This is a genomic window from Brevibacillus borstelensis, assembly GCF_036700025.1.
Taxonomy (GTDB): Bacteria; Bacillota; Bacilli; order Brevibacillales; family Brevibacillaceae; genus Brevibacillus; species Brevibacillus borstelensis.
In genome coordinates, this window is the sequence record NZ_CP144922.1 from 355,343 (window position 1) to 413,013 (window position 57,671).

General features: G+C 52.2%; 42 protein-coding genes (2 of these 42 running past the window's edge). 22 read left to right on the forward strand and 20 right to left on the reverse strand.

Going from position 1 to position 57,671, the window contains the following annotated elements; genetic code table 11:
• On the forward strand, positions 1 to 345 hold the end of the coding sequence (locus tag V5G20_RS01855; protein ID WP_227277642.1) for an NAD(P)/FAD-dependent oxidoreductase. The gene continues 708 nt to the left of window position 1, outside the view; only the last 345 of its 1,053 coding nucleotides appear in the window; its start codon lies beyond the left edge, outside the window; the stop codon is at positions 343 to 345.
• 200 nt (positions 346 to 545) lie between these two features.
• On the opposite strand, the gene glpT is transcribed toward V5G20_RS01855, so the two are convergent.
• The 5 genes from glpT to V5G20_RS01880 form a co-directional block, all read right to left on the reverse strand.
• A complete protein-coding gene (gene glpT, locus V5G20_RS01860) occupies positions 546 to 1,910 on the reverse strand; it encodes a glycerol-3-phosphate transporter (RefSeq protein ID WP_003388760.1) in 1,365 nt (454 codons plus the stop codon).
• 291 nt (positions 1,911 to 2,201) lie between these two features.
• The gene (locus V5G20_RS01865) at positions 2,202 to 5,327 is read right to left on the reverse strand and encodes a hybrid sensor histidine kinase/response regulator (RefSeq protein WP_338463106.1); all 3,126 of its coding nucleotides are present in this window, start codon (positions 5,325 to 5,327) and stop codon (positions 2,202 to 2,204) included.
• A gap of 348 nt (positions 5,328 to 5,675) precedes the next feature.
• Entirely contained in the window at positions 5,676 to 7,121 is a 1,446-nt protein-coding gene (locus V5G20_RS01870; protein WP_024985259.1) for an IS1182 family transposase, read from the reverse strand.
• Between the two features lie 133 nt (positions 7,122 to 7,254).
• Positions 7,255 to 7,941, reverse strand: a complete 687-nt coding sequence (locus tag V5G20_RS01875; protein ID WP_171506841.1) for a CidB/LrgB family autolysis modulator — start codon at positions 7,939 to 7,941, stop codon at positions 7,255 to 7,257.
• Entirely contained in the window at positions 7,938 to 8,312 is a 375-nt protein-coding gene (locus V5G20_RS01880) for a CidA/LrgA family protein (protein WP_024983668.1), read from the reverse strand. The genes V5G20_RS01875 and V5G20_RS01880 overlap by 4 nt, the downstream gene beginning before the upstream one ends.
• Before the next feature lie 109 nt (positions 8,313 to 8,421).
• Here V5G20_RS01880 and cidR point away from each other — a divergent pair, with 109 nt between their 5' ends.
• A complete protein-coding gene (gene cidR / locus V5G20_RS01885) occupies positions 8,422 to 9,342 on the forward strand; it encodes a cidABC operon transcriptional activator CidR (RefSeq protein ID WP_003388756.1) in 921 nt (306 codons plus the stop codon).
• Positions 9,343 to 9,860: 518 nt separating this feature from the next.
• Positions 9,861 to 12,302, forward strand: a complete 2,442-nt coding sequence (locus tag V5G20_RS01890; RefSeq protein ID WP_338463110.1) for a bifunctional diguanylate cyclase/phosphodiesterase — start codon at positions 9,861 to 9,863, stop codon at positions 12,300 to 12,302.
• Between the two features lie 147 nt (positions 12,303 to 12,449).
• Here V5G20_RS01890 and lhgO read toward each other — a convergent pair whose 3' ends face one another.
• Positions 12,450 to 13,646 (reverse strand): L-2-hydroxyglutarate oxidase, encoded by a 1,197-nt coding sequence (gene lhgO / locus V5G20_RS01895; RefSeq protein WP_327956282.1) that lies wholly within the window; start codon positions 13,644 to 13,646, stop codon positions 12,450 to 12,452.
• A gap of 415 nt (positions 13,647 to 14,061) precedes the next feature.
• Here lhgO and V5G20_RS01900 point away from each other — a divergent pair, with 415 nt between their 5' ends.
• The 6 genes from V5G20_RS01900 (at position 14,062) to V5G20_RS01925 (ending at position 20,643) form a co-directional block, all read left to right on the forward strand.
• Positions 14,062 to 14,784, forward strand: a complete 723-nt coding sequence (locus V5G20_RS01900; protein WP_228006835.1) for an MBL fold metallo-hydrolase — start codon at positions 14,062 to 14,064, stop codon at positions 14,782 to 14,784.
• A gap of 20 nt (positions 14,785 to 14,804) precedes the next feature.
• Entirely contained in the window at positions 14,805 to 15,674 is an 870-nt protein-coding gene (locus V5G20_RS01905; protein WP_003388752.1) for a DUF6282 family protein, read from the forward strand.
• A gap of 26 nt (positions 15,675 to 15,700) precedes the next feature.
• Complete coding sequence (locus V5G20_RS01910) at positions 15,701 to 16,960, forward strand: MFS transporter (RefSeq protein ID WP_003388751.1); 1,260 nt, start codon at positions 15,701 to 15,703, stop codon at positions 16,958 to 16,960.
• Positions 16,961 to 17,219: 259 nt separating this feature from the next.
• Entirely contained in the window at positions 17,220 to 17,909 is a 690-nt protein-coding gene (locus tag V5G20_RS01915; RefSeq protein WP_003388750.1) for a FadR/GntR family transcriptional regulator, read from the forward strand.
• A 38-nt stretch (positions 17,910 to 17,947) separates the two neighbouring features.
• Positions 17,948 to 19,342, forward strand: coding sequence for an FAD-binding oxidoreductase (locus V5G20_RS01920; protein WP_035979411.1), 1,395 nt, complete (start codon positions 17,948 to 17,950; stop codon positions 19,340 to 19,342).
• The gene (locus V5G20_RS01925; RefSeq protein ID WP_003388748.1) at positions 19,339 to 20,643 is read left to right on the forward strand and encodes a (Fe-S)-binding protein; all 1,305 of its coding nucleotides are present in this window, start codon (positions 19,339 to 19,341) and stop codon (positions 20,641 to 20,643) included. Before V5G20_RS01920 ends, V5G20_RS01925 begins: the two co-directional genes overlap by 4 nt.
• 186 nt (positions 20,644 to 20,829) lie before the next feature.
• Here the strand turns inward: V5G20_RS01925 and V5G20_RS01930 are convergent, their stop codons facing one another.
• The 8 genes from V5G20_RS01930 to V5G20_RS01965 form a co-directional block, all read right to left on the reverse strand.
• Positions 20,830 to 21,594 (reverse strand): ParB N-terminal domain-containing protein, encoded by a 765-nt coding sequence (locus tag V5G20_RS01930; RefSeq protein ID WP_338463111.1) that lies wholly within the window; start codon positions 21,592 to 21,594, stop codon positions 20,830 to 20,832.
• 34 nt (positions 21,595 to 21,628) lie between these two features.
• Complete coding sequence (locus V5G20_RS01935; protein ID WP_122958805.1) at positions 21,629 to 22,870, reverse strand: type III PLP-dependent enzyme; 1,242 nt, start codon at positions 22,868 to 22,870, stop codon at positions 21,629 to 21,631.
• The gene (locus tag V5G20_RS01940) at positions 22,867 to 24,705 is read right to left on the reverse strand and encodes an IucA/IucC family protein (protein WP_170208391.1); all 1,839 of its coding nucleotides are present in this window, start codon (positions 24,703 to 24,705) and stop codon (positions 22,867 to 22,869) included. Before V5G20_RS01940 ends, V5G20_RS01935 begins: the two co-directional genes overlap by 4 nt.
• 61 nt (positions 24,706 to 24,766) lie before the next feature.
• Positions 24,767 to 26,641 (reverse strand): IucA/IucC family protein, encoded by a 1,875-nt coding sequence (locus V5G20_RS01945; RefSeq protein ID WP_338463112.1) that lies wholly within the window; start codon positions 26,639 to 26,641, stop codon positions 24,767 to 24,769.
• 61 nt (positions 26,642 to 26,702) lie between these two features.
• On the reverse strand, positions 26,703 to 27,701 hold the full coding sequence (gene sbnB, locus V5G20_RS01950) for a 2,3-diaminopropionate biosynthesis protein SbnB (protein ID WP_031932471.1): 999 nt from the start codon (positions 27,699 to 27,701) through the stop codon (positions 26,703 to 26,705).
• A gap of 93 nt (positions 27,702 to 27,794) precedes the next feature.
• Positions 27,795 to 28,769 carry a 2,3-diaminopropionate biosynthesis protein SbnA gene (gene sbnA, locus V5G20_RS01955; protein ID WP_003388741.1) on the reverse strand — a complete coding sequence of 325 codons (975 nt, stop codon included), beginning with the start codon at positions 28,767 to 28,769 and terminating at the stop codon, positions 27,795 to 27,797.
• Between the two features lie 346 nt (positions 28,770 to 29,115).
• Positions 29,116 to 30,129 (reverse strand): FecCD family ABC transporter permease, encoded by a 1,014-nt coding sequence (locus V5G20_RS01960; RefSeq protein ID WP_003388740.1) that lies wholly within the window; start codon positions 30,127 to 30,129, stop codon positions 29,116 to 29,118.
• Positions 30,126 to 31,088 (reverse strand): FecCD family ABC transporter permease, encoded by a 963-nt coding sequence (locus V5G20_RS01965; protein WP_081607767.1) that lies wholly within the window; start codon positions 31,086 to 31,088, stop codon positions 30,126 to 30,128. Before V5G20_RS01965 ends, V5G20_RS01960 begins: the two co-directional genes overlap by 4 nt.
• 178 nt (positions 31,089 to 31,266) lie before the next feature.
• Between V5G20_RS01965 and V5G20_RS01970 the strand changes: the two genes are divergently transcribed.
• The 9 genes from V5G20_RS01970 (at position 31,267) to kduD (ending at position 40,830) form a co-directional block, all read left to right on the forward strand.
• On the forward strand, positions 31,267 to 32,271 hold the full coding sequence (locus V5G20_RS01970; protein WP_338463113.1) for an iron-siderophore ABC transporter substrate-binding protein: 1,005 nt from the start codon (positions 31,267 to 31,269) through the stop codon (positions 32,269 to 32,271).
• A 207-nt stretch (positions 32,272 to 32,478) separates the two neighbouring features.
• The gene (locus V5G20_RS01975; RefSeq protein WP_338463114.1) at positions 32,479 to 34,800 is read left to right on the forward strand and encodes a M56 family metallopeptidase; all 2,322 of its coding nucleotides are present in this window, start codon (positions 32,479 to 32,481) and stop codon (positions 34,798 to 34,800) included.
• 97 nt (positions 34,801 to 34,897) lie between these two features.
• Positions 34,898 to 35,287, forward strand: coding sequence for a BlaI/MecI/CopY family transcriptional regulator (locus V5G20_RS01980; RefSeq protein ID WP_003388735.1), 390 nt, complete (start codon positions 34,898 to 34,900; stop codon positions 35,285 to 35,287).
• 250 nt (positions 35,288 to 35,537) lie between these two features.
• Positions 35,538 to 36,365, forward strand: coding sequence for an undecaprenyl-diphosphate phosphatase (locus tag V5G20_RS01985; protein ID WP_024983682.1), 828 nt, complete (start codon positions 35,538 to 35,540; stop codon positions 36,363 to 36,365).
• Between the two features lie 590 nt (positions 36,366 to 36,955).
• Positions 36,956 to 38,254, forward strand: a complete 1,299-nt coding sequence (ltrA, locus tag V5G20_RS01990; protein ID WP_024985477.1) for a group II intron reverse transcriptase/maturase — start codon at positions 36,956 to 36,958, stop codon at positions 38,252 to 38,254.
• Between the two features lie 260 nt (positions 38,255 to 38,514).
• On the forward strand, positions 38,515 to 38,757 hold the full coding sequence (locus V5G20_RS01995) for a helix-turn-helix domain-containing protein (RefSeq protein ID WP_003388733.1): 243 nt from the start codon (positions 38,515 to 38,517) through the stop codon (positions 38,755 to 38,757).
• Positions 38,758 to 38,759: 2 nt separating this feature from the next.
• Entirely contained in the window at positions 38,760 to 39,278 is a 519-nt protein-coding gene (def, locus tag V5G20_RS02000; RefSeq protein WP_227277648.1) for a peptide deformylase, read from the forward strand.
• 48 nt (positions 39,279 to 39,326) lie between these two features.
• Positions 39,327 to 40,034, forward strand: a complete 708-nt coding sequence (locus V5G20_RS02005; protein ID WP_327926692.1) for a sulfite exporter TauE/SafE family protein — start codon at positions 39,327 to 39,329, stop codon at positions 40,032 to 40,034.
• A gap of 31 nt (positions 40,035 to 40,065) precedes the next feature.
• Positions 40,066 to 40,830 (forward strand): 2-dehydro-3-deoxy-D-gluconate 5-dehydrogenase KduD, encoded by a 765-nt coding sequence (kduD, locus tag V5G20_RS02010; protein WP_003388730.1) that lies wholly within the window; start codon positions 40,066 to 40,068, stop codon positions 40,828 to 40,830.
• Positions 40,831 to 40,939: 109 nt separating this feature from the next.
• Here kduD and V5G20_RS02015 read toward each other — a convergent pair whose 3' ends face one another.
• From V5G20_RS02015 to V5G20_RS02035, 5 genes are read right to left on the reverse strand one after another with little or no spacing between them, the layout of a single operon-like run.
• Positions 40,940 to 41,995, reverse strand: coding sequence for a glycosyl hydrolase family 18 protein (locus V5G20_RS02015; RefSeq protein ID WP_338463115.1), 1,056 nt, complete (start codon positions 41,993 to 41,995; stop codon positions 40,940 to 40,942).
• 39 nt (positions 41,996 to 42,034) lie between these two features.
• A complete protein-coding gene (locus tag V5G20_RS02020) occupies positions 42,035 to 43,801 on the reverse strand; it encodes a polysaccharide deacetylase (protein WP_338463116.1) in 1,767 nt (588 codons plus the stop codon).
• Positions 43,802 to 43,840: 39 nt separating this feature from the next.
• The gene (locus V5G20_RS02025; protein ID WP_338463451.1) at positions 43,841 to 45,697 is read right to left on the reverse strand and encodes a glycosyltransferase; all 1,857 of its coding nucleotides are present in this window, start codon (positions 45,695 to 45,697) and stop codon (positions 43,841 to 43,843) included.
• A gap of 26 nt (positions 45,698 to 45,723) precedes the next feature.
• A complete protein-coding gene (locus V5G20_RS02030; RefSeq protein ID WP_338463117.1) occupies positions 45,724 to 47,052 on the reverse strand; it encodes a nucleotide sugar dehydrogenase in 1,329 nt (442 codons plus the stop codon).
• Positions 47,053 to 47,066: 14 nt separating this feature from the next.
• Complete coding sequence (locus tag V5G20_RS02035) at positions 47,067 to 48,527, reverse strand: polysaccharide deacetylase family protein (RefSeq protein ID WP_024983689.1); 1,461 nt, start codon at positions 48,525 to 48,527, stop codon at positions 47,067 to 47,069.
• A 492-nt stretch (positions 48,528 to 49,019) separates the two neighbouring features.
• Here V5G20_RS02035 and V5G20_RS02040 point away from each other — a divergent pair, with 492 nt between their 5' ends.
• The 4 genes from V5G20_RS02040 to V5G20_RS02055 all read left to right on the forward strand — a co-directional run bounded on the left by V5G20_RS02040 (position 49,020) and on the right by V5G20_RS02055 (position 56,900).
• On the forward strand, positions 49,020 to 50,150 hold the full coding sequence (locus V5G20_RS02040) for a response regulator (protein ID WP_031932477.1): 1,131 nt from the start codon (positions 49,020 to 49,022) through the stop codon (positions 50,148 to 50,150).
• 188 nt (positions 50,151 to 50,338) lie between these two features.
• The gene (locus V5G20_RS02045) at positions 50,339 to 50,701 is read left to right on the forward strand and encodes a response regulator (protein WP_003388720.1); all 363 of its coding nucleotides are present in this window, start codon (positions 50,339 to 50,341) and stop codon (positions 50,699 to 50,701) included.
• Positions 50,702 to 50,960: 259 nt separating this feature from the next.
• A complete protein-coding gene (locus tag V5G20_RS02050; RefSeq protein ID WP_035979792.1) occupies positions 50,961 to 51,563 on the forward strand; it encodes a class D sortase in 603 nt (200 codons plus the stop codon).
• Positions 51,564 to 51,569: 6 nt separating this feature from the next.
• Positions 51,570 to 56,900, forward strand: coding sequence for an SdrD B-like domain-containing protein (locus V5G20_RS02055; protein ID WP_338463118.1), 5,331 nt, complete (start codon positions 51,570 to 51,572; stop codon positions 56,898 to 56,900).
• Positions 56,901 to 57,011: 111 nt separating this feature from the next.
• On the opposite strand, the gene V5G20_RS02060 is transcribed toward V5G20_RS02055, so the two are convergent.
• On the reverse strand, positions 57,012 to 57,671 hold the 3' portion of the coding sequence (locus V5G20_RS02060) for a hybrid sensor histidine kinase/response regulator (RefSeq protein ID WP_338463119.1). It continues 2,349 nt past the right edge of the window; the window shows 660 of its 3,009 coding nt (coding positions 2,350–3,009); its start codon lies off the right edge, out of view — the gene reads right to left on this strand; its stop codon occupies positions 57,012 to 57,014.

A 57,671-nucleotide genomic window follows, 5' to 3' on the forward strand; every position in this document is an offset into this window, starting at 1 on the left:
TCGTATTTGCCCGTCGATGAAGTCATTATCAATCACGGCTATGAACGAGATTCGGGCCTATTGAAAAACAGCACGCTGAACATCGACTTGGTCGATGACTTCTATGTCGCTGGCAATGCCAACTCCGAATCCTCGGTAGCCGGACTTTACGCTGCCGGAGATATTTTGCACTACGACGGGAAGGTGCACTTGATCGCGGGGGCTTTCCAGGATGCTGCGAACGCTGTAAACAAAGCAAAGCAATTTGTCCAGCCGGATGCCGGCAAAAGCGCAATGGTCTCCTCCCACAATGAGGTGTTTAAACAGCGCAATCGTGAATTGGTGAGACAAATGATGAGATCGTAAAACGAAAACATACGCAGCCTGGCTGTACGTACGTCCGCACATAAAAAAGGCTTCATCCCTGAGAAGCGTCTGTTTCTCTTTGCCATCGCGTCAAGGGCGCTCATTTGTCCCTGCGCCCTTGACTATACTGGCTTTGAGCTTTGAAAAGACGTCTTGCTTCAAGGAGTGAAGCCTTTTATTTATTGGTTATTGCTTGTTTTTTACTGATTTTTTACAACCTCTTGTCCGCGTACATTCCATGTAAGCGCAAATACGAGAGCTGCCAAAGCGCACGAAACCGTGAGCAAAATAAACCCTGCATCCCAGCCGGACGCGTCAACGATGACACCCATCAAGGCGTTGGCTGTAACCGTACCGCCCAGGTAACCAAACAGACCCGTAAGGCCGGCAGCGGTTCCGGCAGCTTTTTTCGGAACAAAATCAAGCGCTTGCAAACCGATCAACATGACTGGACCGTAAATCAGGAAACCGATTGCAATCAAGCAGATCATATCGATTACGGAATGTCCAGGCGGGTTGAACCAGTAAACAAGAACAGCGATCAATACGCCCAGCATGAAGACAAACCCTGCAGGTCCCCGGCGTCCTTTAAACAGCTTGTCGGAGATCCAGCCGCACAAGAGCGTTCCCGGGATGCCTGCCCACTCGTACAGGAAGTAGGCGACGCTGGACTTGCTCATGTCAAAACCTTTTTCCTCGCTCAAGTAGGTCGGTGCCCAGTCCAGAACGCCGTAACGTACGAAGTAGACAAAAATGTTGGCAATCGCGATTGCCCAGACCCATTTATTATTCAGTACATATTTGAACAGGATTTCCTTTGTAGACAATTCCGTTTCAAACGTTTTCTTTTCTTTGGTCGGATAGTCATTGCGATATTCTTCGATCGGCGGCAGACCTACCGACTGCGGAGTATCGCGCACCAGCGCATACGTGACAAAAGCCATGACAACTGCTACGAGAGCAGGCAGGATAAACACGCCTTCATACCCGGAGGAGGAGCCTCCCGAAAGCCCGGCGAACAGGGCCACACCCGCAACAGCAATCGGCGCCATCAACCCTCCGCCGACGTTGTGGGCTACGTTCCAGATGGCGGTCTTGTTTCCGCGTTCGCTAATGCTGAACCAGTGGACAAGGACACGCCCGGATGGAGGCCATCCCATACCCTGGAACCAACCGTTCAGGAACAGCATGACAAACATGATCGTCACAGAAGAAGTGAAGAAAGGGACGAATCCCATCAGTAAACTGATGATGGCAGAAAGAATCAAACCGGCTGGCAGGAACATTCGCGGGTTGCTTCGGTCCGATATGATAGCCATGACAAATTTGCTGATCCCGTAGGCGATCGAAATGGCTGACAGGGCGAAGCCAAGCTCGGATTTTGAAAACCCTTCCTCGGTCAGATACGGCATGGCAAGCGAGAAGTTTTTGCGAAGAAGATAATACGCTGCATAACCGATGAAGATTCCCAGAAAAACTTTCAGCCTGTACTTTTTATACTCAGAATCAATTTTCTCGTCAGGCAGTCTTTCGATAGGTGGCGCAGGCCGAAATAGTGATAGCATTTTTTCTCCTCCTCTAAAAAAATTTAACAAAGATAAACCATGCACAGCAAAAAACTCATACTTTAAAAGCCCTTTCATAACTGAAAGTGCCAAAAAGTATGAGTCTCCGAATCTCCATCATAGTTAACTTGTCATTACGTGTATTTTATTATTCGTTGTAAACGTTGTCAATGAGGTGTTGCGTGTTTTCGCCTCGTCTCTGCATTGGAAAACCATGGGGGTTTTTCTCCCTACAACCCCCATGGCTGAGAGGAATCTCTTTTCTCATTCTTTTCTCATTCCGGATCACCTTCATTGGCGATTGCGATCCGGAATGACGAAAGACACAGAGGTGCCTTCGCCTGCCTTGCTTTGAATAGAGAGTCCTTGTCCATACAATTGGGTTAACCGGCGATTCGTGTTGGAAAGTCCGATGCCGCCTTTGGAATTTTGGACCGGGTCCAAAATGTGGCGGATTTTTTCTTGCTCCATCCCGACGCCGTCATCTCTTACCTCAATGAGCGTAGAATCTGTTTGGCGAACAATCCGGATCAGTACGTTCCCGCCCTTGGCCCGTCTCAGGACACCATGTCTGACCGCATTTTCGACCAGTGGCTGAATCGAAAGGGGAGGAAGAAGCAAATCCAGGTGGGGATCAACTTCCCACTGGACGGACAGCCTTTCTTCAAACCGCTCTTTCTCGATGTAGAGATAGGCATGCACCAGCTCCAGTTCATGAGAAAGCGCCACTAGCTTTCCTGTGCTGAGGAAGTCAAAGCTGATCCGCAAGTAGGACGTAAAGGCCTCTCCGAGTTTGCGCATCCGCTCTATATCCAGGTCGCTCAGCGCCATGATCGAATTCAGCGTATTGAACAGGAAATGCGGGTGGATCTGGGCCTGCAAATAGGCAGCCTCCATCCGCAGCCGTTCATTGACGGACTGCTTTAATGCGATAAGAGACCAGATCCGGTATTTGAGCTCCAGAGCGTCGACCGGCTTGGTGACGTAATCATTGGCCCCAGACATAAATCCGGTATAGATGTCTTCCGGCTCGCTGCGGGCCGTCAGCAGCAAAACGGGGAGCTCGGCGGCAGTGAAGCGCTCCCGTACCTTTTGTGTCAATTCATAGCCGGACATTTGCGGCATCATGACATCCGTGACCAGCAAATCCCACTGCTGCGTAGACAGGATTTCCAGCGCTTCGCGAGCCGAAGTAGCCGACCTGACGTAGTACGCCTCTGCTGAGAGGATGCCAGCGAGCACCTTCAAATTGACGGGATCGTCATCGACAATGAGTATGTTTGCTTTTTCCTCCCCGAAAGACGGCAAGGCAAGCGGCTCGGAGGTTCGTTCGTTGGGCGCAGCTTCCGTAGAAAAACGGGAGACTGCAGTTTCCTCAAAAGCTTCTGTCCGGGGAGGAGGAGAGCTTTTCACAGCGGGCAAACTTTGCGAGTCGGCCAAAGGGAGCGAGAAGCTGAACACGGAGCCTTTGCCGATCTCCGAGCGAACCGTGAATTCACCCTCGTGGAGCTCCACCAGCTGTTTGCAAATGCTGAGGCCGAGCCCGATTCCGCGGCTATCGCCTTTTCCGCGGGCTCCCTGCTCGTAAGGCAGAAAAACCCGTGCCTGCGTTTCTTCGTCCATACCCGCACCCGTGTCGGACACGTGAATAACGGCACGCCCATTCAGAACCTTGGCTGAAACGGAAATGGTCCCTTCTTCGGTAAATTTGAGCGCGTTATGCAGCAAATTGAACAAGATCTGAACGAGTCGCTTTTCATCCGCCAAAACGGGGGGCATCGACTCGTCAATGTCCATTTTTAGCTGAACGGGCTTGCCTTCCGCCATAAATCTCAGCATCCCGAACACGCCGGAGACAACAGATTGAACAGGCAACGGCTCCTTTTGCAGCAAGATGCGGTTTTCCTTAATCCGTACGATGTCGAGCAGATCGTCCAGCAGATGGGACATTCGACGGCTGACTGTGATCAGCAGCTCCAAATCCTCCAGGGCTTCGTTGTCCATCGCGTGCTTCTGCTTGGTTGCGATGTTCCGTGCGATATTCATGATTCCGTGCAGCGGTGTCCTCAGCTCATGCGATGTGTTGGCCAAAAACTGGTCCTTCATTTTGTCCGCTCTGGTCAGCTGTTCGTTCAGCTTGATGTTTTCCTCGGAGTTGCGAAAGTACTTTTTAAACCAGTAAGCGGAGAATCCGACAATGGCTGCGAACACATCGATGGGATAGTAGACGCTGGTTATTTCCATATAAAAATTAAACGCACCCCACACAGCGCTCGATATGATGCTGGTGGCGGTGAGTTGCAGAAAAATAGCATCCTGCTGGTTTTGGATGATCATTTTCGCGATGATAAAGATAAACCAGATCAATGGAAACAAATAAAGAACGGTGAACACTTTGGCTTCGAACGTATAGTAAATGAGCGCTGGAGACCCAGCCAGCACAACAGTTGAATACAGGACGAGAATAGCGGTATACGTCCGAAACAGTTTGGCGAAACCTGCGTGACCGGAAAATATTCTGGCCAGCAGCAGGATGAAAAAGGACATCCACATATAGGAAAGAAGTCTGGCTTTCAGCACCCCGGCATAATCCAGCGGCAGCCACAGCGTCAGCAACTGGTCGTGATCCGAAACAACCGAAATAGAGGATGCTACCAGCAGAAAGAAGAAAACCAGGAACGCCTTTTGCCGTCTTGGATTGAACAGGAACAGGATGCAGGCGTACATGCTATGCAGAATCAAGACGATGAACGTAACAAGCTGAAAGCCGATGGAATACCAGCGTTCGGTATCCAGTGCCGCCTGTGATCCAAAGCGGATGGATTTGGCGATACCTCCTTCAATTGGGTTGTCAAAATTAGCCACACGAATAAGCAGCTCGATTTCTTTTTCTCCTTCTGACGTGTAGGAAGCTGTATAGGAGACATTCCTTGGCCAATACCCCTCCGCCTTCTCCGCAGGCTGGCCTATGGCAGCTCCTATCTTACCGTTGATTTCAACGGCGGATGAGGCCTCGAGATCGCGAAACCAAAAGGCATAAGGCTGATCCAAAGGCTTATCGATCAGGATGCGGAGCCGGTACGTCCCGTAACCAAACGACGATTCCGAACCTGCCGGGAAAGCGCTTCGCCAATCTCCGGGAACCTGGATAAAATGCGGTCGCTTCGTTGACATCCGTGCTATATCTTCATGCGAGACAAGTTCCCCGGGGTAAAACTCCCATTCCCCATTCAGCGCGATGGTGGGAGATTCCTCGAAAGGCCAGCCGCGCATGTCAAGCACGCCTTGTACTGCATCGGGATGCTCTGCGGTACGAAACACTTCGGACCAGAGCGACCGCAGGCTTAGGAGGACAGAGATAAAAAAGAGAGTTGTCAAAACGTATTTGAATATGGGTTTTTTGAGAATTTGCATCATGTGCCAATAGATTCGCTTTACTTCACATGTTTCCCTTTTTCCAAATGCTTGCCAGGGGGCTTGAGGAAAGGAGCAGGCACATGACTACCGTGCTTTGCCTCTTGGTTTGTTAAACGGGATTGGCGCTATATTCCTGAAGCCGTTTTTGTTACAATGGGGGCTATAAACCAAGGGAGAATGGAAAACATGTCGACATTGCCGAATTGCCCGAAATGCAGCTCGTCGTACATCTACGAGGATGGGTTTTTTTGATTCGGTTTTGGAGCGATGCAGTTGAAATCGGAATTTGTGAAGAAGATCTAAAGGTCTGCACGAAAAACAAGAAAGCCGCTTCGACATCGAAGCGGCTCAGGTTGCAGACAAACTCCCTCGCTGAACGAACAGCAGAGGGAGTTTGTTTAATAATTTGATGAAAATACCGAAGGTGTTTTGATCGTTCACCTTTTGGCGACCTGATTTCCATAGCCAGGTCGCCATTTTTTTCAAGTTCATGGCAGCGAAAACAAGCATCGCCTGCATCGTGACCTTCTCCAGTCCTCGTAAGGTCGTCCAACGCATGCCATGCTTTTCCTTCATATCAGCGAATACACGTTCAATCGTTTCTTTCCGTTTGCTATAGATTTGTTTGTTTTCCTCGGTATGCCGGAGGTGGTCTACCTCTTCGAGGTAATCAGCCCAGATGTGGCGACTCACTCTCTTTGTGTAGTCTTTACTTTCCGTGCATTGTTTCAAGAACGGACAACTTCGGCAAACTTGAGAATTTGATCGATAGATACGGTACCCATCCTTGTTTGTTGTCTCATATGTTAAGATTTGCTCGTTCGGGCAGATGTAGCAGTCGAAATATTCATCATACACATATTCGTGCTTTTTAAAAAAACCTTCTTTGGTGCGTGGTCTTGTGTAGGGCATAACGGGGCGAATCTGGTCATCAAGGAGTGTTTTACTGATGTAAGGCGTCTTGTATCCCGAGTCCACTGCCACAGCTTGAGGCTGTGCAAACGTCTTTCGCACTTGATTCAAAACATCCTCAAAAACCTGACTGTCATGCACATTGCCTGGCGTTACCTTGGCACCAAGCACAAATCCATTTCGATCACATGCTGTATGAAAACTATAAGCAAATACACGTTCCTTTTCCCCTTTTACAAACAATCCGCAATCCGGGTCAGTTGTGCTGACTTTCACCTCCTTCTTCGAAGTTTCTGTCTTTTTTTCAAGGGGCTTCTTTCCATGTGCAATACGATCCTGATTGATTTCTTCGTCCAGCAGCTCTTGATATTTCTTCGCTTGTTCTTCAACGATTTCTTTCACGTATTTATGCTTATTCGCACTGGCTTTTACATGCGTAGCATCAATGAAAAGCACATCAGGCTTCACGAATCCATGATGAACCGCCTCCTCCAATATTCGAAGGAAGATCGACTCGAAGAGTTGAGTATCCCGAAAACGGCGAACATAGTTCTTGCCTAGGGTCGTGAAATGGGGAATGGGCTGACTGAAATCATAGCCAATAAACCACCGATAGGCAACATTGGTTTCGATCTCTTTAATCGTTTGTCGCATGGAACGAATTCCAAAAATATATTGGATGAAAGCAATTTTAACTAAGACTACAGGGTCAACACTGGGTCTGCCATTGTCATGACAGTAGAGGCTTTCCACCAAGTCATAGATGAACGAAAAGTCGATTGCATTTTCAATTTTTCTTACGAGATGATCTTCTGGCACCAACTCATCTAGCGAGAATGCAGATATCTGATAACGCCCTTCGGCCTCTTGCTTATTAAGCATAATGCCACCTCTAAAAAATAACTTTTGAAAACGTAACATGTTCTATATTCAACAAAAAAGCCTGCAGACCCTGTTCCTTACGGAACTTTGTCTACAGGCTGAGCCGCTTCGACATCGAAGCGGCTTTTGTCGTTCAAAATACGCCGGCCAAAACGGGCACGAGCCACGGGGCCACGCCCAGCGTCATCAGCGCTGCTAAAATCATCGACAAGCTGGAAATCGTGCCAGTGATCGGGCTAAACTCGAACGCCTTGGACGTACCGGCTCCATGGGCCGCTGTGCCGAGAAGCACGCCGCGGGCAATGTCGTTTTCGATCCGCAGCAAGCGGATGACCATCGGTCCGATAACAGACCCGAGAAGGCCCGTCATGATCACAAATACCGCAGTGATCGCCGGAACTCCGCCGATGCTCGCCGATACGCCCATCGCGATGGGGGTGGTGACGGAGCGCGGAATGAGACTGTCGACAATTTGCATGTTGAGATGGAGCAGCCGGGCGATGAACAGCGAAGAAACAATCGCTGCAACCGAACCGGACAGCACGCTGACGATGATCTCGGCCGCATGTTTTTTCAGAATGTGAAAATATTTGTACAGCGGGACGGCAAAAGCGATCGTAGCCGGCTCAAGCATGTCGCTCAGCCATTTCGCCCCCGTCTGATAAGAGTCATAGGGTGTATCTGTCCATACTAGTAACGCGACGATCAATAGCGGTGCCGTCAGCAGTGGAGACAGGTAAACCTTTGGCTTGAGGCGGTAGCACCGCTTTGCGCCCCAGTACAGGATGATGGTGAGGATGAGACTCAGAAAAGCAATCATGGCAGCGGAGTCCTCTCCTTTTTCTCGCCAATTTTTTTCGCGACCAGTCCTGCGCTGGCCATGACGATGACGGTGCTGACGACAATCACCAACGTGACGTAGACGCCGTCACTGAGCAAGACGCTTTTGTATTTCATGATGCCCACAGCGGAGGGAATGAAGAAGAGCAAAAGCTCCGCCAGCAGCCATTGGGCGCCTGCTTCGATCCAGTCCAGGCGAATCCATTTTGCTTGCAGAAGGATGAAGACAATCAAAATGCCCAAAATGCTGGCCGGAATTTTCAGTTGAAAGAAATCGACCAGCTTGTGCAGGAGCAGGGAAAATGCGCAAAGCAGAATCACTTGTCCCGCGCTTTTCAGCAGGGTTGCCACATCGCTCCCTCCTTTCTGTGAAAAGTTTACATGATCTGTTTGCATAGGTAAAATGAATAGATAGAATGACTGGCATTCATTTTATCTATGCATAATGAGGAGACCGTACATGGATATTCGCCATTTGCAATATTTTTTAAAGGTGGCTCAATACAAGAGCTTTACGAAAGCAGCGCGGGCACTGTATATCACACAGCCGACCATCAGCAAAATGGTCAAAAACCTGGAGGAGGATCTGGGGGTTGTGCTGTTTCACCGCCTGGGCAAGCAGTTGGAATTGACGGATGCCGGGGAAATCCTGTTCGTTCAGGCGCAGGATATTGTGCATTCCTTCCAAAACCTGTCAGCCGAACTCGGGGACTTGATGAACCTGAAAAAGGGGCACATTCGCATCGGATTGCCGCCGATGATCGGGTCGAGCTTTTTCCCCAATGTGCTGGGGAAGTTCCGGGAGCACTATCCCGCTATCACGATTCAGCTCGTGGAAGACGGGGCAAAGAAAGTGGAAGCGGATGTGGAAACCGGCGTGTTGGATATAGGGGTCGTGCTGTCGCCGACAAATGAGGAGCTGTTTCATTCCTTTTCGCTTGTAAAGGAGAAGCTGATGCTGCTCGTCCATCCCTCTCATCGGTTGGCCGACAGAAAAGCGGTGTCGTTATCCGAACTGGCTGAAGAGGATTTCGTTTTCTTTCGCGAGGATTTTGCCCTCCATGACCGGATTACGGCAGAGTGCGTACAAGCGGGATTTCAACCGAAGGTCATCTATGAAAGCTCCCAGTGGGATTTTATCAGCGAGATGGTGGCGGCCAATTTCGGCATTGCTTTGCTCCCCGAACCGATCTGTCGCGAGCTTGATGAGGAGCGGATTCGGGTTTTGCCTCTCGATCAGCCCGTGATCCCCTGGCACCTGGTCATCATTTGGCGCAAGGATCGGTACCTTTCGTTTGCCGCACGGGAATGGATCCGGTTTACCCAGAATCTTTTCGAGGAGTGGAGGGGCAAAAACAAACACCCGCGCGAGCATGGCTGATCGGGCTTTTCCATGGGAACAGGTCTGGCGGGAAACCGTTCCGGGGGCTCAGAAGCGCCATGCAGCGCCGGTACGTTTGCCGGGAGAGGAAACGTCCGAAAGCAGCGAAAAAGATGGGAACATACACGAACCTCGTCTGTAAAGCAGTCGGGGTCTTTTTCATTCTGCTGTGACTTTCATAAAAGTTTCAGAACGGTGTTGTATGATAAGTCCGCAACCAGTCATCAGTGAAAAAAACGTCTTTTTCAGAAAAGCGTTTTGAACGGGAAAAGGAGTTGGTAAAATAAATGGGAACCTGTCCATTTTCAAGCCTTATACATGTCTTTGGAGGAAAGAAAAGGTCTGCTAGCCATTTCAAATGGCTGAAGAGATTGGAATGGCAACCGACCAAGTGGTTGCCTCCGCAGGTATGTTACAAAGGGCGGCGGCAAGCGTCTAATTGTGTGAGTCCGATCCGTATACTCGAGAGTGGTTTTCTGCCTGATGGTCAGCTGAACAAAGAAAGCAGGTGAGAAGTTATGGATCATCAGATACATGGGACGTACGACACGTTTTTGGTTATCCTCTCCTATTTAATTGCGGTCACAGCCTCGTATTCCGCGCTTGATCTGGCCGGAAGGGTGAATGTAAGCCGCGGGAAGCATAGATTGCTTTGGCTGGTTTTTGGCGCCATGTCGATGGGGCTGGGCATCTGGTCCATGCATTTTGTCGGGATGCTAGCCCTTGCCCTGCCCGTCAAAGTGCTCTACGACCTTTCGCTTGTCATCCTATCTGTTCTCTTCGCCATTTTTGTCTCAGGCATTGCCCTTTTGACCGTATCGAGAAACAAGCTGGAGGTCAAGGAGCTTGCCATCGCCGGCGTATTGATGGCCGGCGGCATATCCGGGATGCACTACACCGGGATGGCAGCGATGATGATCGGCATTACCTATGACAAGGGGCTCGTTATCCTTTCTGTTGTCATTGCCGCTACGGCCTCGTTTGCGGCCTTGTGGCTCCTGTTTTATTTCCGCAAGGACCAATCCCGATTTGCCTACTTGTACAAGCTCGGCAGCTCGCTCATTATGGGGGCGGCGATTGCGGGGATGCACTATACGGGCATGGTTGCCGCCCATTTCCATGCGAGCGAGCACCAGTATGGTGTCGAGGTGCAAATCGAAACGGAAACGCTTGCCTACATCATTGTCCTTGCTACCTTCCTGCTATTGGGCATTACACTGGCAGGCGTATTCATCAACAAACGGCTGTCGCAAAAGGACCTGGTCATCCAGGAAAATGAAAGCTGGTATCGCTCGCTATATAAAAATAACGAATACGGCATTATTTCTCTGGATAAGGCCGGGACCATCATTAATATGAACCCTGCTGTCCCCAAAATGATCGGCATTCAGGCAGAAGATTACCTCAACAAGCACTTTTCTGCGATCGGGTTGGACATGAGCGCCAAAGATAAGGCGAAAACAGACGGAGTGGAAGAGCAATCGTCCAGGCTGCTGCCCAAAGACTTTGAGACCTCTTTTGTTCAACCGAACGGCAACCTGGTCGAGCTGAGTGTAATGAATATCCCTGTGGAGATAGATGGCAAAATAGTCGGAAATCATATTTTTATAAAGGATATAACGGAAGAAAACAAAACCAAAAAGAAAATCAAACATTTGGCTTATCACGATGAATTGACGGGCTTGCCCAATCGGAGGAAGCTCAATGAGCGCTTGGATCAGGCCATTGAGCAAAGCAATCGGGACTCATCCACCTTTGCCGTGATGGTTCTGGATATTGACCGTTTTAAAATGATCAACGATTCACTCGGACATACGTATGGAGATATCTTTTTGCAGGGCGTAAGCGACAGAATCGTCAAGAGCGCCGAGGGGTTCGAAGCAACGATTGCCCGCATGGGGGGAGATGAGTTTACCATCCTCTGCAATACCGGCCCGGAAGGCGAGGAAGCGGCAGAGCTGGCGGAACGGATCATCGAAGCGCTGAAGAAGCCCTTCCATTTGAAAGACAACGACTTCTACATATCTGCAAGCATCGGAACCGCACTGTTTCCGGTTCATGGCAGGGATGCCGTCGAGCTTCTGAAAAAAGCGGATACGGCGATGTACAAGGTGAAAAAGCAGGGCAAGAACGGACATCAATTTTACTCGCCGGATCTCGACGTTCAACTGCTGGAGAATATCGGCCTGGAGAGCGATCTTCGAAAAGCGATTGAACGCAACGAGCTGGTCGTGTACTACCAGCCGCAATTCCATGCCCAAAGCAACCGAATGATCGGAGTGGAGGCGCTGGTCAGATGGAATCATCCCACCAGAGGGATGCTGTCTCCCGGCGTATTTATTCCAATCGCAGAGGAGACCGGCTTGATTTACGAAATCGGTACATGGGTTCTGAGCGAAGCATGCCGGCAAATGAAAAAATGGCATGATGAAGGCGGTCCTTTGATACCTGTCTCCGTCAATCTCTCCTCTCATCAATTCCATCAGCCGAACCTGGTCGAGTACATCGTCAAAATCCTCGAGGAAACAAAGCTGGAGCCCCAATACCTGGAGCTGGAAATTACCGAGAGCATGATGATGGACCCGGCCGTATCGATCAGCATTCTGGAGGAGCTGAACAAGATCGGGACGAGGATCAGTCTGGACGACTTTGGAACGGGCTACAGCTCGCTTAGCTATTTGAAAAAGTTCCCGATCCACAAATTGAAAATCGACCGTTCCTTTATCACCGATATATCCGAAAACCACAACGACAAAGCAATCGTCGCGACGATCATTTCCATGGCACAGCATCTGAAGCTGGATGTGATCGCGGAAGGAATCGAAACCAAGGATCAGCTCGACATTCTCACGGAAAATGACTGCCACGAAATTCAAGGGTATTATTTCAGCAGCCCATTGTCTGCCAGTGAGGTGGAAAAAACGTTTTTTGTCCCCAACCGTTTGCCCAGCTATCAATAGTGGACAAGCTGGCAATCAGCCAGGATCGATGTTCGCATAGGCCTGCCAAAAAGAAATCCCGTCTCATCAGCAAAGTGAGACGGGATTTTTCTGTATGGTGACTGGACTCGCTTTCTGTGATCTGAAAGCCCGGTCAGAGGCATGCGGTTAAATCTGTGCCGGCTCCGGAATTCTCTCCCCGATGTTGCGCCCAATCGCAATCGAGGCTGTCGCCGCAGGTGAGGGCGCATTCAAAATATGGGTGGAGCGCTGATTGGTGACGATCAGGAAGTCATCGACCAATTTCCCGTCCTTTGTAAGCGCTTGGGCCCTGACGCCATTCTCGGACTCGACCAGATCCTCGGCGCGAACTTCCGGTATCAAGCGCTGAAGGCTCTGGACGAACACCTTTTTGCTGAATGAGCGGACCATTTCCTTCCAGCCCTCGCCCAGGTTCTTGTAGGCAATTTTCCAAAAGGCGGGATAGGTCAGGACTTCGGTTATATCCTTGAGATCAAAGTCTGTCTTGCGGTAGCCTTCCCGTTTAAAGCTCAGCACCGCATTCGGACCGGCGTGCACGTGGCCATCCATCATCCGGGTGAAGTGGACGCCGAGGAAGGGAAAGTTCGGATTCGGAACCGGATAGATCAAATTTTTCACCAGATAGTGCTTTTCCGGTTTCAATTCGTAGTATTCGCCGCGGAAAGGGACGATTTTCATATCGGTTTTCAATCCTTGAAGCGCTGCGATGCGGTCGCAATGGAGGCCGGCGCAATTGATCAGATAGCGGGCGTGGATCGTCTTGTTGGTGCATTCGATCTCGACTCCGGAGCTGCTTTCCTTTATATTTTCGACTTTTGTCCCCAGAAGAATATCGCCGCCTTTTTCCTGGATGACCTTGGCAAGTGACTCGGCGACGCGCTTGTAATTGACGATTCCGGCTTCCTTGACCCGGATGGCTTTGAGGCCATATGCATGGGGCTCGATCTTTGCGAGCTGATCCGCATCAATGATGGAAACGTCGAGCTGGTTTTCAAGGCCGCGTTTATATAGGTTCTCAAGCAGGGGCAGCTCATGCTGATCGGTTGCCACAATCACTTTTCCGCACATATCGTAAGGAATTTCATGCTGGTTGCAAAAAGCTCGCAGCAAGTCGCCGCCTTCTTTTGAAAGCTTTGCCTTCAAGCTGCCCGGCTTGTAATAAATGCCGGAATGGATTACTCCGCTATTATGACCGGTTTGGTGAAAAGCAAGGGTGCGTTCCTTTTCGACGACGGCAATTTTGGCTTGTGGGTACTTTTCGACAAGCGCATAACCGGTAGAGAGACCTACGATACCGCCCCCGATAATGACATAGTCATACATGATATCACCTTTCTCCGCTAAGCATTCCTGAATATCTCTGCAATGTACAAGCATGAATGAGAAGTTGTATTACAATTATAATACACATGTAATACAAATCAACCTAAATGAGTTCAAAAGAAATAAATTATTTGGAATATAGACAAACTTATAATCGTGTTGTATTCTTTATATCACCATATATAACGTATCAAATCGGGTTTTGTACAAAAGGGAGTGATGAAAAAAGCTTGTATTTTTGTAGTACAAGTTGTTATAACAACTTATCGGTCATTCTGGCAAAAACAGAATGTTGAGAAACAAATGCTTGCGCAATCGGGTTGAGCATGCGGACAAGAGACTCCCTTTGAATCCAAACCCGTGAGCAGGGCGTATACAGCAAACAAAATGCGACGGAAAAAGGCAGGAAACCAACATGGAAATTACCGTCTTGTATCAAGGCTTTCCGGGAAGATCAAGCCGTGGTTTTCTTGGATGGAGCAGTTGCGTGTTGATTCGCCGAGAAGGAAAAGCGCCGATTTTGTATGACACCGTGGGCTTTCATGAGCGATATTCGCTGCTGGCCAAACTGAAGGAGCTGGGGGTTGGCCCCGAAGATGTCGGTACGGTCCTGTTAAGTCACTTTCATTTTGATCACGCTGTCAACTATCCGCTGTTTCCGAACGCTACGTTTTACCTGCACGAAGAGGAAGTCAAACATATAGAAGAGAACGGGACAAAGGACCTCGCCGTCCCTCGCGAGATGTTTCCGGCTTTGCGCGATTCCGGGAAGCTGTCGCTACTGTCCGGAGAGTCCGGCGTCGTCGAAGGACTTTCGTGGCTGCTTACACCGGGGCATACGCCGGGCTTGTTTTCCATTCTGACTGAATACCAGGGGAGAAAGTGGGCGTTGGTGTCAGACGCGGTGAAAAACATCCTGGAGCTGACCAGTGGCGACGCAGTGATGACATGGGATGACGCCAAAAGCAAAGAGAGTATCCGGGCGATCGCCCAGTGGGCAGATGTTGTCGTCCCCGGCCATGATCGATTGCTGGAGATCGAGAGAACCGGCCAGGGAATCGTCGTCAACCCGTTGCATGAAAGCGCTGTACAAATTATCGTACCTTGGAAGGACGAGACATTCTCGCTCAAAATCTGAAATGACAGAAGGTGGTTGAAATGAACGATCTAAAAGGTGCCATTGATATACACGTCCACTCCAGTCCCAGCATTTTTCCCCGTTCGGTAAATGATCTGGAGCTGGCGGAGCAAGCCAAGCAAGCGGGGATGCGGGCAATCGTCCTCAAGGCGCACGAAGAATCGACCGTTTCCAGAGCGAAGCTGGTCAGCAAAGTGGTGGAAGGAATCGAGGTCTACGGCTCGCTGGTGCTCAATGAGTACGTCGGCGGTCTCAATCCTTACGCCGTAGACATGGCGATTCAGCAGGGGGCAAAGCTGATCTGGATGCCTACCGGCTCAGCCAAGCATCATCTGGATCATTACGGCGGAAAGAGCGACTACAAGGAACAAAAATCGACCATTCGCCTCCTGCCTCAGAAAGGGATCACGATCCTTTCGGAGGACGGCGAGCTGCTGCCCGTCGTCTATGACATCATCGATTTGATCAAGGGCACCGGAGCCGTATTGGCAACGGGTCATCTCTCTCCGCTGGAAACCCGGAAGCTCGTGGAAGTCGCGACGAAGCGCGGGGTGGAAAAGGTGCTTGTCGCCCATCCTGATTTGAAAATCAACAAAATGGACCTTTCGCTGCAAATCGAACTCGTCAAAATGGGCGCGTACGTCGAGAAGTCGATGCTGACGCTGATGCCGCTGTGGAAGTCGATCGAGCCGGACGAGCTGGTGCGGGGCATCCGCCAGATCGGCATTGAAAAGTGCATTTTGCAAACCGATTTCGGACAGGCCAACCATCCGGTGCCGACGGAAGGGTACAACCAGTTTATTCAAATCTTATTGGAACAGGGCATGACAGAGAAAGAGGTTGAGCAAATGGCTTGTTTCAACCCGGCGGAATTAATCGGGCTTACGTAAGACAAGAGAAAAGGGGTTGAAAAAGTATGGCGCAAGCACAGTTGTCAAACAAGCCATGGTATAAAGAGGTTACGCAAAACCAATGGCGGGCGTTAATCGCTGCCGGGTCCGGATGGGCTCTGGATGCGATGGATGTAATGCTGTACTCCATGGTTCTGGTGCAAGTGATGCAGGAATTGCAGATGGACAAGACGGCCGGCGGATTTTTGGCAACGCTTACCCTGCTCAGTTCTGCCTTCGGCGGACTATTGTTCGGGATGGTTGCTGACCGGTATGGCCGCACGAAATCATTGATGATCAGTATTATCGTGTACTCATTGTTTACATTCCTCTGTGGATTCTCGCAAACGGTTACACAATTGGCCGTATTCCGTTTGCTGCTCGGGCTCGGAATGGGTGGAGAGTGGGTTGCGGGCGCAGCCCTGATTACGGAAACCTGGGACGCAAAGCATCGCGGAAAAGCGATGGGTCTCGTACAAAGTGCTTGGGCAATTGGTTACGCGCTGGCTGCGATTGTGGCCGGTCTGGTCATTCCGCTGTGGGGCTGGCGCGGAGTGTTTTTCTTCGGAATTGTTCCGGCTTTGGTCGCCATTTGGATCCGCAAAGGCACAAAAGAGCCTGAGATCTGGGAAAAAATGAAGCAGGAGGCCACCACGCAGAAAAAGAAAAGCAAGCCTAAGCTGGTTGAGCTGTTTTCCGGGAAGGTACTCCGTTGGACCATACTCGGTGCGGCATTGAGCGTTTGCGCGCAATTTGGCTACTGGGGCCTGTTCACCTGGATTCCGTCCTACCTCGGCACTCCAGTCGATCAAGGCGGGGCCGGTCTGGATATTATGAAATCGACGACCTGGATTGTCATCATGCAGGCAGGTGCCTGGTTGGGTTACGTCTCCTTCGGCTTTTTGGCGGACAAGATCGGACGGAAAAAGACCTTTATCCTGTTCTTCGCGCTGGCGGCGCTGCTTGTTCCGTTTTACGGCATGTCCAGCGACGCGACCAGACTGCTGATCCTCGGTCCGTTTGTCGCCTTCTTTGGATCGGGCTACTTCAGCGGCTTTGGAGCGGTTCTGGCCGAGCTGTTCCCGACTGAGATTCGCGCGACCGGACAAGGGTTCTGTTACAACTTTGGACGCGGAATCGCTGCAACTGCACCGACTGTAGTCGGATTTATGGCAACCGGCATGGGGCTCGGTGCGGCATTCGGGTTCCTGGCCATCTCGTTTGCGCTGGCGGCAATCCTCGTACTGCTGTTCTTGCCGGAAACGATGGGCAAGCAATTAAATTAGCATACAGTTGCACATAGACAATCGATTGTCGACAAGAAAAGTTCATTGTGGATGAGGAGTCCATCATGAACTTTTCTTTTTCCTTGTTATTTGTATTACAATTATTGCGAGAGTGAACAAGTGCTCTCCTTTTCCTGTCCTTCTTTTGCTCAGTTTGTCTGCAAAACAATGGTAAAGAGTCGACCGGAATTGACTTTGCCATCTGAATAATTTACAATTTGTATTACAAATAAACCAAAATGAGAATCGGAGATGTACGATGTCCAAAGAAAAACTGTCGCAAATCATTTCACGTGAGTTGTTAAAGTTGATCGAGGCGGGCAAATATCCCCCAGGTTCGAAATTGCCGACGGAAATGGAGCTGGCTGCCCAGTTTGGCGTAAGCCGAATCCCGATCCGGGAAGCGCTCAGCGTATTGCGGGCAGCCGGTGTCATCAACTCTCGCCAGGGGGGCGGGAGCTTTGTCGAAGAGCGAAACGGTTCCAGCATATTCAGCAACATCCAGATTGAAAATGACGATGCCGAGCTGATCAGACACCTTTTTGAGATGAGGAAGATTCTTGAGCCTGAGGCCGCCTATCTGGCTGCCCTGAGGCGAACGCCTGAACAACTGGAACGAATGAGAGAGGCGCTCCAGTGGCTGGAGGCAGAATTGGCCGACGACAGCAAGATTGGCATGGAAGCGGATATGGAGTTCCACCGGTCGATGTTTTTGGCCACGCATAACCCGGTCATGATCCAGGCGATGGAAAACCTGTCTTCTCTCTACGAGCGTGCCCTGCAGATCACTCTTCAGTCCAACCTGGGCTTGAAACAGAAGCGCAAAGCGGTCTATCAGGAGCACCTGAACATCCTGTCGGCCATTGAGATGGAGGAACCGGAACTGGCGAAAATCCAATGCGCCATTCACCTCAAAAATGCGGAGAAAAAGCTGGACCTGTTCTCTTAGTCCAACAACAAGAGGAGAAAAATGAGACGATGACGGACATGCAAATCAAACAGATTGTTGACATTGTCAAAACAGGCAGAGTGCTTACCGATGAAAGCGACCGGTTCAGCTACTCCTTTGACGCCTCGTTTGGAACCTTTCTTCCCGATGCAGTCATTCAGACGAAGAGCGTCGAGGAAGTAGCCGAGCTGGTGAAATTCGCCAACCGCGAGAAAATCCCTGTTTATCCGCGCGGCCAATCGACCAGTTTGAGCGGTGGTCCTCTCCCGGTCAAGGGAGGCATGGTCATCGATTTATCGGTCATGAACGATTTGCTCGAAATCGACGAAGAAGATTTGGTCGCGGTCGTCTCTCCGGGTGTACTGACTGCCGACATACACAAAGCGGCGGAGGCAAAGGGACTCATGTATCCGCCTGACCCGAGCAGCTCCCATGTGTCTACCATCGGCGGAAATCTGGCGGAGAACTCAGGCGGACCGCGCGGCTTGAAGTACGGCGTGACAAAAGATTACGTCATCGGCCTGGAAGTCATCACCCCGGAGGGCGAGATCATCCGCACGGGCGGGAGAACGGTCAAAAACGTGACCGGTTACGACCTGACCAAGCTGATCGTCGGCTCGGAAGGCACGCTTGGCATTATTACAAAAGCAATCCTGCGGCTGATCCCGAAGCCTCCCGCTTCGGAAACAGTGATGGCGGTCTTTGACAGCCTCGTTGACGCGGGGAGAGCAATTTCCCAGATCCTCACCTCAGGCATCCTGCCGTCCAAAATGGAGCTGATGGATCAGGCCTCCATGGTGGCAGTGGAAAACTACCAGCCGTCAGGATTGCCGACAGATGCGGAGGCACTGATCCTGATCGAGCTGGACGGCCACCCGATGGCGGTACGAGATGAAGCCGAGCAGGTCTCGCAGGTATGCAAGCAAATTGGCGCGAGGGAAGTGCGCGTGCCGCAAACAAAGGCGGAAAAGGAAGATGTCTGGAAGGCGAGAAAGCTGGTTTCTCCGGCCATCGTCAGGGTGAAGCCGACGAAGATTTCCGAGGATGCCACTGTGCCGCGCAGCAAAATTCCCGAGATGTGCCGACGCCTGCAGGAGATCAAGGAGAAGTACAATATCCATCTCGTTGTATTCGGCCACGTGGGCGACGGAAATCTCCACCCGAACATCATCGCGGACAAAGCGGACAAGGAAGAAATGGCCCGCGTGGAAAAGGCCGTTGCGGAAATTTTCGAAGCCGCTGTGCAGCTAGGGGGCACGCTGTCCGGAGAGCATGGCATCGGAACGATGAAGGCGCCGTTTATGGAAATGGAATTGGGAGCCGCGGGCCTGGATATGATGAAGCGGATCAAGCAAGCCTGGGATCCTCATAACATTATGAATCCCGGCAAGATTTTTCCGGAGCCCGGACAAAAGTTGGTGTTGAGCGAATGAGTGAGAATCTTGCAGCATTGCGTGCGGAACTGAATTACGACAAAACCAGCAAATGCGTGCAGTGCGGCTACTGTCTGCCCGCCTGTCCGACTTATTTGACAATGGGCAAGGAAACGCATTCCCCGCGCGGCCGGATCAACCTGGTCAAGATGGCCGGCGAGGGGAAAATCAAGGATCTTTCGGTACTGGAGGAGCCGCTGGATCTGTGCCTCGGCTGCCGGGCCTGCGAAACGGTCTGTCCGACAGGTGTGGAATACGGCGCGATCCTGGAATCGGCTCGTGCAGCCGTGACGCGGCGCAAGAAGTTTTCCGTACCGGTAAAAGCGCTCAGAAACACGCTGTTCAAAAAGGTTTTCCCCAGCCGCAGGGCGATGAAGCTGATCGGCAACGCCATGTGGCTGTATGAAAAAACAGGTGTCCAAAAGCTCGCGAGAAAAAGCGGGCTGATGGAGAAGCTGCCTGCTCATCTGGGTGAATTTGAAAAAATCATGCCGGCTCCGGTATCGCCGGGCGAGCGCTCCAGCTTGCCTGCGGTAACGAGAGCCAAGGGTGAAAAGAAATACACGGTCGCCTTCTTTGTCGGCTGCGTCATGGACGCCATGTTCAGAAGGATCAATCATCTGTCCGTCCAGCTTCTGGCCGAGGTCGGCTGCGATGTGATCGTAGTCGAGAAGCAGACGTGCTGCGGCGCGCTGCATGCCCACACGGGGGAATTGGACGAAAGCAGAAAGCTGGCGAAGCAAAATATTGTCGCTTTTGAACAGGCGGAAGTCGATTTCATCGTGAACAACGCCGGCGGCTGCGGCGCGATGATGGTGGAATACGACCACCTGCTCGCGGGCGAACCGGAATGGGCTGAGCGGGCCCGCCAATTTGCCGGGAAAACGAAAGACATTTCCCAGGTGCTCGCCCTGTGCGGCGGGATCAAGGGACAGGAGAGACCGGCAGAGAGAGTCACGTACCAGCGTTCTTGTCATATGACAAACGTCCAAAAAGTGACCGAAGACCCGCTGGGGCTGATCAAAGGCCTGCCAAACGTGGAGCTGGTCGAGATGAAAGAGGCCAATATGTGCTGCGGTTCGGCGGGGATCTACAACATCGTGCAGTACGATGCCTCGATGGAAATCCTCGACTACAAAATGAAGCACGTCAAAGATACGCAGACCACCACGATTGTCACGACAAACCCGGGCTGCCTTTTGCAAATGAAGCTCGGCATCGAGCGGGAAAACTTGAACGACCGGATGCGGGCCGTCCACCTGGTGGAATATTTGGCCGAAAGGTGCGGCATCAACTTATAGGTACAAGCATGTGATACATGCAAGCATGAACTGTTCGGCCGGTACTAGCATAAACTACCCGGAAAAGCGCTGCCCGGTACAAGCACCAACTGTTCGGGACAGACAGAAAAAAGCGGATCATCAAGGACGTCAAGCGCCTGATGATCCGTTTCTATTTTGTCGTCTGTGGCTGTAGCGGCATGTTATTTATATTTCACATAAATAAACTTGTTCAGTATATAAACGCAGAGAGCGATGCCAAACATGCCGCAGCCTCTCCCACTCCGAAACGTCGGAATCTCTGTGCAGCAGGTGAAGAGGGATTTTCAGGTTCAGCAAGCGACCGTTGATCTGGAAGCGGGTGACCCCTGCCGGGAGCACGCGCCCTGCTTCCATCACGCGTTCCAGCTCCGCGTACGAGAGCGGCTTGAATCTGATCAATAGCATCCCGCTGTCCGGCAGAAGGCAGGTTCCGGCAGGGACCCGTTTGACCGCTCCGCGGGCGTTGTATGCGGAAACGACCTTGTGCCAAGCCTCCAGAAAGTCGTGGCGAACTCCGCAATCCAGGGCCCGCACATTGCCGTGCTCATCCACGATCTCCAGCCAGCCTTGTCGCTGTGCAGCAGCTCCGCTCCCCGCCGTCCAGTGGAGGGAAGGGTCCTCAAAAAGCTGCTGTACCCCCGCGTCTGCAGGAACGAGATGATGCCACGCCTCGATGGAGAAATCGTCCTGCCTCGCTACCTGTACAGGCACCTTGCAATACCCCAGCAGCCGAAGAGCGCCGATGCGGTGGGCTCCATCCAGCACCAGATAGCGGCCGTCTCTCATTTCCGTCGCCAGGATCGGATGGCGCAAAAACCCATCCTCCCGCATCGACTGGCTGACACGTTCAAGCCTCGACGGTTCATGCTCTTCGTGTAGCGACATTTTGTCCAGCTCGATCAATTGCAGTGACAGCAAAACCTCTGACATGAGTGCCTCCTTTTTACCTTGCCACTCGGGATGGCTATGTGAGAACAGATGTGTTTGTCAAATACATATGCTCGGGATGAGGGTGGCTGAGGAAATCGTGGTGTGAAATCGCCCACCCGTACGCCCCGGCGTACAAAAAGAGAACCACGTCACCGATACGGATGCGGTCGATGGGCACATCCCTGGCAAATGCGTCTTTCGGCGTGCAAAGCTGGCCGACGATGGTCACATCGCTGTCCTTGATTTCCTTCCGCTCGAACGGATAGTTCCAGATGTCCAGCGGCACGACGGCGAATGGATGGTTGTGCTGCCAGGACACCGGCAGACGGAAATGGTGCGTCCCTCCCCTGACGATGACAAAATGCTTGCCGTGGTTTTTCTTGATGTCGATCACTTCCGCGGCATAGTAGCCGCAGGCTGCTGTCAAAAACCTCCCGCATTCAAACAGAATCGAGGTCCCCTCTTTGTTCCGCTCGCTGATGAGACGGGAAAGGCCGTCGGCAAACTCGCTCCATCCAAACTGGCTGCCGATGTCAGCGTAATTGATCCCGATCCCGCCCCCGACGTTGATCGTAGAGATGTTGATATCGTATTGCCCGGACCAGCCATCCACCTTGTCAAAATAATAGGCGAGCAGCGCCAGATGGCTGCGCCAGTCGAGCTGGTTGGACAGCGAGTGCAGATGGAAGCCCTCCAGCGAAATGTGCGGGCAGGACAACGCCAGATGGATCGCTTCTCCGACGAGCGATTCGTCGATGCCAAACTGCGTCGGCGTCCCTGCCATGGCGAGAGTCGCTTGCGGGAAGGGTCCGCTCAGATTGATGCGGAGGAGGATGGGGACGGTCCTGTTCATGGCTGCGGCAATGTGTTCGACTCTTTTCAGCTCGTGCATGCTCTCCACATGCAAGAGCGTGACCCGCTGCTCAATCGCTCCTCTGATTTCCTCATCCGTCTTCCCTGGCCCGCCGAAGATGACAGGGGTCCGTTCACTTGCGGCCCGCGCCTTCATCACTTCGCCGAGGGAAGCCACCTCAAAGCCGTGCACACGCCCGCTGAGCGTTTTCAGAATCTCCGGGTCGGAGTTGGCCTTCATCGCGTAAAACAGCCGGCAGGAAGGAGGAAGTGCGCGTGTCACTTCCTCGGCATGCCGGGAAAGTCCCTCCAGATCGTACAAATAGGCACATATCGGCTGGTCTTGGGTGCGCTTTTTTTCCTCGATGATCCGAGCCAGTTGATTTAACTGGTTCAGGGGACCTGGTGGATACGGCAGATTCATACCATCAGCTCCTTCAAGGCGCTGTGCAGCGGATTGGGAACCGCATGCTCCCGGTACAGGGTTTCTCCGCATAAACGGCGGATCGTCAATTGCCCGACCAGCACGTTCTCCTGGAACAGATCGAGCTTGGCGAACAGTTCGCGAAGCTGAGGGAATTGCTTTTGGTAAGCAAGAATAATCTCGGCAGCCATCGCCCAAAAGGTGTGCTCGGAAAAACCATACTGGTCCTCCAGGAACATGGCAAACTCCGACAGGTTGATATGGAAAAACGCATCGTGCAAAAAGTCGGTGACCTCGGAAGCCTGCTCGGTGGCCATGGACGAAATCACATTGGAATGGAAGGCAGGCGGAGCCTTCAGATGGGGCTGGGACGCTTTATCGGCCAATTCCCCTGTGTAGTAGCGGATGCCTCCGGGAAAATCGCGCAGAGCGACCCGCGTGGGCATTCCGTTGCGGTGGAGCAGCACCATGTTTTGGGCATGCGATTCCAGGGCGATGCCGTGGGCATACATGAAATGCACGAGCGGGAGAATGGAGGCTTCCAGCACGCGCTTCAGCCATGCAGGCAAGCCGTATGTCTGGACCCATGCATTAATGAAAGGAATGCCGTCCGCACCGATGTGGCACAGCGCCGTAAAGGGAACGGCGCTTTCGTCCGAGTCCAGATAAAGGGACACATTTTCCCGCCAAATCGCGCCCAATGAACCGTACATCTCCCTTTGAACGGCTTCGGGCAGATCCGGATCGGAAAAGTGGACGCCCAGCACCTCCTGCAGCAAGACCACACGGTGTTCGTCCCGCAAGTAAGGATCGCTTTTGCGGATCGACTCCAGCCAATCGGAGACAATCGCGGCGTTTTCCACATGATGATGGCCGAGAATGCGGCTTGCCGACGTATTCTGGATGCCCAGCGAAACCTTGACGTACGCCTTCCCGGGAGACGTCCGGTTGGTCAGTGTGCGGATGGACTGCTGGGGGCTGTAAGCATCGGTACCCTCCCCCAAAAGAAGAAGCTGTCCGCTGCCGATCTGCTCGAAAAAGGCGTCCGCAACTTTCCTCTCCCACTGCCACGGGTGAACAGGCACGAGCGCGTACTCCTTTGGATCGTATCCCCGGCTTCGGATTTGCTCGGCGAACGTGCGGTACAAAGCTTCTCCCAGCTCGCTTCTCAGAAATTCCTCAACATCCAGTCCCGCCGAGGAGGAGACGACGGCGCGCTGCTTGTGCACGGCTACCCAGAAGAGCTTGAACAACGGCTTGAAGTCGGGGCCATAGGCCGCATTGTCCGCCGGGCTGAAGCCGATCCTTGACTTGTAGCAAGGGTGGTACGGATGGCCGTCCAGAATGTCTCCTTCCAGCTCGGCATAGCTGTGGGCCGGGGAAGCGGGCGGACGCTTCGTCTGCAGAAACTTGGCGTGCGTGTCATGAAGCAGCGTTTGGCGGATTTCCTTGAGAAAGCCTTCCAACTGCTTCGGCTCCTCTTTGGCGGTCGGGCCGATTTCTTCGAGAAAGGTTGCCAGGCAAACGGCTTCCGTCTCGTTGCCGTCTACCCTTCTCATGATGGGTGCGGCCGTCAAACGGACCCTCGCGTAGCTCAGCTTCCTTTGGCCGCGGCAAAGATATTGCACCGGTTTTCCTGTCCGGGTGCGGCCCTCCAGCACGAATCCCCTCTCGCCGTCAGGAAGCGCCAGCGATTTTTCCTCGACCAGCTCTTCGTAGATCAGGGATTCCACGATCTGCCGGAAAATCCGTCTGCGTACCTTGGCGTATTCGGGACTGCGCAAGGCGGCCTCCCAATCCTGCATCGGGAGAGCGGGATCAAAAGATTTGCTCATAACGTTCTCCATGGTTTCACCCCTTCGTGGTAAAGGCAGTTCGTGTACGGTTTGTCGCTCTTCAGCAGCGTATCGGATTGGGAATGTCGACATAGAGCGGCGATTCGCCTCTCCGCTGAAAGATGCTGACCAGATTGGCTTTTGCCGGCAAGGTTTGGTCATGCAGCAAAGCATCGATGCAGTCTGCCATTCGCTTGGACAAGAGGCGCTGGCGCTGCTCCAGCAGGGTATTTCTGACTATGCTCCAGAACGCGGACTCGTCCTGCCCGCCGTATTTGGCAAGGGTACGGACGACATAGCCGAGGTGGTTGACAAAAAAGTAGTATTGCAAACGGAGCCACGCCTGCTCCCGCGTATAGAGAACCGGGCTGTCCGCATCTACCAGTCCGCCGACCCAGCCCTTGCCAATGGCGACTTGCCGGTCTACGCTGATGCCCTCCAGATCGCGCACGTACAGCTTGACGGGCCAGCCGTTCTCCAGCTTGACCAGCGAATTTTGGGCGTGTGCTTCCAGACTCACTCCCATTTCCGCAAAAAGCGAGAGGATTGGCAGCATGCTGATCGCAAGGTACTGCCGGAACCAATCGCCCAGATCGGGCAAACGGCTCTCTTCGTGGTCCCGCATGGCACGGAATAAAGCGGGTTCGGTCTCGCCGGGCGGCGTTTCCATCAAGGAGCCGACGACGAAGGCAGGACTTTCCTTGCCCATCAGCTCGGGCGGATTTTCCCGAAAGACAACGGCGCATTCCTGCATGAACAGGTCGTTTTCCTGAGGGGGAACATCCGGCAGGGAGATGCTCCGATACCCGTATTCCATCAATACCTGCAAGCGCTCGGTATAAAAGGCTTCCTGTTCGTGCCGGACGATTTTCGCCGCATCCATCGTCCGCTTGATTTGCTCCTGCGTGTTTACTCTGACAAAGTTCGTGATGCGCACATGGAGCGGCAGCTTGTATTGGCAGCAGTGTCCAGGCTCCCAGACGGTCCTCACCGACGAAGTGGGATATGTGCGCTCTCCCAGCGGCCCCAGATCGGTGATTTTTCCCGCAAGAAAAAGGCTCCGGAATGGCTCGCGCGAGGAAAGGTAGTGTGCCTGCCACGGGTGGCAAGGAAGCAGCTTGTAATGTTCTCTTCCCCTCTCCGCTTTTGATGCCGCCGCTTTCCGAACACCTTGCGGGATGCAAGCTTCCTGGCTGTCCCCTTCAGGGGCTTGAATCCACTCCTCCACGATCAGCTCAGGGGAAACAGCCAAATAGTGCAGCTGAAATGACGCCCCCAGCTCCGGTGCGAACCTGTGCAGCTCCCCTTTGGCGAATCCTTCCGAGCTCTTCGGGGTCGGGTGAAACGGATGGCCGCGAAAGAGCGATTGTTCCGACGGAAGAAAGCCGTGGGACGGATGCCGAGTCTTTTGCTGGAGCAGGAAATGCCGAAGGTAGCTTTCTGTTTTTTGCACGCTGTTTTGGATGTTCAGAAGCAGTTCGCCTTTCTTTTGGAGGCGAATGTCTTCGTTCTTTTCCAGGCAGGAAAGCTCATCGAGGATAAAATGAATCAGCTGCCAGCCTTCCACCTTTTGATAGGAAGACCCCGTTGTTTGATAGAAAGAGGTGCCATACGCGTGTTGCCCCCCTCTGGACCAAAAGCTCATCTCCCCCGCGAGTGAAACGCCGGTGTTGGGCAAGTCAAGGCGAAACATCGCCCCGTCCGTGAGCGGAATGGATAGCTGTTTTTGATCAGGCTGGACTCTCGGGTCAAAAATGCCGTTTTCGCGAAGATAGGCGTTCAAAATCCGCTCGATTGCCGCATGTTCGGCCAGCCGCGCCTCCAGTGGCTTGTGCGCCTCCAGTGGCTTGTGCGCCTCCAGCGGCTCCAATGGCTCCAGTGCCTCCAGTGCCTCCAGCGGACGCTTTTGGTGAACGGTCCCCTCTGCATGTTTCATTGCCGGATCCCCTGCCTTTCGTTTTCAAAAATTCCGAAAAGGTTGCTCGGAAAGCAAAGCGTCAATACAAGGAAAGCGGAAGGCCGACCCCGAGCTCCACTGCCCTCTGATACATTTTTTGGGCGCAGGCGATGTCCTCGACAGCCATGCCCATCGGGTTGAGGATAATGATTTCTTCGTCTGTCTCCCGGCCGCATTTTTCGCCGATGACGATTTCGCCCAGCTCCGCATGCAGCCGCTCGCGCGAGAATTTTCCTTCCAACACGAGCTGGTTGATCACTTTTTTCTCCCGGTTGCACTGCTCCCAGTCGTCGACAACCACCTTGTCGGCGCGGATAAACACTTCTTTATGCAAGTCCATAATCGAGACATTGCTGACAAAGGCCCCTTTTTGCAGCCATTCAAACGGAATGTAGGGCTGGTCCGCGACGGTGCACGTCACGACGACTTCTCCCTGGCGAATCGCTTGCTCGGCTGATCGGTCCACGGCAAAAGCGACAGCCGGGAAGGCTTCAGCCATATCCTGGGCGAGCTGCCGGGCCGCCTTTTCGTGCAGGTCGAACAAATGGACGGATTGAATCTGGGGGAATTGTTCCAGCAGGGATTGGAGCTGCCGTCTGGCGATGAGTCCGCAGCCGATGCACGATACGGTGGCAAACCCTTGCTTGGCCAAGTGGCGGGCAGCCACGACCGTGACCGCCGCCGTTCTCATGCTGCTGATCATGCCCGCCTCCATCACCGCGATCGGGTAGCGTGAGACAGGATCGTTCAAAATAATCAGACCGCTCGCTCTCTCCAGCCCTCTTTTTTCCGGATTGTCATGCTTGCTGCCGATCCATTTGATGCCGGAGACGGAATCCTCCCCGCCGACATGCGCAGGCATGGCAATAATCCGGTCGGCGATATGGCCGTCTTTTTCGTCTGTCCGCAGGTACGGCTTCAACGGCTGGACGTATTGGCCGCGGGCGTGCTTGGCGAGCACCTCGGCGATGGCTTCGACATAGAGGGCGGACGTGTTCCCGCCCAGTGAAGCGATGGCCTCCCTGTTGAGATAAAGCAGGGAGGGAGCATGGGAAGCAGCATGGTTCGTGAGCGCGTTTTGCTGATTGGTTGCGTGGATCACGGGACACACCTCTTTCGTTTTGCGTAGTGTTTAAAGCGAAGGCAAACCGGATGCCCAATCGTCATCGTAAACCGTGTCGAGGTAACGGTCCCCTCTGTCCGGCAGGATGACGGCGATGCGATAGGAGGGAGGAAAGGAGGGAAGCAGCTTCCGAACAGCGGCGATGACCGAACCGGAAGAACCTCCGGCGAAGATCCCCTCGTGGAACAGCAGGTCCCTGCAGCCCTGCACGGATTCGCGATCGCTCACGTGCACGACCTCGTCAATTTCGTCCGGGTTCAACAGCTCGGGGACGCGGCTGGAGCCGATGCCCGGCAGTTCCCGGGGAGCGGAGGGTGAACCGAAGATGACCGAGCCGACTGCATCCACTGCCACGATTTTGATGCTCGGAAAAGCTTCCCGCAGGCGACGGGCGTTGCCCATGATGCTGCCTGTCGTGCTCACGGCGGCAAACAGGCAATCTACCGGCCCGTCCAGTTGTTCCACGATCTCGCTGCCGGTCCCGTGATAATGGGCCTTCCAGTTCAGCTCGTTGGCGTACTGGTTGATCCAGAAGCTGTCGGGGAGTATGGTCAACAGCTCCTTTACTCTGCGGATACGGGTCTGCAAATATCCGCCCTGGTCGTCAGGCTGATCCACCATGTCAATATTTGCGCCGAGCTGGTGCAGGATTTGGAGATTTGCCTTCGTAATTTTCGGATCGACGACGCATGTAAACGATAAGCCGTAGACTCTGGCAACCATTGCAAGCGCGACGCCGAGGTTGCCGGATGTGCTCTCGATGATGTGGGTGCCGGGACGAATCGTCCCATCCCGCAGCCCCTGTTCGACGATGTAGCGGGCGGGACGGTCCTTCATGCTGCCGCCCGGGTTCATAAACTCAAGCTTCGCCAGCACGCTCAGCCCTGGACGCGCAAAAAGCCGTTTGAGCTGAACGAGAGGAGTGTGTCCGACGCAATCGACGATGGAGGATGCGATAGTGGGTCGTGTTCCTGCAAAAGGCATACGGTTGCCCTCCCTCAAACAAAAATGATAATCATTATCATTGTCGTTCAAAAAAATGAGGATTTGCCTGATAGGAAGATCCCTTTGCGTTTATATCCATGCTTGATTTTGCTACATTCAGAAAAGGCGCCCTACTTTGCCCAGCAAAAAACGGGGTGCGAAAACGAACGCCGTGACCAGGCTGTACCGGCCAAAGTCTGTCTGGTTGACGGCTTTTCGTGTTTTTGCGAAAACAGTTTCACTTCACCCTCACCGATCAGAAAATCACCTCCTTTCCCGTCCAATTCTCCCGTGGGCAACCCCATTTTAGATGATATTGATAATCATTGTCAATAATGTCTTTTCCTTACATTTTTCCTGATTTTTTATTTTCCGTCAGAAGCAGATAAATAAAATATGGGGCCCCGATCATCGCTGTAATCAATCCGCAGGGAAGCTCTACCGGAGCAGCGATCGTCCGGCCTACAAAATCGGAAGCAAGAACAAGGAGCCCGCCGGTCAGTGCAGAGGCCGGAAGCAGCGTCGTATGGGAGGGACCGAACAACCGTCTGGCGATATGGGGAGCCATCAAGCCGACAAAATACACGGTTCCGGCGGTCGCCACGGAAGCTGCTGCCAAAGCGACGCTGACCAGAATCAGCCCGCCCCGCACCCACTCGATTTTGCTGCCGAGCCCTTTGGAGACGTCGTCGCCGAGCTGCAGCAGGTTCAGTTGGCGGGAAAGCAGAAACGCCAGCGGGAGAAACAGGATCATCCAGGGAAGGAGGGCATAGAAGTGCTCCCAGCCTCTGCCGTAGACGCTTCCCGTCATCCAGATCAGGGCCTGCGTCACGAGCATGATCTTTCCCGACATCATGATGATCGTAATAAAGGCTTGCGCGATTGCGGAGACGCCCACTCCGACCAAAATGATCCGGTACATCGAGCTCCCCTCCTTCCAGCCGAGCCAGTAGGTGAGAATCGCCGCGAGCAGCGCTCCTGCAAAGGCGGCAGGCGGCAAAAAGCCGAGCGGAACCGCCGGCAGGGCGACGATGACGAGAACAGCGGCGAGAGATGCCCCTGCATTCAGTCCGATGACGCCGGGAGAAGCGAGAGGATTGGAGGTAATCCCTTGCAAAATCGCTCCCGAAACAGCCAGTCCCGCCCCTACCAGAAAAGCAATCAAAGCACGCGGAAGACGCAGCGTATTGACGATAAACGAATGTTCCCCGCTCCCCAGTCCGAACAGCGTCTGAACCACTTCCCACAAAGACAGCTCGTATTCGCCCGCCCCTATATTGGCCATAAAAAAAGCGATGGCAAGCAGGATGAGCAGGGCAAAAAGCGTTGTCGGGCGCCTATTCATCATTTCCCCTCTCATAGCTTGTGCACCCTCCTCCGCGCCAGGTAGATAAAGAATGGAGCCCCGATGATAGCTGTCATCACGCCGACAGGCAGCTCCTGGTTGTCCAAAATGAAGCGCGCCGCCACGTCAGCAAGCAGCAGCAACGCAGCTCCCGCTACCGCCGAGTAGGAAAAAATCCAGCGGTGGTCTTTGCCGACGATGGACCTGACCAGATGCGGAACAGCGAGCCCGACAAATCCGATGGGACCGGCCACCGCCACGCTGCTGCCAGAGAGCAGCACCACAGAAATGAAGGCGAGCGTTCGCACCATTTTCGTTGGCTGTCCCAGGCTTTTGGCTACATCGTCTCCGAGCTGCAGCGTATCGACTTCCCTGCTCAGGAAAAAGGCAAGCAACAGCCCGGCTGTCATAAAGGGAAGCACCTGAACGAGAAGCGCAAGATCCCGCCCTACGACCGACCCTGCCAGCCAAAAGCGCATTTCGTCAAGGGAGCGCTCGTGAAAGATCAGGATCGATTGGGTGGACGCGGACAAGAGGGTCGTGACAGAGACGCCGGCCAGCGTCAGCTTCAGAGGAGTCATGCCGCCGCGCCCGGCAGAACCGAGCAGAAAGACGAGGATGGACACCGCCCCCGCCCCGAGAAAGGCTGCCCATGCATAAAGGGTGAGATTATGCCCGCCGACGAGAAACAGGGACAGGACAACCAACAGCGCGGCTCCGTGATTGATGCCCAGCAGATCGGGAGCAGCCAATGGGTTTCGGGTCAGAGCCTGTGTCATAGCCCCCGCTACGGCGAGGCACGCTCCTACCGCCGCGGCAATCAACGCCCGGGGAAGACGGGTGGTAGAAATGATCAGATGTTCCCTGGACCCGTCAAATTCCAGGAATGCTTCGACAACCGTCAGCATACTGATGTCCACAATCCCAAATGAAATGCTGATCCCGATGAAGAGAAGGACTGCAACAAGTCCCATGATCAGCCCGGCAAGCAGCCGGAGATGTTTCCGCGATTTGCCCACAACGTTCACTCGCAATCCGGATGTGATTTACACAAATATCCTTGACAACCTTATTTATCAAGTATATGATTCGTAATTGTGAGAATAGTTATCATTCTCATGAAAAATATACAAAGCAAGGGGGAATCTGTCAATGTATTCCATGTCAAGACATGCCCTTTTCTTTTTTCTACTGATACTGTCGCTCTCTCTTTTCCTGGTTGGATGCGGCAATTCGGCTGCGCCATCCGCTCAGGGAGCACCGGCGTCCAACGCTGCGAACTCCAGTACCTCGCCCCAGGAGAATGCGCCAAGCCAGGAAGGTACGCAAGCGCATGCCGTAAAGGACGCGATGGGAGAAGTAAAGGTGCCGGCCGAACCCAAGCGCATCGTCGTTCTGGACAATGGCGCTCTGGATAATCTTCTGGCACTCGGCGTAACACCTGTTGGCGCTGCCACAGTGTCTCTCGACAAACCGTTTTTCTCGTATCTGGGCGACAAAACGAGCGGAATCGAAAAGGTGGGAACGATCGACCAGCCGAATCTGGAGGCCATCGCGGCATTAAAGCCGGATTTGATTCTGGGAACCAAAGACCAGCACGAAGCGATTCATTCCAAGCTGATGCAAATGGCCCCCACTGTTTTTGTTGAGACGATGGGGCTGGATTGGAAGGGAAACCTGAAGCTGCATGCCGAGGCTGCGGGGAAAGCGCAGGAAGCGGAAAAGCTGATAGCCGATTATGAAAAGCGGGTGGCTGACTTTCAAGCAAAGATGGGCGATAAGATCGGGAAAACAGAAGTTTCCGTGTTGCGGATGAATGCGGACCACGTTCGCATTTACCTGTCGGAATCGTACAGCGGGAAATTTATCGAGGAGCTTGGATTTCCCCGCCCGAAGGCCCAGTCGGAGAAAGACTTTGCCAAGAAAGCAACCGAGGAGCAAATCGCCGATATGGACGGAGACGTCATTTTCTGGTTCAGCCGCGACCAGGAAAACATCATGACAACCAAACTGAAGGGAAATCCCCTTTGGGCGACATTAAAGGCAGTTCAGGCCGGGAATGTGTATGAGGTATCGACTGACCCGTGGCTGAGCGGGATGGGGATTTTGTCGCGAAACCTGATGCTGGATGAAGTGATCAAGCATCTGGACAAGTAGAGTGGGCATTAATAATGGAGCCAGTGTGTTTCGGGGTTCGACCGGAGCATGCTGGCTTTTATTTTTTCTGAGAACGTCCACGGGCAAAAAATAAAATTCCACAGAAACCAGCTATTGACAGTTTGTATTTACAAATGTAATATCAAAGGCAGTCAGTTTCTTTTACAAATGTAAATGGTAAACCCAAATTGCCGGAGAGGGGAAAACATGGATATTTTGATTCGCGCTTTTCTTTGGTTCCTGGATGCTACCGCAGCGGCGAGCGTCGTCCTGCTGCTGGTGCTGGCTGTGCAAAGACTGCTGCGCCGCAGGCTGAGTCCCCGTCTTGTGCATGCTTTGTGGCTGCTGGTGCTGTTAAGGCTGCTAGTCCCTGTTTTTCCGGACAGTCCGGTGAGCATTTTCCACCTCTTGCAGCTGGGCAAGGCAAGCAAACAGGCCGTCGTGTTGGAACCGCTGGCTGAGAACAGGCTGCCTTCGGAGATGGTTGAAAATCTCCACTATGCTGCATTTCCAAAGACTCAGATGCATCCGCCGCTTATGGAAGGCTCGCAGCAGCCAGCGAACGTCCCTGCCCGTCAAGCAGATGAAGGGACGGAACAAGCGGGCTTATCCTATTCACTCGCTTTGCGACTCGCCGCTGTCGCGTGGCTGGCCGGAGCGGCGGCCCTGATTCTGTATGTGGCCGCATTTTCAGTGAAAATGGGTCGCCAGCGCAGACGGCTGGAGCTGCTGACAGATCCCCAAATCGTGTCAATCATAGAGGATTGCCGACTGCGCCTGGGGATCAGGGAACCTGTTCCTGTCTATACCGGACGACAGGGGAAAAGCCCGTACCTCTCCGGACTTTTCCGCCCGTGGATCTATTTGCCTCAGGAAATGGCCAGGGAGCTGAGCGCTTCCCAGCTTGCCCACATCCTTTTGCACGAGCTGGCCCATCACAAGAGAAAAGACATCATGTGGAATGCGATAGGGAGCTTGGCGCTGGCGATCCATTGGATGAATCCGCTGGTGTGGATTGGCATGAAGCGGATGAAAGCAGACAGGGAGCTAGCCTGCGACGCCTGTGTTCTGGAGGTGCTCGGCGAAGCGGAGGCGGTGCCATATGGGATGACGATCATCGAATGCCTGAAGCGCTTTTCGCCCGCTGGCCGCCAGTCTGAGCTGCTGTATTTTTTCGGACCCAATCAACAAATGGAAATGAAGAGGAGGATTCACATGATCAAGTCGTTTAAAAAGGGATCGTATAAACTGTCTGTCGCTGCCGTTTTATGCGTAGGGATGCTGGGGGCAGCCACATTGACCAACGCCAGCAGTCCGGTGCCTTCGACTGGCCCGGTGCCCGCCAGCGCTCCTCAAACTCCCGGGAGCCAGTCCGCAAGCACGGAGTCGGTTGAGAAGGAACGAATTCTGTTCGATTATGATTTTCAGCGGCCTTATGCCAGTCTGGAAAAGGTCGTCAAGATTTCCGGCTTCAAATTTAAGGTTCCGGCAGCCTTGCCTGACGGGTACCGTTTTACAGTCATCCACTTTGCCCCGAAGGAAAAAGCAGGCACAAGCTTGGCGTCATTGCGCTTTGCCAAAACTGTCGAGGGCATCAACCACGGCAGCTTTCGGTTAAAGGCACAGCCTGCCGAGGCTGATCTGGAAGCCGTGACCGACGATTTCGATCAAAACGACTTTACAACGATAACGATTATGGATGGCGATAAAAAGACCGAAGAAAAATTGGAGAAGAAGAAAGAGACCTTCAACGTTAACGGGCAGAAAATCGTAAAATTCACCATACAGCACGGGGACGAAAAGGACTTTCAGCGGCATTATTTTTGGCAGGACCAAGGCGTCCAGTATGAGATCACAAATTCCGGATCAAACTTCAAGTTCAAGGATGACGAGATTATCAGCATCATCGGCTCGATGAAATATCCTGATGAGGAGCTGTACAAGCGATTTATCAGCGAAGAACAGTTGAACGAAGGCATTTACGACACAGGAGATGTAAAGCGGCTGCCTGAAGCGATTGACTTTGTGCCCAAGTTTCCCTTTGAGCTCCCGGGAGCGATTCAAGCCGACCGTGCCTGGATTGGCGACAAGATGAACTTCAGTTTTCCAGAAAATGAGGCAGACAAAAAGAACAGGGATCTCACCATTTTCTATAAACCGAAGGATGAGACCAAGGCGGGAGTCAAAAGGGTAAAGCTTCAGCAAATCAAAAACAACAGCATGTACGAAACGATGAAGAAGAACGGTACCGTCGCTTTTGAGCGGATCGACGGCGAAAAAAATGAAGTGAAGCTGCAGCCGGTCAGCATAGCGGGAAAAGAGCTGCTCAAGACGGTCAGCCATAAAACAGACGGACCATTGAGCAGCGCGAGGGAGGCGGAGCTGGTCGTCTACTTCTGGAAAGAAGACGATGTATGCTTGAAGGTCACCTTTTGGAATGACGGCCCAGCCGATGACAGTCCCGAGCGGAACAGGATTTTGCAATTCCTGATGAATGAAAAGCCCATCGATTTGGTCAATTTCAAATAACATTGACAGCTTGCGTTTACGCCTGTACGATTATGACTCACAATTTCTTTTGTTTACGAGTGTAAATAGGAATTATAAAGGGAAGCAGGGTGACCATATGGCCAATACGCCGAAAATATCGGAATCCGAGTGGGAAATCATGAAGATAATCTGGAAGGACAACCCGATAACGGCCGACCAAATTACTCTGCAGCTGCCGAAAGAGATCGAGTGGAGCGATCAGACAGTCCGCACATTTATAAATCGACTATTGAAGAAAAAAGCCATCGGGTTCGAGAAAGAAGGAAGAAGCTACAAATACTACCCTTTGGTATCGGAAAAAGAATGTATCCGAGCCGAAAGCCAGTCTTTTCTCAAAAGAGTGTTCGGCGGAGCAGCTCATCTCATGGTCAGCAACTTTCTGGAAGATGCCCATCTATCCGAAAAGGAGATTGAGCAGCTGCAGAAAATTTTGCTGGAGAAGCAGGATTCCAACAAAAGGACATAACCTTTTCCATCGCAGCCTCGCTATTTTCTTGTACACAAGCAAACCAGAAAGAAGCTGTACCGCACAAGGACAGCTTCTTTTTTGCAATTCGTTTTGATAGGAAATTTGCTATCTTTTCTCCTATAATCCTTGGATTCACAGCCGCAATCGTGTACCTTAATAAAGGAGTTATTCATCGAGGCAACGATTATGTCCCCAGATACAGAGCAGTAGGGTCTAATAGTTTTCATCTAGTAGGAGTGTGAATCCATTGAGCTTATGGGAAGCGTTTGTCGCCCTGATCCTCGGACTGGTTGAGGGACTCACCGAGTTTGCGCCGGTCTCTTCTACCGGCCACATGATTATCGTCGACGATTTCTTGTTCCAGACCAAAGAACTGTATTCCCCGGAAGTCGCCAATACGTTTAAAATCGTGATCCAATTGGGGTCGATCCTCGCAGTCGTCGTTCTGATGTGGGACCGCTTCATGAACCTGCTCGGGCTCAAAAAGATGCCGGGCCAGTCCACCTCCGGACCGCGCCTGAATCTTTTGACCGTGCTGATCGGTCTCATTCCAGCCGGGATTTTTGGCGTTCTCTTTGACGATTACATCGATGAATACCTGTTCTCGACAAAGACGGTCGTCATCGGCCTCGTCATCGGTGCGCTGCTGATGATTGCGGCGGACTGGTTCCGTCCGGGCCGACCGAAAGTAGTGACAGTCGACCAAATCACCTATAAACAGGCGCTGATGGTCGGACTGATCCAATGCTTGTCGCTGTGGCCGGGCTTTTCTCGCTCCGGGTCCACGATCTCTGGCGGTGTCCTTCTCGGGATGAGCCACCGGGCGGCTGCCGATTTTACGTTTATCATGGCAGTGCCGATCATGGCGGGAGCAAGCTTCCTGTCGCTTTTGAAAAGATGGGAATACATCACCTTCGATGCCGTTCCTTTTTTCATCGTCGGGTTTATCAGCGCGTTTGTCTTTGCGCTTATTTCGATCCGCTTCTTCCTGAAGCTGATCAACCGCGTCAAGCTGGTTCCGTTTGCGATTTACCGCTTGGTGCTCGCGGCTGTGATTTACTTTGTGTTCCTGTAAGACGGCTTGATTTAACAGCCATGTACAGATTGACACGTCTCCTTGCCGAATGGAGACGTGTTTTTTTATGTGAAGCGTGCCCAGCAAGCCGTTAATTGCTAGTTGGTGAAAGTCCAACCGAGGCAGGAGCCAAGTCACCTCGTAGCTGACAGGCAACTGGTGGAGAAATCCTAAGGTTGAAGCCCTGTGACAAAGTAACTCGAAAGAGTGCGAGCAAATCAGCAGGCCGTAACATAAAGTGAATCCTGCAGCCTCGTTAAGAAAGACCACCGAGAGGTGGACAAAGGGAAGCCGAGCTTGTTTCATATGGGCGAAGGCCAAGGACGGTGTGGAGAACTTGGAATACAGCACCTATGAATCCCTCGGGGTATGGGGAGCGGTATGTTGAGAAAGTAGTTAACGGAACTGGGGAGACCCTACTCTGCACGCCCCGTCAGGAGCGTAAAACGGAAACCTATAACCGTAAGGGAAGTGGTGGATGGCAGAGAGGGAGTCGGAGGGGTTCATAGTACCGATGAACATAAGGACAACACAACCTTATGGAGGGAAGGAGCCCTGCTTTGTTCACGGGTCGAAGGAGGTAAGAGTGAGTGAATGCAAGTAAACTTGCTAACTACACCGATGTAAAAGCTCGACAACTTTGGACAACCCTATATCTTTGTGCCAAGGCAAACTCAAAACGGCGATTTCATGCCTTGTATGACAAAATCTACCGCCCGGATATTCTAGCGACAGCTTGGAGGAGAGTAAAAGCAAATAAAGGGAGCGGAGGAATCGACGGACAATCCATCGCACAGATTGTGGAGGAGTATGGGGAGAGCCGTTTTCTTAACGAGATCTATCTAGATTTAAAAGAAAAGCGGTATCGTCCACATCCGGTTCGTCGAACTTACATCCCTAAACCGGATGGCAAGAAACGTCCACTCGGCATCCCGACGATCAAGGATCGGGTGGTCCAAATGGCTACTAAGCTAGTCATTGAACCGATCTTTGAAGCTGATTTTCGGGACTGTTCTTATGGCTTTCGGCCAGGAAGAAATGCTCACCAGGCAATTGCACAGATACGCAAAGCAAGCAAGAGGTGTTATTGGGTCGTAGATGTTGACATTAAAGGGTATTTCGACAACATCAACCATGAGAAGTTGATGAAACTGGTCGAAATGAGAATCAGCGACAGACGTGTTCTGAAACTTATCCGACAATGGCTGCAGGCTGGGGTCATGGAAAATGATCAATTCCATGAAACAGAACTGGGAACTCCGCAAGGAGGGGTAATCTCGCCTCTTCTTTCAAACATCTATCTAAACTACATGGACACCATTTGGGAAAATCAATTCTCCCATCTTGGCACACTTATCCGCTATGCGGATGACTTCGTTATCATGTGCAGAACCAAACAAGAAGCATTGGAAAGCATTCAAGTGCTGATGGCTATTCTAAACAAGCTGGAGCTTAGTCTCAGTAAAGAGAAATCTAGACTCGTTAATATTTGGGACAATTCCACTGGGTTTGACTTTCTTGGGCTGCACCATCGCAAATTCCCCGTGTTCAACAAAGGGGGGAGCAAGGTATTTGCTATGTCTCATGTACCAGCTAAGAAAGCAATGAAGGAAATGAGACGTAAAATTAAGGAATACACTGCACCAAGGAACAAACTGTTTCTGTCTCTAGAAGAGCTAGTGAAAGGGCTAAATCGCAAGCTAAGGGGGTTCAAGAACTACTACTTCATCTCGCCCATCGCCAAACGATGGGCAAGACGGATAGACTGGTATGTGATTGAACGCCTTACAATCTTCTGCAACAAGAAAAGAAGCAAGCGGAATAAACATGCCGGAAAGCTGAAGGTCATACAAAACACGCAGGGTAGTTTATTGAAATTAGCCGGATAAAGTAAGCCGAATGCCAAAGAAAGAAGAACATCGGAAAGCCGTATGAGGGAAAACCTCACGTACGGTTTGATGAGGGGGAGCTGAAATGAGCAAGGCGACCATACGGTCGCCCGAAAGTTTCAGTTCTCTACTCTACAAAGCGAAAGGGTTTGATTCAGCATTGCTTTGTGATATAGTAGGTTACACCTTAATTATTTAGGTAATACCTTAATTTATTAACTGCCGGTTCATAACGGATATTCCAATAAGGAGCGATCAAGATGCTTGTATGGATGCTACGCAAAGTAATGGCGGAGAGAGGAATCTGGACAGGCGCAGCTTTGGCGAGGCTTTTGAAAGAAAAAGCGGGGTACAGTCTGTCGGCTGCCTCCATCAGCGCCTTGCTGACCGGTCAACCCAAACAGATGAAAGCGGACACGCTTGACGCATTGTGCACAGCTTTGGAATGCACACCAAGCGATTTATGGGTACATACACCACCCAAACAGAAAGAAGGCGCATAACGATGGCCAGCAAACAGATTTTGCCGTTCGGAGAACCGATTTTGCGGAAAAAGGCTAAGCCGGTCGATTCCGTTACTCCCGCTACGATCAAGCTTTTGGATGATATGGTGGAAACGTTGTACGCCACTGACGGCCGAGCCGGTCTGGCTGCGCCGCAGATCGGGATATTGCGAAGAGTGGTCGTCATGGACTGCGGCGATGGATTGATTGAACTGATCAATCCCGAGATCGTCTCCATGAGCGGAGAACAGCTCGGACCGGAAGCCTGTTTATCCTTCCCCGGCTATTGGGGATATGTGAAAAGGGCCAATCACGTAACAGTAAAGAGCCTGAACAGGCAGGGAGAGGAATTCACGCTTGAGGCCGAAGGGTATCTTGCCCGCTGTATCCAGCATGAAGTGGACCACTTGGATGGAATCCTGTTTGTAGACCATGTCCGGGACCAGTGGCTGTACCACGAGGCGACCAAGCGGAAGGTCGCTGTCATGGACGTGATTCGCTTGACCAATCAGGGAATGTAGCGGGGAGGTGAGACTGTCACGGGTACGGTACTGCTGTTTATTGCGATCATGTTGGTAGCCTCTGTCCTGCAAACGAGCACAGGCTTTGGCTTTTCGCTTATGGCGACACCGTTTCTGCTCCTTCTGTTTGAGCCAAAAGAAGCGGTTCAAATCAATCTGCTCTTGTCGCTTGTTATCTCCGTCGCGCTTATCACGAAGATAAAAAAGGACATTGATAAAGGAATCCTAAAAAGATTTGTGGTCGGCAGTGCGGTCGGACTGCCGATAGGGATCACCGTCTTTTTAACGGCAGACATCAGCATGCTGAAGCTTGGCATTGGCATCATCATCCTGTTTTTAACCGTCTTGTTGATTCTAAAACTTCGCATGGACCAGACCAAGGCGAGGGATTACGCCGTTGGAGGATTGTCGGGGATACTCACCACTAGCATAGGCATGCCTGGACCGCCGCTGCTTTTATACTTTTCCGGGACAGACACGCAAAAAGAAAAACTGAGGGGCACGACGTTAGCCTTCTATTTGTTCATCTATTCGATGAGCCTGCTCGTCCAAATCCTCTTTGCCGGAACGACAGACACGATCTGGATTTCCAGCGGTTATGCGCTGCCGCTCGTTTTTCTGGGACTATTTCTCGGCCAGATCTTGTTCAAGAGGATTAACCAGCAGCTCTTTCGTATTTTTACATATGTCATCTTGCTGTTCACCGGGGTTTATATGCTGCTGGAGGGCTTGAGCAGTATTGCGGCGAGCCACTGAGGAAATCGAGTCATAGAAGGGGAGAAGCGGTATGGACATGATTCAGAATCTGTTTTCGTTAAAAGGAAAGACAGCCCTGGTGACGGGGGCGCGGACGGGGATCGGCCAAGCCATCTCGGTAGGACTGGCATCTGCGGGGGCGCATGTGCTGCTGCTGGGCCATCGCGACAATCTCGATGAAACAAAAGCCAAAATCGACGAGGCGGGCGGCATCTGCGAAACGGTGTTGGTTGATTTGGGCGAAGTGCCGCAGATTCGGGAAAAAATCAAGCCGGTGCTCGAAAAGCACAGTATCGACATCCTGGTCAACAACGCGGGTATTATTTACCGTGAACCGGCAGTCGATTACGACGAACAGGAATGGATGCGTGTCATCGATGTGAATCTGAACGCTGTGTTTATCCTCTCGCAGGAAATCGGCAGAGGGATGGTCGAGCGGGGATCGGGCAAGATCATCAATATCGCTTCTCTGCTTTCCTTTCAGGGCGGCGTATTTGTTCCGGCGTATACGGCGAGCAAGCACGCGGTAGCCGGTTTGACCAAATCCCTTGCCAATGAATGGGCAAGGTATGGCGTACAGGTGAACGCGATTGCCCCGGGCTATATCGAGACGAATAACACCGAAGCCATTCGAAATGACAACAAACGCCAGCAGTCCATTTTGGAGCGGATTCCGGCAGGACGATGGGGAAGGCCTGACGATATGGTCGGAGCGGCTTTGTTCCTGGCTTCGAAAGCATCCGACTATGTCAACGGTCATGTGCTCGTTGTCGATGGCGGCTGGATGGCCAGATAGAACGACAGAAGCAACGATTTCTGCCCTATGAAAAAACCAGACGGCCCGAACAGCAGGCCGTCTGGTTTTTTGTGGTCAATGGGAGAGTCTGATTTGCAATGGTTGATACCTAATAGCGATTCAATTCCTTCAGCGTTTCCTGCCCCAGGCCTCCGAGCTTCCACAGGGCGATCTTCTCATATCCGGCCTGACGCGCATCGTCGATCCACTGGGCCAGGGTGACATGGTCGGCATACCAGACCGTGTGCTTTACGTTGTTATCATCGGTGTAGTGGAAGTAGAGACTTCCGCTGCCGGCGTCGCGCCTGGGAGCCTCTTGGCTTAGCTGCGACAGCTCTGCTGCCTGTTCTGCTGTTACCGAAGCGACCTTGCCCGATTCCGCCCAGTCAAATCCTCCGGCAGCAAACGCGATGAAGGGTTCGCCGGGCAGCTTGTCCATTCTTCGGGCCAGATCGGCGATAAAGGCGTGATCGGCTTTCGGACCGGGTCCGCTGTGATTGCCGAAAAGGTTGTATGCCATCATGACGTAGACGGGGCCTTCCGGCAGCTTGAGCTTATCGATAGGGGCCCGTGGCTCCAGCACGATTCGCAGCGATTTTTCCAAAGGGCGGAGTCTTTCATAAAGCTCTCTATAAAACGCGAGCACATGGTCCCAATCCTCGCTGCGGATATTTTCGTAATCGATCTCCACTCCGCGAACATCGTACTTGGTGACGGCAGCCAGGATGTTGTCGATATGCTTTTTGCGGCTCTGCTCTGTGGCCATCAGCCTGGTCACAAGCGCAGGGTCTTTTTGAACTGATGTGCCATCCCCTAAAATTACATCGTTTACGATGGTCAGGTCCACATACACCAGGCTGCTTTGCTTGGACGCCTCTACGATTTGCGGCAAGGCTTCGCGAAGCTCCTCGGTGAGGTGAAGGTTGTCCTTGTCGTCAAAGTACACGGCGAAGGCCTGCAAGCTGGTGAGGCCCTCTGTAATTTGTCTGAATTCGTCCAGGCCGTCCCCCCACTGCCAGTCGGCGAGCCAAGCCGATAGCTCCACATGAGGCTGGTTTGGGTCGGGCTTCTTTGAACCGGTACTTTTCATCACAAAGATGAGGACGGCCAAGAGGGCAATCATGAATACAGCGATGGCGATTGCATGCTTGCTTGTCAAATTCACTTGTGCTCCCCCTCGGCGCTCGTCCCCGCCTCTGCGAGATCAGAAAGTATCAATAGCCCAATCGATAGATGCGTTAATCGCTTTTTCAACATGGTGAACGACTCCTTGGAAACCGGTATGCTTGTTGCTGAACAAAACAGCCGGAGAGCTGTTTTCTTTCTCGAGGGAAACGATCTGCACGTCGTCGAACACGCCGTCGTAGATGTCGTCCTTTTTATTTTGCTTGCTGTATTCCGAAGCGAGCGCCACACCGCCGTTTCCGATGGCGCTGTCCACCTCCTGATTGTCCAGCAGCGTTTGCCCGTCGATGGCGAGCTTCCATTTGTTTTCTTGCACTACAATCTCAACGTCCCTGGTATGTTTGATGTTGACAGGGTATTTTCCTTCGTCGGATGGTGCGCCGGCGGCCGTTTGCTCTTTGGAGTAGACGGTAGCTTTGTCAAAGGACAGGTCTTCCGGTTTCCATTGGATTTCGCTCAATGGCTGGATGAAAACCTGCTGGGCGGCTTGGCCCGGTTTTTTCTGCTCGACACGTACTTCGTTATTTTCAAATGTGACGCGGATAAACGAATCCTTCTCGCGGTCATAGCGAACGTAGAACATCTGCTTTCCGACCACATTCCCCGCGATCTTGGCGGTCAGCCCGACATTCTTGAGGCCGTTGCTGTCATGCAGGTAGAGCATGCCAGCTCCGGCAGGCGGTGAGGTAAGGGCAATCCGGTTGTCGATAAACTCAGCCGCGCCGCTGATTCGACGCCACTGGTCCGCATGCTGTTCGTCACCTGAGACAAATTTCATTTTCTGTCCGGTGTCCTTCTGAATTTTCATTAAAAAATGATTCGTGTACCAATATGGTGCGGGCTGGACCCTCGTCAGGTCGTACAAGCTTCGTTCACTATCGTTGAATGCATTTCCTTCACGATTGAAATGCATCTTGAAAAGCTGCTTGATGTTTTCCGAGTTCGCATTGGACACGAGCGGATTCATTCCCTCGTACAGAACATTCGCATGCATGATCATGTAGACCTGCGGGACAAAGCCGAGACTGCCCGTATAAATGTCTTTCATTGCCTTGTAGTCGTGATTGATCCGCTCCTCCATAACGGTGCGGTTTTCCACCGGGATCATGTTTTCGTCCCGGATGAAGTCCATCAAGTAGTGATTGTAATACTCGACATGTTCCTTGCTTACAAGTTCGGTCTCGTCTTTCATTCCGATGAACCGGCCCTGTTTGTCAAAAATGTTGATGTAGGTCAGCCGGTAGCCGTTCGTGCCCAGCTCCCAATAGCCGGTCTTCATCATCTTTAGCATGTCTTTGGGCTTGAGAAATTTATGATCGCTGTTGCCCATCTTGTTTGCGTAAGAAAGAAAGGTTGCCTTGTAATTGTACTTTTCGAGGAGCGGCTGGGCAAACAGGCTGGAATCGTTCCGTCCATCTTCAAAAGAGAGGAACAGCGCTTTCTCCGGCAACGGCTTCCCTTTTTCATAGAAGTCGAGAATATCCTGCTGCGAGATGGTGACATATCCCTGATCGTAGAGTGCCTTCAGGTGCTCGTCCAATTGCTTTTTGGCGACCAGTTTGGGCGTGCCCGACCGGCCGACGCCAAAGTAAGACAGGGCGATAAAACCGTCATGATTGCTCCATGCCGTCTTGTCCGGTTCGGCGTATTTTCGGACGTCAAACACTGTCTGGTAAAGTAAAATGGCTACCGCCAGCAGCAGGATGAGCTGCACGATCGTTTTCATCCTTTTCGCGCGATTTTTCTTGCGATAATCAAGGACTACGTTCTGTTTTCCTTGCGTCATTTCAGCTAGCCTCACTCTAAGAATCATGTGGCGATTGCATCAAAATGGCAACCAGATTCTCTTTTTATTCTTCTTACGCATTTCTTTTTTCAGTCTCGCTTCGACGTCCTGTGGCGTTTCCCGCGTGCCCCAAGTCGATTTCCAGAAGGTTACCCAGGCGACAGGCATTTGCCAGAGCAGCACAAATTCGTAATACAGGCAAAAGACAAATCCGAACACCCACAGCTTGCTCTTGCGGAACATCAGATGGGCAAGACTCATGAGCATCGCCATCAGCAGCAGCCCCATCAAAAATGTTCCCGGGAAGATCTGATAGACGAGAGGGACATATACCAGGTTGTACAGCACGACAATCGGAGCGGCGATCGGAACGATCAGGCCGATGTAAAAGAACAGCGCCATAAACGGTTCCTTTCGCCAAATGAACGTGGCCGCCCGAAGCGACTCGCGCAGCCAAGATCGCTTCCAACGCATCTGCTGCTTCAGAAAGACGTTCATTTTCGAGGGCACGATCGTCGAGCAGATGGCTGCGTCCTGATAGCCTGTCCGATGGGTTTTCAAGATGAAGTTCGTCATGCTTCGGTCATCGCCGAACGTAGCCGGCTGGCCGAGGAACTTCTGATTCAGCCACGCTTCGGCATGCTGGAGCACCAAATCCTTTCGGTAGCAGGACAGCGGGCCTGACAGGCAAGTGACACTGTCAAACCAGGACTCGGCTGCTTTGATGACACGAAAAGCAATGTAGTATCGGACACTTTGGAGTTTGGTGATGGAGTTGGTGAATTTGTTTTCGACATCTGTGCGGCCGGCGACACCGCCCATTTGCGGGTCCTGGAAGGGTTGTACAAGATGCTTGATCGCCGTAGGCTCAAGGAAGCTGTCGGAATCTACGAAAACGACCAAATCGTGCTTGGCCATCTCCACGCCTTTTACCAAGGCCTCCCGTTTGCCGCGGTTTTCGGGCAAAACAACCATTTTCAGCCGCTCGCGGGTCCCAAAACGTTCGGCCATGCTGTGAATCATATCAATTGCCTTTTGGATTTCCTCGACGGATCTGTCTGTCGAGCGGTCGTCGACGACGATGACCTCAAGCTTGTCGATCGGGTAATCCTGGTTCATACAGCTGATAATCGTCCGGCGAATCCACTCTTCCTCGTTGAAGCAGGGGATGATGATGGATACGCCTGGCGTATAGTCAGGATTGATGGGCACATCCCGGTAGAGCGCGCCGAATAGATAGCGGGTCAGCAAGAATACGGCCGCAGCAAGGCTGTACAAATACAAGAACATGTTGTATTTGAAGTAAATAAAGCTTTCCATGCGCATGAGCATGATGAAGGCCACGGTGACAAACAGCATGCTGCTGCCCATGTAAACGGAATACCCCCACCTTTTTTTCTGGAAGTACTCTGTCAGTGGTTTCGCAAATTGAAAGGCTACCATCCGCTTTTCGCTGTCTTCCTGCTGTTCGGTCTCTGACCTGACTGCTATGGCATCGATCTTGACCGTCGACTCAAAGCCCTCCGGCATCGTGCCCGCCGGTATTTCAAAACGCATTCTGACCGTATCCCCGACGCTTACGCTGCTGTCAGCGCCAGCATCCAGCTCCACCAGCAAGCCTGTAGCGGAGATGTCGACAGCCCGGGCTTTAACCACTGTTTTCCCGGCGTTGCTCCGAGTCTGGATCAACACGTCAAAATCGGCCAAATAGCGCAAGCCCAGCACCCGCAGCTTGTCCAAATAATCCTGGTCCCTGTTTTCGCCAGGCGAATCCGAGAGCCCCCTGCGATCGGCAGTGACGCGGATTTGATCCGGGTCCGGGACATTGTTCAGCGTCCGCCTGTCTGCTTTCGGAACAGAAAGTTTTTCAACGATCTCTTTTTTCTTTCTTATCATCACTGTTGCCGTCTCCAATCCTTTGTTTACAAGCTCCAGTAATAAAACCCGCTGTTTTCAAAGTCTGATCGATTGTATATGCCTTTTATGTCGATCATGATCTTCGGTCCTTGATCAGGAGCAAAAAGGTTCTCAAAATCGCTGCTGTTCATGTTTGCGAAGTCGCTATGCGGTACCGCGACGATCACCATATTCAAGTCTGTGAGAGCAGACATGCTGGACAGCTCGATGCCGTACTCCTCGTACACCTGCTCGGGGTCCGCCCACGGATCAACGACGAGCGGCGTGATGCCGTACTCGCTCAGCTCTTCGATCATATCGGTGACCTTGGTGTTGCGGATATCCGGGCAATCTTCCTTGTAGGTCAAGCCGAGCAGCCCGATTCTTGCATTTTTAATATCCAGCTTCATCCGAACCAGTATTTTGATGATCTGCTGGGCCACGTATGTCCCCATTCCATCGTTAATGTGCCGGGCCGCCAGAATAATTTTTGAATGATACCCGGTGTCCTCGGCCTTGTAGGTTAAATAGTACGGATCGATGCCGATGCAGTGTCCGCCCACCAGTCCGGGGGTAAACTTCAAAAAGTTCCACTTGGTTCCGGCAGCCTGCAATACGGCTTTCGTATCGATGCCCATTTGGTTGAACAGCATGGACAGCTCGTTCATGAACGCAATGTTCACATCCCTTTGGGCGTTTTCGATTACTTTCGCGGCCTCGGCGACCTTGATGCTCTCGGCTTTGTACACCCCTGCCTCGATAATCAGCTCGTAGACCTTGGCGACCGTTTCGGCAGTTTCTTCATCGATTCCGGAGACGATCTTCACGATATTTTCGAGCCGGTGGATCTTGTCTCCCGGATTGATCCGCTCCGGAGAATACCCGACCTTGAAGTCTGTTCCGCAGCGCAATCCCGATTCGGCTTCCAGGATCGGAATGCACACGTCCTCCGTCACTCCTGGATAAACTGTCGATTCGAATACGACGATGGCCCCTCGCGAAAGCTTCTTCGCGATCAGGCGGCTGGCGCTTTTGACATAGGCGAGATCCGGGACATTGCCGCTCTTGATCGGAGTAGGGACCGCCACGATGAAGAAGCGTACCCCGTCCAGCTTGTCCGGGTCGGATGTGAAATCGACGCTGCAGCTGCGCAGGGCCGCATCTCCGATATCTCCGGTTACATCAATGCCCCTCTGGTAGCTTTCAATTTTTTGCGTGTTAACATCGAATCCGATGACGTCTGCCCGTTTTGAAAAGGCGACCGCGATCGGCAAGCCGACGTAGCCGAGGCCGACGACAGCGAGTTTTCCTTGCCGGTCGGCGATTTCCTCATAAACTCTGAATGCTTCTTCCATTTCGTCCATCTCCATTATTTTGAATTCATGCCGATCATGTCCGCCATTTTGACAAAGGTATAGCCTTTTTTCTTCAGGCCTTCGATCGCGGTCGGCAGTGCCTCAATCGTATGGATGTCGTCCAGCATGTGCAGCAGGATGACGCTTCCGGGTTTTGTCTTGCTCATAATGCCGTTCACGATATCCTGCGCGCTGTTGTTTGCATCCCAGTCCAATGTCGTGACGTCGTACATGGCGATGATGGGATAACCGGCCGAGGCCACCGCCTTGCCTGCCTGGTCGTTGATTTCTCCTGTCGGAGGGCGAAACAGCATGGTAGGCTGCTGCTGAATCGCTTCCGTAATGGCTTTATGGGCTTCCACGACCTCCTGCTGCAGCTTCTCCGGAGGGATATCGGTAATGACGGGATGGCTGTACGTGTGATTAGCCACATCGTGTCCGTCTTCCAGGATCGCTCTGGCCAGGTTCGGATTGTTCTTGACGCCGTTGGCCCGCAGGAAAAATGTTGCGGGAACCTGGTGCTCCTTCAAAATGTCCAATATTTTGGAGACAGTCTTGTCGCTTCCCCAATCATCGAAGGTCAGAGCCACCTGCTTTTTGTTTGTGTCGACGTTGTAAACGAGCTTGTATGCCGGATTTTTCGCATTCAGGTTGATTTGGGCTTTGTCATAACCGGGTATTTGCTCCAGCGGCTTCCTCTCTCCGCCATTTTTCATCAGTTCGTCAAGGGTAATCAGCTTGTAGTCGATTTCCTTCGCTGCTTTGGCGATGAGAGCAATGGCGGCAATCACTTCCGGATTTTTGTCTGTATTTAATGAAATAATGCCGCCCCGGGAAATGTACCGTTCCACATAGTGGCCAATCGCCTGGGCATCCTTCATGTCCCAATCCTTCGGGTTGATGTTGTATTGGATGACGGCATCCATGCCCAGGTGGGCAGCCGCCAGCCGAACATCGTCATTGTAATCGCCCGATTTTGTCCTTACGTAGCGAGGCTTTACGCCTGTTTCTTTCTGAATAACTTCATTGGCCAGGTGAATTTCCTTGTAGATTTGTTCGTAGCTGAGCTTGGTCAAATCCAATCGGTTCAATGTGTTATTCTCGATCTCATGGCCCCGGGCCAAAATGTCTCTGGCGATGTCCGGCTCCTCGGCCACCCTCATGCCAGGCAGAAAAAACGTGGCCTTGATTTGGAACTTGTCCAATTCATCCAGCAGGCGGCGCATCGTTTGGGAGTCGCCCATCCCGTTAAAGGTCAGGGCCAGCTCCTTTCTCGCTGTATACACATACGAAACGGCTCTGCTCTTTTCACCATGATAAGGAACAATTTTCTGATCGAGCGAGCCGGTCTCGGGACCACTTTCGACGGTATCGCTTGAAGTTGGCTGGCAACCCGACATCACTGTCAGTGCCGCTAGCAGAGCGAGTATGCCGGCAAACATTTTGCATCCCGCAAAAATGCGATGCTTTCCCATATTTGTACTCCTTTCGAAAGAGTTATTGTCTGTATGGGTTGGTAAATTTGGGCTGCTATAAGAGACAACGCCCCATTCTAACGAGCGGGTCTGTACAAATTCTAAACAACGGTTCTGCAGCAGATGACGCGACGATCGGCGAGAGTGCTTTATAATAAAGGGAATTGCTGAAAAGAGAGAGAATACAACAAGACATAGAAAGCTTGCTTGTTATAGAAAGAAAATCGGGATCGAGCCAAGGGTTGGACTCGGCACCATCTTTTTGTATGAATAACCATGCCGCTAAGGACTTTCTTCTTCCGCCTGGAAGGCAGACCAAGATCTTCAGACAGAGGGCAACCAAGTGTTGACCTGAGGAACATAGAGCGTCGAATGAAGCAGCTCTACGGACGGGGAATGTCCAATCAAAGCGATCCACATAGGGGACTACCATAGAACTGCGCTTTCCTAAATGAGAGGAGAAGAATTAGAGTAGGAGGGGGAGTGGGGAACGTGAGAGTGTTGCTGATCGATGATGAACGGATGGCGCTCCGGTACTTGGAAAAATTGCTGCAAAATATAGAAGGCCTGCAGCTTGTAGGCAAGTTCCAAGACCCTCGGGAGGCTCTTGAAGTGATTCAAAAAAAAAGGCCAGACCTTGTGTTTCTGGATGTAGAGATGCCGGAGATGAACGGTATCGAGACGGCGGAGCAAATTCTTCTGCGCTCGCCTGAGACCGACATTGTTTTTGTAACTGCTTTTGGCGATTATGCCGTCAAAGCATTTGAATTGAATGCGCTCGATTATCTATTGAAGCCAGTCCAGAAAGAGCGATTGCAAAAAACGTTGATGAGGATACAAAAGGAGAAGGAGTCCAGGGATGACAATAGCCCGGCAACTGGCTCTACACAGTGTATCCGTTGTTTTCAGTCTCTTCAGGTAGAACTGTCGGAAAGTCGTGGTCCAGAAACCATCCGCTGGCGGACGAACAAGGCTCAGGAACTGTTTTCCTACTTTCTCCATCGCCGGGGCCAGCCAGTCCGCAAAGACCTGCTGCTGGATTTGTTCTGGGAAGAGGTGGATTGGAAGAAGGGGTATGCCCAGCTGTACACAACGGTATATCAAATACGGAAGACGTTGGATCAGCTCAGGATTGGCGTCAAGATTATAAACTGTGACGATGGTTATTTGTTAGAGATGAACAACGTCAGTCTCGACGTGGATGAATGGGAAAATGGCCTTCGCAGCCTGCCTCCGCTCACAGAAGAGAGCGTTGGCGATTATACGCGGCTGCTTGAGCTATACAGAGGAGACTACTTTGCAGAATACGACTACTTGTGGGCAGAAAGTGAACGCCAACGGCTCCGAATGGATTGGTATAATCTCGCCAGCCAGGTCGGAAACTTTCTCGTCGCGAATGGCGAATATTCCAAAGCAATCGTCCTCTATCTCCGGATTCAGCGGTTCTATCCCCATGTGGAGGAGCTGTACTTTTCATTGATGAAGCTCTACGATGTGCTGGGAGACCGTGAAGCGGTGGCAGGACAGTATAACAGTATGAGGGAGATGCTCCGGGAAGAATTTGAAGCGGAAGCGCCCCCGCATATAAAAGAATGGTATCAGCAATGGAAAAATCGAAAGTAAATGCATCGGCGAAAGCAAGCTGGGAAGGGGAGTGTGCCTTTCTCAGTTTTTTTTTGCCCTGGCCGGACTTGTTCAGAATTTGTTTAGGCCGGTTCTGTAGTATCCAGAATGGACTACAAAAGGAGCGGGCTTTTTTGTTTTGAAAATAGAAGAGGCGCGCAAATACGTATAGGAGAACCAGGTATGGAATGAAAAGTATCATGATTGTCGATGATATAGTGTTAATGAGGTTTATGATGTGGAATATATTTGAGTCGTTGGGCTTTGATGTAGTGGCGGAAGCGGCGACAGGTCAAGAAGCTGTGCAAAAGTACCGCATGTATCGGCCGTCGCTGGTGGTGATGGACATCTCCATGCCTGAGATGGATGGGCTGAGTGCGGTTAAAAAAATCATGGAGATCGACCGAAATGCCAAGATCATCATTTGTTCAGCATTAATGCAACGCGATATAGTCTTGGAAGCCATCCAGGCGGGAGCCCGGGATTTCATCGCAAAGCCGGTGCAGAGAGAACGAATGGAGTGGTCCGTCCGAAATGTGATGGGATTGTAAATTCAGATAGAGCTTCAGGAAGAATAGGAGAGAATCCCTCTAGCAATTTGAGGGGTTCTTTTATATTGGAATTATATCCATTTTTGGTAGAAATAGGTTCAGAAATTGTTCAGAACGTTTTTTTATACTCAAATCTACGCGAAATTCGACTGTCCAAAATGCTGATCGCAAATTCGAATGTCGCGGCAAAGAATCTCAAGGTAGCAGGAGAGGAAAGGAGGGCAGTGTTATTGGATTGCCGGTTGCAAGGAAAGCCGTTGTGACTGTCTTGATTTGGCTGCTGCTGTGTGCAGGCATTGTTTTGGTTCTCTACCCTTACGTGGACAGGTGGATGCAGGAGAAGCAACAAACGCGGCTATTGAACGAATGGAAGCAGTATAAGAACCAGCTCGCGACCCAGACCGGATCGACTCCCCCCATTTCCCAAGCTCCTGTCTCGGTTGAGAAACCGGGTGATGACGGGGTGCTTGGCATGATCAGCATTGACAAAATCGGTTTGGAAGAGCCGATCCTGCCGGGTTCCGAAGAAGAGCAGCTTCGGATTGGCATCGGCGTAGTGGAACCGGACCGGAAACCGGGAGAAGCGAACAACTATGTGCTTGCCGGTCACAGGAGCTGGACGTACGGGAAGCAGTTCAGTCGGCTGAATGAGCTTGCAGAGGGCGATCTTATCCGTATCGAATCTGGCAATGGCAACTTCGAGTATTATGTCACCGACACTTTTCTCGTAAAACCGGAGGATATCCAGGTGCTTGACAATAGCCGGGGAAAATCGGAAATCACCTTGATCACTTGTGATCCTCCACGCAATCCGACTCATCGTTTGATCGTCAAAGGAACTTTGAGGAATGGAGGGAAATAGCAGTACATGAAGATTGGAAACAAGCTGCACCTGATTCTGTTGGCTTTTTTGCTTCTTGTGCAAATGACCCTGCCACATGCGGTTGTCCATGCAGAAACGGTGCGAGTATTGCAGGCGGAGACAGGTGACCCGGTAGTCGTGACAGCGGATGAGGATAGCCCTAAAATCCCGCCAGCGAACGGAGAGACACCAGAGACTCCGCCAGCGAACGGAGAGACACCAGAGACTCCGCCGACGAACGGAGAAACGCCCGGCACTCCGCCGACGAACGGAGAAACGCCCGGCACCCCGCCGACGAACGGAGAAACACCCGGCACTCCGCCGATGAACGGAGAAACGCCTGGTACCCCGCCGACGAACGGAGAAACGCCCGGCACCCCGCCGACGAACGGAGAAACGCCCGGCACTCCGCCGACGAACGGAGAAACGCCTGGCACCCCGCCGACGAACGGAGGAGCACCCGGTACCCCGCCAACAGGGGAACCTCTTCCGGGAACACCGCCAGTTACACCGCCACCGCCACCAGTTACACCACCAGTCACACCAACCCCGGAGGAACTTGACGAACTGATTGTACTCGATCTTAAGGCCAGCAAGGATCATGTGAAGTCCGGAGAAACGTTTGAGTATACGATCAGATACAGCGTGTCCAGTACGTCAAAGCTTGAGTTTGAATCTCCGAAAATCGTATTTCCGCTGCCAGATGGCGTCGAGTTTGTCGATCTGGTCGATAGCGAAATTTCGGAGGGCAGCTTTGACAAAGACAAAAACACAGTAACCTTTACCTTTCTCGATGACCCGCTCCCGGCTGGTTCCACTGGCTCGCTGAAGGTCCAGGCCAGATATCCCAACTACAAAACGCCGGACGGGACGTCTACAACAGCGCAATGCACGTTTGAAACGACGGTTGATGCGGAACCGAAAGAATTGCCTTCCAACGAAGCTGTGGTTACTGCCGAAGCCAAAGCAGAGTGGGAGCTGACCAAAAAGAAGATAAGGCCCCTGCCTGATCCGCTGAAAGGCTCGGAAGTCGAGTATCAAATCGATTTCACTGAAAAAGGTTCGACTTCTACCGGCAGACTCGATATCAAGAACATTACGATCGTAGATACACTGCCGCCGGAGGCGGTGTATGACGACTCTGATCCCTCGGCCTCCTCTCCGAAAGGGGAGTACGATCCGGAAACGCACACCATAAGCTGGAAACTGGAGGATGACACGAGAGGGAAGAAGATCTTCAAAGTGAAGGTGAAATACCCGGAAGACCTTGACAAAGACACGGTGAAAAACACAGTAACTGCAAAGTTTACCCCGTTGGAGCAGGAAGAAGTCACCCTCGATGCCTTCGTCGAGCACAAATTCCACACAAATCCGGACGACTTCGGAGCTTCCATTCGCAAGCAGCCTTTTTGGTACAACAAGGAAGTATCCCCAAACCAAACCGTTTCTTTTACAATCGAAGGCTTTGAAAACAGGTCAAACAAGAGCATACCAAAAGCGGTCATCACCGATATGACCCCGACAAAGGCCGGATCTTCGATACCTGGAACCGAGGATATCGATATCGAGTTTGTTCTTGAAGAACTGGAAACCGCCACCTTCTCCGGCATTGAAAAGTATGACATCTACTACACGGAGACAGAAAACCCAACAGACGCTGACTGGGTGCCTTTGAAGCAGGACATTTCGGCTTCCAAGTCGCAGAAGCTGGTAGTGAGCGACGTGGTGCCGGGCAAGGTCATCATGGGAATTCAATATCGTTTCGAAAACCTCCCCATCAATTTTGTTCAGGGAAAAGCATTCGTCCTGACCTACCGCGTACCAGAGAACCTTCCGCTAGCTGATGACGAGGCCAAAAAAATTACCAATACGGCTCTGTTGCAGTATGAATTCGAAGGCAAGCCAAGAGAGGAAACAAGTTCGGCCACTATTGACGTCGTCAAGCCCCGGCCGTTGGTGAACCTGGAAAAGAAGGCGAACCGAACCTCTTTGCAGCCTACAGAGGAAGTTGCATTCACCCTGACGATGCAAAACACCAAATACGGCAGCGCAAACCTGACTAACCCAAAGTTGACAGATATCTTGCCAGCCGATCTTGTATTTGACGAATGGAAAATGACCAAAGCTCCTGCGGGCCTCCCGGAACCATCGTTTCATGAGGATACTCAAGGTGACGGCACGAAGCAGCTCGTATGGCATTGGGAGAACAGCAGCTTGAAGCCTGGGGAAACGGTCGAGATCGTCCTGCGTACCCATGTCAAGGCGGGTGCAAAGCCGGGCGAGATTGAAAACAAGCTGCAGCTTACCTCGGATGACGATTATCTCAACGATGTCTCCTTTACGTACAAAAAATGTCCGGACTGCAAGCCGACAGACGGTACGTATGTTATCGAGCGGTCTGCGAAAGTCGCGGTCGTGGTCAGTGCTACCGTTCAATCGATCATGTGGATACGAGGCGAGCTGGATGGAGACTGGTCCCGCTATCCGGACAAAGGAAGGACAACGCCGGGCGGCACCGCCGACTACCGGTTGAAGATTTCCAATGTTGGAAATCAAACACTGCAAAATCTCGTCATGATCAACACATTGCCGAGAATTGGCGACACCGGAGTCGTCTCCACAAACGGCAAGCGGAAAAGCCAGTGGGGCCCTATTCTGATGGGGGAAGTCAGCGTTTCCGAACACATAACGGTGTACTATTCCACTACGCCCAATATCACGATGCACCCGGTAACGGGCGTTGATAACGGTCATTGGGAAGCAAGTCCGCCTTCTGACATTACAAAGGTGACAGCGCTGAAATTCGTCCTTGACCCGGGTATTTATCTTGAGCCTGAGGATGAACTGGAAATCCAGTGGCCGATGAGGGCGCCGGTCGGTGCACCTACGAACGGGGAAGTAGCCTGGAACTCCTTTGGATACATGGCGGAGACAAAAGCTGGAGAACCGCTTCTGCCTGCCGAGCCTCCCAAGGTCGGAATGACCATTTACGAGAGCAACAAAGCGGAAATCGGTGACTATGTATGGTCTGACAAAAATGAGAACGGCATTCAGGACGACGGCGAAGAGGGAATCAACGGAATTGTCGTGGAACTGTTGAACGCGCAAGGAACAACGCTGGAGAAGACGGTGACGGGCGACGATTTCAATGGAAATCCGGGCTATTACCTGTTCCCCAACCTGGAGCCGGGCTCATACATGGTCCGTTTTGGAAGCTCCCTCCATCATGAGAAGCTGACAGTGAAAAAGGCGGGCCAGGATGCGGCAAAGGATTCGGATGCCGATCCCGCTACCGGCAGAACCGACCTGATTACGCTGTCGGAGAACGAGAAGAATCACACCATTGACGCCGGCTATATTCCAAACAAAGGCGCGATCGGCGACTACGTCTGGCTCGATGCCAACGACAACGGAATACAGGATGACGACGAGTCCGGAGTCGATGGAGTTGTTGTCGAGCTGTATAGCGGTGAAAACAGTCCGCCAATCAAGACGACAACAAGAACCAAGGACGGCAAGCCAGGGTATTACCTGTTTGATCAGCTGCCGCCAGGCGACTACAAGGTAAAGGTAATCGCTCCGTCCATCGCCTATGGCTTTGGCAAGCAGGAGCAGGGCTCCGACCGCGGAAAAGATTCCGACGTGGACAGAGAAGGCTGGTCAAAAGTGATCAAGCTGGGCCAAGGCGAGCTGAACCTGACGATTGACGCCGGATTGGTTAAACTGCCGCCAGCCGCTTTGGGTGACTATGTATGGGTCGACAGCAACCGAAACGGCCTTCAGGATGCTGGTGAAGCGGGACTGGACGGTATGACCGTCGAGCTCTACAACAGTAAAAACGAACGGGTAGCGACGACGAAGACACAAACCAAGGACGGCAAAAAGGGCTACTATCTGTTCGATTCACTGGATGCGGGCACGTACAAAGTCCGGTTTGTTCCGCTTTCAGCGTATGTGTTCACGACAACCGGCGCGGGCTCCGACAGGGCTGCCGATTCCAACGCAAAATCGACGGGCTGGACCGATGAGATTACTCTTCAGCCGGGCGAGACCAACCTGACGATTGATGCGGGAGTCTATTCGGCTCCGGTAGGTCCTGTACTGAAGGCAAAGCTGGGTGATACAGTATGGATCGACGAGAACAAAAACGGTCTTCAGGACGAAGCCGAAAGCGGTCTTGACGGTGTAACCGTCCAGCTCTTTGACGAAACGGCGTCACTGATCGCGACCACGGAAACGGCGACAGTCAACGGGAAAGCCGGCTACTATGAGTTTAACCAGTTGACGGGCGGTACCTATCTGGTTCGCTTCCTTCTACCTGACGGGTACGAGTTTACCTTGACGGAGGAGGGCGAAGACCGGAGCAAAGATTCAAACGCAAACGAAGAAGGCTGGACCAAGCCGATCATCCTCGGAGCCGGAGAGACGAATCTGACCATTGATGCCGGAGTCTACGCGTCCACTGGCAACAGCGGAAAAGCGAAACTGGGCGATACGGTCTGGATCGACAAAAATAAAAACGGCCTTCAGGATGAGGATGAGCCCGGTATAAACGGCGTCAAGGTCGAGCTGTATGATGACAACGGAAAACAGCTTGATCATACGGTGACAGCAACCGTCAACGACAAAAAGGGGTATTACGAGTTTGCCCGTCTGGATGCGGGTACCTACCAGGTCCGTTTTATCTTGCCGGAAGGATACTCCTTTACCGAAAGGCTAGTCGGTTCTGACGAAAATATTGACTCAGATCCTGACAAGGACGGCTGGACCAAGCGGATCAAGCTGGAGCAGGAAGAGGAAAATCTGAGCATCGATGCAGGTCTGGTGTCTAAACCAGACAAACCGGAAAAACCGGAGAAACCTGAGAAACCTGAGAAACCTGAGAAACCGGATAGGCCGGATAAACCAGATAAGCCAGATAAGCCAGATAAGCCAGATAAACCGGATACCCCGGATAACCCAGGAACCCCTGATAATCCAGGCAGTCCGGGCAATCCAAGTAATCCAGGCAATCCGAGCAACCCTGGCACTCCGGTACAACCGGGTACGGGCAATCCCGGTGGAGGAAACGTCACTCCGACTCCGGGCACGGGCCAACCTGGCGCTGCAACACCAAACACTCCGCCAACCGAAAATCTGGAAACCATTGACCCTGACGATATCCCGGCAGGGGCAGGGTCCCTGGAGCCAGACAACCAAGCTCCTCCTGCATCCGAGGACGGAACACCGGGCAAGACACTTCCCCAAACAGGCGAGTCGATGTCGTACTTGCCGTTTATAGGAGTTGCCTTCTTCCTGATAGCAGGGGTCTTGTACCGGTTGCGACAAAAAATCTAAACGGTGCAGTTGCATCTCCGAATGCGACAGGCAACAAATGAAGCAAGGCTAGCCGCGGCACAGAATGCCGCTGGCTAGCCTTTTTCTCATTATCAGGGGGAGGACAGATTCCTACTTTTTAACGGAAAAAGTAATGGCGGTGCCCTGACCAGGAATGCTCTCGATATGCAGACCTTTCCCGTAGATTTGTTTCAATCGCCGGTTCGTATTGATGAGTCCAATGCCCCGGGGTTTCTCCAAGGTACCCTCGAGGACGTTTTTCAGCGTGTAGTCATCCATGCCTAGGCCGTCATCGACTACAGAAATTTCCACATACTCCTTGCAATTGGTAACACGTATGTGGATTTTTCCTCCTCTTGCCCGTTTCATGAGGCCATGTCTGATCGCATTTTCGACGAGAGGCTGGATGGAAAGAGGCGGAATTTGCACCTCGATGTGGTCGTCCACTTCCCAGACGACGTCCAGCCTGTCGTCATGCCGCTGCTTTTCGATGAACAGGTACGAGCGGACAAAGGCAAGCTCATGCTCAATCGGCACCAGCTTCTTGGAATTGTTGAAATCAAAGCTGGCCCGCAAATATTTACCAAGCTCCTCAAGCAGGGCTGTCATTCGGGCTGAATCGATATCGCTGAGTGCGGCAATGGTGTTCAAGGTATTAAATAAAAAGTGAGGTTGAATCTGTGCCTGGAGCCATGCAGCTTCCAGACGCAGTCGTTCGCTGACGGAGTTTTTCAGCTCGGTCAAGGCCCGTACCCGGGATCTCAATTCCAT

What these genes read in the sequence shown, in the direction of transcription:
- glpT (WP_003388760.1), bottom strand. Translation starts at nt 1,910, where the DNA reads ATGCTATCACTATTTCGGCCTGCGCCACCTATCGAAAGACTGCCTGAC.
- V5G20_RS01865 (WP_338463106.1), bottom strand. Translation starts at nt 5,327, where the DNA reads ATGATGCAAATTCTCAAAAAACCCATATTCAAATACGTTTTGACAACT.
- V5G20_RS01870 (WP_024985259.1), bottom strand. Translation starts at nt 7,121, where the DNA reads ATGCTTAATAAGCAAGAGGCCGAAGGGCGTTATCAGATATCTGCATTC.
- V5G20_RS01875 (WP_171506841.1), bottom strand. Translation starts at nt 7,941, where the DNA reads ATGATTGCTTTTCTGAGTCTCATCCTCACCATCATCCTGTACTGGGGC.
- cidR (WP_003388756.1), top strand. Translation starts at nt 8,422, where the DNA reads ATGGATATTCGCCATTTGCAATATTTTTTAAAGGTGGCTCAATACAAG.
- V5G20_RS01890 (WP_338463110.1), top strand. Translation starts at nt 9,861, where the DNA reads ATGGATCATCAGATACATGGGACGTACGACACGTTTTTGGTTATCCTC.
- lhgO (WP_327956282.1), bottom strand. Translation starts at nt 13,646, where the DNA reads ATGTATGACTATGTCATTATCGGGGGCGGTATCGTAGGTCTCTCTACC.
- V5G20_RS01900 (WP_228006835.1), top strand. Translation starts at nt 14,062, where the DNA reads ATGGAAATTACCGTCTTGTATCAAGGCTTTCCGGGAAGATCAAGCCGT.
- V5G20_RS01905 (WP_003388752.1), top strand. Translation starts at nt 14,805, where the DNA reads ATGAACGATCTAAAAGGTGCCATTGATATACACGTCCACTCCAGTCCC.
- V5G20_RS01910 (WP_003388751.1), top strand. Translation starts at nt 15,701, where the DNA reads ATGGCGCAAGCACAGTTGTCAAACAAGCCATGGTATAAAGAGGTTACG.
- V5G20_RS01915 (WP_003388750.1), top strand. Translation starts at nt 17,220, where the DNA reads ATGTCCAAAGAAAAACTGTCGCAAATCATTTCACGTGAGTTGTTAAAG.
- V5G20_RS01920 (WP_035979411.1), top strand. Translation starts at nt 17,948, where the DNA reads ATGCAAATCAAACAGATTGTTGACATTGTCAAAACAGGCAGAGTGCTT.
- V5G20_RS01925 (WP_003388748.1), top strand. Translation starts at nt 19,339, where the DNA reads ATGAGTGAGAATCTTGCAGCATTGCGTGCGGAACTGAATTACGACAAA.
- V5G20_RS01930 (WP_338463111.1), bottom strand. Translation starts at nt 21,594, where the DNA reads ATGTCAGAGGTTTTGCTGTCACTGCAATTGATCGAGCTGGACAAAATG.
- V5G20_RS01935 (WP_122958805.1), bottom strand. Translation starts at nt 22,870, where the DNA reads ATGAATCTGCCGTATCCACCAGGTCCCCTGAACCAGTTAAATCAACTG.
- V5G20_RS01940 (WP_170208391.1), bottom strand. Translation starts at nt 24,705, where the DNA reads ATGAGCAAATCTTTTGATCCCGCTCTCCCGATGCAGGATTGGGAGGCC.
- V5G20_RS01945 (WP_338463112.1), bottom strand. Translation starts at nt 26,641, where the DNA reads ATGAAACATGCAGAGGGGACCGTTCACCAAAAGCGTCCGCTGGAGGCA.
- sbnA (WP_003388741.1), bottom strand. Translation starts at nt 28,769, where the DNA reads ATGCCTTTTGCAGGAACACGACCCACTATCGCATCCTCCATCGTCGAT.
- V5G20_RS01960 (WP_003388740.1), bottom strand. Translation starts at nt 30,129, where the DNA reads ATGAGAGGGGAAATGATGAATAGGCGCCCGACAACGCTTTTTGCCCTG.
- V5G20_RS01965 (WP_081607767.1), bottom strand. Translation starts at nt 31,088, where the DNA reads ATGGGACTTGTTGCAGTCCTTCTCTTCATCGGGATCAGCATTTCATTT.
- V5G20_RS01970 (WP_338463113.1), top strand. Translation starts at nt 31,267, where the DNA reads ATGTATTCCATGTCAAGACATGCCCTTTTCTTTTTTCTACTGATACTG.
- V5G20_RS01975 (WP_338463114.1), top strand. Translation starts at nt 32,479, where the DNA reads ATGGATATTTTGATTCGCGCTTTTCTTTGGTTCCTGGATGCTACCGCA.
- V5G20_RS01980 (WP_003388735.1), top strand. Translation starts at nt 34,898, where the DNA reads ATGGCCAATACGCCGAAAATATCGGAATCCGAGTGGGAAATCATGAAG.
- V5G20_RS01995 (WP_003388733.1), top strand. Translation starts at nt 38,515, where the DNA reads ATGCTTGTATGGATGCTACGCAAAGTAATGGCGGAGAGAGGAATCTGG.
- def (WP_227277648.1), top strand. Translation starts at nt 38,760, where the DNA reads ATGGCCAGCAAACAGATTTTGCCGTTCGGAGAACCGATTTTGCGGAAA.
- V5G20_RS02005 (WP_327926692.1), top strand. Translation starts at nt 39,327, where the DNA reads ATGTTGGTAGCCTCTGTCCTGCAAACGAGCACAGGCTTTGGCTTTTCG.
- kduD (WP_003388730.1), top strand. Translation starts at nt 40,066, where the DNA reads ATGGACATGATTCAGAATCTGTTTTCGTTAAAAGGAAAGACAGCCCTG.
- V5G20_RS02020 (WP_338463116.1), bottom strand. Translation starts at nt 43,801, where the DNA reads ATGACGCAAGGAAAACAGAACGTAGTCCTTGATTATCGCAAGAAAAAT.
- V5G20_RS02025 (WP_338463451.1), bottom strand. Translation starts at nt 45,697, where the DNA reads ATGATAAGAAAGAAAAAAGAGATCGTTGAAAAACTTTCTGTTCCGAAA.
- V5G20_RS02030 (WP_338463117.1), bottom strand. Translation starts at nt 47,052, where the DNA reads ATGGAAGAAGCATTCAGAGTTTATGAGGAAATCGCCGACCGGCAAGGA.
- V5G20_RS02035 (WP_024983689.1), bottom strand. Translation starts at nt 48,527, where the DNA reads ATGGGAAAGCATCGCATTTTTGCGGGATGCAAAATGTTTGCCGGCATA.
- V5G20_RS02045 (WP_003388720.1), top strand. Translation starts at nt 50,339, where the DNA reads ATGAAAAGTATCATGATTGTCGATGATATAGTGTTAATGAGGTTTATG.
- V5G20_RS02055 (WP_338463118.1), top strand. Translation starts at nt 51,570, where the DNA reads ATGAAGATTGGAAACAAGCTGCACCTGATTCTGTTGGCTTTTTTGCTT.